51 protein-coding genes and 1 pseudogene are annotated in these 49,948 nt (G+C 66.8%); 22 read left to right on the forward strand and 30 right to left on the reverse strand.

Annotated features, from left to right (window positions below; translation table 11 throughout):
- The 13 genes from MK313_RS08960 to idi form a co-directional block, all read left to right on the forward strand.
- On the forward strand, positions 1-695 hold a 695-nt coding region (locus tag MK313_RS08960; protein WP_287780942.1), incomplete at its 5' end, for a nitrogenase component 1.
- Positions 667-4,452, forward strand: coding sequence for a magnesium chelatase subunit H (locus MK313_RS08965; protein ID WP_287780944.1), 3,786 nt, complete (start codon positions 667-669; stop codon positions 4,450-4,452). The genes MK313_RS08960 and MK313_RS08965, both read left to right, overlap by 29 nt.
- Positions 4,449-5,378 (forward strand): ferredoxin:protochlorophyllide reductase (ATP-dependent) iron-sulfur ATP-binding protein, encoded by a 930-nt coding sequence (bchL, locus tag MK313_RS08970; protein WP_008944415.1) that lies wholly within the window; start codon positions 4,449-4,451, stop codon positions 5,376-5,378. The genes MK313_RS08965 and bchL overlap by 4 nt, the downstream gene beginning before the upstream one ends.
- A 13-nt stretch (positions 5,379-5,391) precedes the next feature.
- Positions 5,392-6,114: a magnesium protoporphyrin IX methyltransferase gene (gene bchM, locus MK313_RS08975; RefSeq protein WP_287780947.1), complete on the forward strand. Its 723-nt coding sequence runs from the start codon at positions 5,392-5,394 to the stop codon at positions 6,112-6,114.
- Positions 6,114-7,553, forward strand: coding sequence for a BCD family MFS transporter (locus tag MK313_RS08980; RefSeq protein ID WP_287780949.1), 1,440 nt, complete (start codon positions 6,114-6,116; stop codon positions 7,551-7,553). Before bchM ends, MK313_RS08980 begins: the two co-directional genes overlap by 1 nt.
- 35 nt (positions 7,554-7,588) lie before the next feature.
- Complete coding sequence (puhA, locus tag MK313_RS08985; RefSeq protein WP_287780952.1) at positions 7,589-8,365, forward strand: photosynthetic reaction center subunit H; 777 nt, start codon at positions 7,589-7,591, stop codon at positions 8,363-8,365.
- On the forward strand, positions 8,362-9,036 hold the full coding sequence (puhB, locus tag MK313_RS08990; RefSeq protein WP_287780954.1) for a photosynthetic complex putative assembly protein PuhB: 675 nt from the start codon (positions 8,362-8,364) through the stop codon (positions 9,034-9,036). The genes puhA and puhB overlap by 4 nt, the downstream gene beginning before the upstream one ends.
- Before the next feature lie 9 nt (positions 9,037-9,045).
- On the forward strand, positions 9,046-9,540 hold the full coding sequence (gene puhC / locus MK313_RS08995; protein ID WP_287780956.1) for a photosynthetic complex assembly protein PuhC: 495 nt from the start codon (positions 9,046-9,048) through the stop codon (positions 9,538-9,540).
- Positions 9,537-9,833, forward strand: a complete 297-nt coding sequence (locus tag MK313_RS09000) for a hypothetical protein (RefSeq protein ID WP_008944421.1) — start codon at positions 9,537-9,539, stop codon at positions 9,831-9,833. Before puhC ends, MK313_RS09000 begins: the two co-directional genes overlap by 4 nt.
- Positions 9,830-10,939: a magnesium-protoporphyrin IX monomethyl ester (oxidative) cyclase gene (acsF, locus tag MK313_RS09005; RefSeq protein ID WP_287780958.1), complete on the forward strand. Its 1,110-nt coding sequence runs from the start codon at positions 9,830-9,832 to the stop codon at positions 10,937-10,939. The genes MK313_RS09000 and acsF overlap by 4 nt, the downstream gene beginning before the upstream one ends.
- A gap of 9 nt (positions 10,940-10,948) precedes the next feature.
- Entirely contained in the window at positions 10,949-11,833 is an 885-nt protein-coding gene (gene puhE / locus MK313_RS09010; protein WP_287780960.1) for a putative photosynthetic complex assembly protein PuhE, read from the forward strand.
- 13 nt (positions 11,834-11,846) lie between these two features.
- Complete coding sequence (gene hemA / locus MK313_RS09015; RefSeq protein WP_008944424.1) at positions 11,847-13,064, forward strand: 5-aminolevulinate synthase; 1,218 nt, start codon at positions 11,847-11,849, stop codon at positions 13,062-13,064.
- A gap of 16 nt (positions 13,065-13,080) precedes the next feature.
- On the forward strand, positions 13,081-13,629 hold the full coding sequence (gene idi / locus MK313_RS09020) for an isopentenyl-diphosphate delta-isomerase (RefSeq protein WP_287780965.1): 549 nt from the start codon (positions 13,081-13,083) through the stop codon (positions 13,627-13,629).
- Between the two features lie 94 nt (positions 13,630-13,723).
- On the opposite strand, the gene pufC is transcribed toward idi, so the two are convergent.
- From pufC to MK313_RS09080, 12 genes are all read right to left on the reverse strand, one after another.
- Complete coding sequence (pufC, locus tag MK313_RS09025) at positions 13,724-14,884, reverse strand: photosynthetic reaction center cytochrome PufC (RefSeq protein WP_008944426.1); 1,161 nt, start codon at positions 14,882-14,884, stop codon at positions 13,724-13,726.
- A gap of 11 nt (positions 14,885-14,895) precedes the next feature.
- Positions 14,896-15,858: a photosynthetic reaction center subunit M gene (pufM, locus tag MK313_RS09030; protein WP_040707193.1), complete on the reverse strand. Its 963-nt coding sequence runs from the start codon at positions 15,856-15,858 to the stop codon at positions 14,896-14,898.
- A gap of 19 nt (positions 15,859-15,877) precedes the next feature.
- Complete coding sequence (gene pufL, locus MK313_RS09035) at positions 15,878-16,723, reverse strand: photosynthetic reaction center subunit L (protein WP_008944428.1); 846 nt, start codon at positions 16,721-16,723, stop codon at positions 15,878-15,880.
- Between the two features lie 111 nt (positions 16,724-16,834).
- Complete coding sequence (pufA, locus tag MK313_RS09040; protein WP_040707164.1) at positions 16,835-17,032, reverse strand: light-harvesting antenna LH1, alpha subunit; 198 nt, start codon at positions 17,030-17,032, stop codon at positions 16,835-16,837.
- An 11-nt stretch (positions 17,033-17,043) separates the two neighbouring features.
- A complete protein-coding gene (gene pufB / locus MK313_RS09045) occupies positions 17,044-17,265 on the reverse strand; it encodes a light-harvesting antenna LH1, beta subunit (protein ID WP_008944430.1) in 222 nt (73 codons plus the stop codon).
- 118 nt (positions 17,266-17,383) lie between these two features.
- Positions 17,384-17,590, reverse strand: coding sequence for a hypothetical protein (locus MK313_RS09050; RefSeq protein WP_156816239.1), 207 nt, complete (start codon positions 17,588-17,590; stop codon positions 17,384-17,386).
- Between the two features lie 76 nt (positions 17,591-17,666).
- Positions 17,667-19,118, reverse strand: coding sequence for a chlorophyllide a reductase subunit Z (bchZ, locus tag MK313_RS09055; protein WP_287780971.1), 1,452 nt, complete (start codon positions 19,116-19,118; stop codon positions 17,667-17,669).
- Positions 19,112-20,662 carry a chlorophyllide a reductase subunit Y gene (bchY, locus tag MK313_RS09060; RefSeq protein WP_287780973.1) on the reverse strand — a complete coding sequence of 517 codons (1,551 nt, stop codon included), beginning with the start codon at positions 20,660-20,662 and terminating at the stop codon, positions 19,112-19,114. Before bchY ends, bchZ begins: the two co-directional genes overlap by 7 nt.
- A gap of 15 nt (positions 20,663-20,677) precedes the next feature.
- On the reverse strand, positions 20,678-21,685 hold the full coding sequence (locus tag MK313_RS09065) for a chlorophyllide a reductase iron protein subunit X (RefSeq protein WP_008944433.1): 1,008 nt from the start codon (positions 21,683-21,685) through the stop codon (positions 20,678-20,680).
- The gene (gene bchC, locus MK313_RS09070; protein WP_287780975.1) at positions 21,682-22,620 is read right to left on the reverse strand and encodes a chlorophyll synthesis pathway protein BchC; all 939 of its coding nucleotides are present in this window, start codon (positions 22,618-22,620) and stop codon (positions 21,682-21,684) included. Before bchC ends, MK313_RS09065 begins: the two co-directional genes overlap by 4 nt.
- Before the next feature lie 105 nt (positions 22,621-22,725).
- Positions 22,726-23,892, reverse strand: coding sequence for a methyltransferase (locus MK313_RS09075; RefSeq protein ID WP_287780976.1), 1,167 nt, complete (start codon positions 23,890-23,892; stop codon positions 22,726-22,728).
- Positions 23,893-23,900: 8 nt separating this feature from the next.
- Positions 23,901-24,770 carry a polyprenyl synthetase family protein gene (locus MK313_RS09080; protein ID WP_287780979.1) on the reverse strand — a complete coding sequence of 290 codons (870 nt, stop codon included), beginning with the start codon at positions 24,768-24,770 and terminating at the stop codon, positions 23,901-23,903.
- 99 nt (positions 24,771-24,869) lie between these two features.
- Between MK313_RS09080 and crtD the strand changes: the two genes are divergently transcribed.
- Complete coding sequence (gene crtD, locus MK313_RS09085) at positions 24,870-26,420, forward strand: 1-hydroxycarotenoid 3,4-desaturase CrtD (protein ID WP_287780982.1); 1,551 nt, start codon at positions 24,870-24,872, stop codon at positions 26,418-26,420.
- A 23-nt stretch (positions 26,421-26,443) separates the two neighbouring features.
- On the forward strand, positions 26,444-27,301 hold the full coding sequence (locus MK313_RS09090) for a carotenoid 1,2-hydratase (protein WP_287780984.1): 858 nt from the start codon (positions 26,444-26,446) through the stop codon (positions 27,299-27,301).
- Here the strand turns inward: MK313_RS09090 and MK313_RS09095 are convergent.
- The 8 genes from MK313_RS09095 to MK313_RS09130 form a co-directional block, all read right to left on the reverse strand.
- Positions 27,298-27,447 carry a hypothetical protein gene (locus MK313_RS09095; RefSeq protein WP_287780986.1) on the reverse strand — a complete coding sequence of 50 codons (150 nt, stop codon included), beginning with the start codon at positions 27,445-27,447 and terminating at the stop codon, positions 27,298-27,300. The two genes, MK313_RS09090 and MK313_RS09095, sit on opposite strands and share 4 nt — an antisense overlap.
- Positions 27,440-28,597: a phytoene/squalene synthase family protein gene (locus MK313_RS09100; RefSeq protein WP_287780988.1), complete on the reverse strand. Its 1,158-nt coding sequence runs from the start codon at positions 28,595-28,597 to the stop codon at positions 27,440-27,442. The genes MK313_RS09095 and MK313_RS09100 overlap by 8 nt, the downstream gene beginning before the upstream one ends.
- On the reverse strand, positions 28,594-30,129 hold the full coding sequence (locus MK313_RS09105) for a phytoene desaturase (protein ID WP_287780990.1): 1,536 nt from the start codon (positions 30,127-30,129) through the stop codon (positions 28,594-28,596). Before MK313_RS09105 ends, MK313_RS09100 begins: the two co-directional genes overlap by 4 nt.
- Positions 30,126-31,031 carry an alpha/beta fold hydrolase BchO gene (gene bchO / locus MK313_RS09110; RefSeq protein ID WP_287780992.1) on the reverse strand — a complete coding sequence of 302 codons (906 nt, stop codon included), beginning with the start codon at positions 31,029-31,031 and terminating at the stop codon, positions 30,126-30,128. The genes MK313_RS09105 and bchO overlap by 4 nt, the downstream gene beginning before the upstream one ends.
- Positions 31,028-32,821, reverse strand: coding sequence for a VWA domain-containing protein (locus MK313_RS09115; protein ID WP_287780994.1), 1,794 nt, complete (start codon positions 32,819-32,821; stop codon positions 31,028-31,030). The genes bchO and MK313_RS09115 overlap by 4 nt, the downstream gene beginning before the upstream one ends.
- Positions 32,814-33,851 carry a magnesium chelatase ATPase subunit I gene (gene bchI / locus MK313_RS09120; RefSeq protein ID WP_121220578.1) on the reverse strand — a complete coding sequence of 346 codons (1,038 nt, stop codon included), beginning with the start codon at positions 33,849-33,851 and terminating at the stop codon, positions 32,814-32,816. The genes MK313_RS09115 and bchI overlap by 8 nt, the downstream gene beginning before the upstream one ends.
- 146 nt (positions 33,852-33,997) lie before the next feature.
- The gene (locus MK313_RS09125) at positions 33,998-34,585 is read right to left on the reverse strand and encodes a nitroreductase family protein (RefSeq protein ID WP_287780996.1); all 588 of its coding nucleotides are present in this window, start codon (positions 34,583-34,585) and stop codon (positions 33,998-34,000) included.
- Positions 34,586-34,696: 111 nt separating this feature from the next.
- Positions 34,697-35,863, reverse strand: coding sequence for a pyridoxal phosphate-dependent aminotransferase (locus MK313_RS09130; RefSeq protein ID WP_121220582.1), 1,167 nt, complete (start codon positions 35,861-35,863; stop codon positions 34,697-34,699).
- 36 nt (positions 35,864-35,899) lie between these two features.
- On the opposite strand from MK313_RS09130, the gene MK313_RS09135 reads away from it, so the two are divergent.
- The gene (locus tag MK313_RS09135; RefSeq protein WP_121220584.1) at positions 35,900-36,571 is read left to right on the forward strand and encodes a GntR family transcriptional regulator; all 672 of its coding nucleotides are present in this window, start codon (positions 35,900-35,902) and stop codon (positions 36,569-36,571) included.
- Here the strand turns inward: MK313_RS09135 and MK313_RS09140 are convergent.
- Positions 36,568-36,954: a DUF488 domain-containing protein gene (locus MK313_RS09140; RefSeq protein ID WP_287781000.1), complete on the reverse strand. Its 387-nt coding sequence runs from the start codon at positions 36,952-36,954 to the stop codon at positions 36,568-36,570. The genes MK313_RS09135 and MK313_RS09140 overlap by 4 nt on opposite strands.
- The gene (locus MK313_RS09145) at positions 36,951-37,436 is read right to left on the reverse strand and encodes a MarR family winged helix-turn-helix transcriptional regulator (protein WP_287781002.1); all 486 of its coding nucleotides are present in this window, start codon (positions 37,434-37,436) and stop codon (positions 36,951-36,953) included. Before MK313_RS09145 ends, MK313_RS09140 begins: the two co-directional genes overlap by 4 nt.
- Positions 37,437-37,609: 173 nt before the next feature.
- On the opposite strand from MK313_RS09145, the gene MK313_RS09150 reads away from it, so the two are divergent.
- Complete coding sequence (locus MK313_RS09150) at positions 37,610-38,032, forward strand: organic hydroperoxide resistance protein (RefSeq protein ID WP_287781004.1); 423 nt, start codon at positions 37,610-37,612, stop codon at positions 38,030-38,032.
- Between the two features lie 72 nt (positions 38,033-38,104).
- Here the strand turns inward: MK313_RS09150 and MK313_RS18205 are convergent.
- The 3 genes and pseudogenes from MK313_RS18205 to MK313_RS09165 form a co-directional block, all read right to left on the reverse strand.
- Positions 38,105-38,325: pseudogene (locus MK313_RS18205) on the reverse strand (universal stress protein).
- Complete coding sequence (locus MK313_RS09160; protein ID WP_287781008.1) at positions 38,231-38,515, reverse strand: hypothetical protein; 285 nt, start codon at positions 38,513-38,515, stop codon at positions 38,231-38,233. Before MK313_RS09160 ends, MK313_RS18205 begins: the two are co-directional and overlap by 95 nt.
- 71 nt (positions 38,516-38,586) lie before the next feature.
- Positions 38,587-39,483: a LysR family transcriptional regulator gene (locus MK313_RS09165; RefSeq protein ID WP_287781011.1), complete on the reverse strand. Its 897-nt coding sequence runs from the start codon at positions 39,481-39,483 to the stop codon at positions 38,587-38,589.
- Between the two features lie 122 nt (positions 39,484-39,605).
- Here MK313_RS09165 and MK313_RS09170 point away from each other — a divergent pair, with 122 nt between their 5' ends.
- On the forward strand, positions 39,606-40,688 hold the full coding sequence (locus MK313_RS09170) for a TauD/TfdA family dioxygenase (protein ID WP_287781013.1): 1,083 nt from the start codon (positions 39,606-39,608) through the stop codon (positions 40,686-40,688).
- Between the two features lie 9 nt (positions 40,689-40,697).
- On the opposite strand, the gene MK313_RS09175 is transcribed toward MK313_RS09170, so the two are convergent.
- The 5 genes from MK313_RS09175 to queE all read right to left on the reverse strand — a co-directional run bounded on the left by MK313_RS09175 (position 40,698) and on the right by queE (position 43,800).
- Entirely contained in the window at positions 40,698-41,339 is a 642-nt protein-coding gene (locus MK313_RS09175) for a LysE family translocator (RefSeq protein WP_287781015.1), read from the reverse strand.
- Positions 41,340-41,405: 66 nt separating this feature from the next.
- Positions 41,406-42,032: a TetR/AcrR family transcriptional regulator gene (locus tag MK313_RS09180; protein WP_008944453.1), complete on the reverse strand. Its 627-nt coding sequence runs from the start codon at positions 42,030-42,032 to the stop codon at positions 41,406-41,408.
- Between the two features lie 72 nt (positions 42,033-42,104).
- Positions 42,105-42,803, reverse strand: a complete 699-nt coding sequence (gene queC / locus MK313_RS09185; protein WP_287781017.1) for a 7-cyano-7-deazaguanine synthase QueC — start codon at positions 42,801-42,803, stop codon at positions 42,105-42,107.
- Complete coding sequence (locus tag MK313_RS09190) at positions 42,800-43,168, reverse strand: 6-pyruvoyl trahydropterin synthase family protein (RefSeq protein ID WP_121220599.1); 369 nt, start codon at positions 43,166-43,168, stop codon at positions 42,800-42,802. The genes queC and MK313_RS09190 overlap by 4 nt, the downstream gene beginning before the upstream one ends.
- The gene (gene queE, locus MK313_RS09195) at positions 43,168-43,800 is read right to left on the reverse strand and encodes a 7-carboxy-7-deazaguanine synthase (protein WP_287781019.1); all 633 of its coding nucleotides are present in this window, start codon (positions 43,798-43,800) and stop codon (positions 43,168-43,170) included. Before queE ends, MK313_RS09190 begins: the two co-directional genes overlap by 1 nt.
- 238 nt (positions 43,801-44,038) lie before the next feature.
- On the opposite strand from queE, the gene MK313_RS09200 reads away from it, so the two are divergent.
- The 4 genes from MK313_RS09200 to MK313_RS09215 all read left to right on the forward strand — a co-directional run.
- Complete coding sequence (locus MK313_RS09200; protein WP_008944457.1) at positions 44,039-45,007, forward strand: PstS family phosphate ABC transporter substrate-binding protein; 969 nt, start codon at positions 44,039-44,041, stop codon at positions 45,005-45,007.
- Positions 45,008-45,145: 138 nt separating this feature from the next.
- Positions 45,146-47,779 (forward strand): ABC transporter permease subunit, encoded by a 2,634-nt coding sequence (locus MK313_RS09205; protein WP_287781022.1) that lies wholly within the window; start codon positions 45,146-45,148, stop codon positions 47,777-47,779.
- 25 nt (positions 47,780-47,804) lie between these two features.
- The gene (pstA, locus tag MK313_RS09210; protein WP_287781024.1) at positions 47,805-49,541 is read left to right on the forward strand and encodes a phosphate ABC transporter permease PstA; all 1,737 of its coding nucleotides are present in this window, start codon (positions 47,805-47,807) and stop codon (positions 49,539-49,541) included.
- 31 nt (positions 49,542-49,572) lie between these two features.
- Positions 49,573-49,948: ATP-binding cassette domain-containing protein (locus tag MK313_RS09215; protein ID WP_287781026.1), on the forward strand; the 376-nt coding region annotated here is incomplete at its 3' end.

Genomic DNA, 49,948 nt, shown 5'->3' on the forward strand with positions numbered 1-49,948 from the left:
ACAAGCGGGTCTTCGTCTTCGGCGATGCCAGCCACGCCATCGCTGCCGCGCGGATCGCCGCGGAGGAGATGGGCTTCAAGGTCTGCGGCCTTGGCACCTACATGCGGGAATTCGCCCGCGAGGTACGCGCCGCCGCCGCCGATCTCGGCGTCGAGGCGCTGATCAGCGACGATCATCTGGAGGTCGAGCGCGCGATCATCGAGGCGCGGCCGGAGCTGGTGCTGGGCACGCAGATGGAGCGGCACATCGCCAAGCGGCTGCGGGTGCCGTGTGCCGTCATCTCCTCGCCCGTCCATGTGCAGGATTTCCCGGCGCGCTATTCCCCGCAGATGGGCTACGAGGGCGCGAACGTGATCTTCGACAGCTGGGTCCATCCGCTGATGATGGGGCTGGAGGAGCATCTGCTGCAGATGTTCCGTGACGATTTCGAGTTCAACGACGACGCCCAGGCCTCGCATCTGCATGCGGTGGCCCCGTCCGCACCTGCCGCCGTTAAGGAGGAAGAGGCCGCGCCGGCTTCGGTCGGGCAGGTCGCCGCACTTTGGACCAACGAGGCGGAGACGGAACTGCGGAAGGTGCCGTTCTTCGTGCGCGGCAAGGCGCGGCGCAATACCGAGCTGTTTGCCGAGAGCAAAGGCATTCACCCCATCACCGTGGAGACGCTGTATGACGCGAAAGCCCATTTCGCCCGCTGACAGCACCCCGGTCCGGGTGGTGCTGGTCACGCTGGACAATCACATGACCGCCGCCGTCGATGGCGCGCGTCACATGCTGGCGGCTGACCTGCCGGGCCTGCGGCTCAGCGTCCATGCCGCGACCGACTGGGCCGAGAATCCGGCCAGCCTGGAGCGTTGCCGCGCGGCGATCCTGGAAGGCGACATCGTCATCGTCTCGATGATCTTCGTGGAAGAGCATGTCCGCGCCATCGCCGATGTGCTGGAGGCACGGCATCGCGATTGCGACGCCATGGTGTGCTGCATGTCGGCCGGCACGATCATGAAATACACCGCCATGGGCCGGTTCCGCATGGGCGAGCCGCAGAAGGGCCCGCTGGCGCTGCTGAAGAAGCTGCGCGGCGGCAGTTCGCGCGGCGGGCGTGACAGCGGCAAGACGGCCGGCGAACGCCAGCTTGCCATGCTGCGCCGCCTGCCGAAGCTGCTGCGCTGCATCCCCGGCACGGCGCAGGATGTGCGCAATTACTTCCTGACCCTGCAGTACCGCATTGCCGCCTCGGACGAGAACATCGCCAACATGGTGCGTCTGCTGGTCGGCAAATATGCCAAGGATGCGCGCGCCGGGATGCGCGGCAACGTTACCGCCGCCGACCCGGTGGAATATCCGGAGCAGGGGCTCTACCACCCTGATATCGAGCCGCGCGTGACCACCCGGCTCGCCAACCTGCCAATACCGGAAGGGGCCGGGGGCACCATCGGCCTGCTTCTGATGCGCACCTATATCCTGTCCGGCGATACCGGCCATTACGACGCGGTCATCCGGGCGCTGCAGGCACGCGGCTTCCGCGTCGTGCCGATCTTCGCCAGCGGCCTCGACATGCGCGGCGCCATCGACCGCTTCTTCCTGGACGCCAGGACCGGCACGCGGATCGACGCGCTGTGTTCGCTGACCGGCTTCTCGCTGGTCGGCGGGCCGGCCTACAGCGATGCGGCGGCGGCAGCCGGGACGCTGGCGCGGCTGGACGTTCCCTATCTCTCCGCCTTCGTGACCGAATTCCAGTCACGTGAGGGCTGGCAGGCCTCCTCGCAGGGGCTGACGCCCATCGAGACGACGCTGATGGTGGCGATCCCGGAGCTGGACGGCGCCACCGCCTCCATGGTCATCGGCGGCCGCTCGGACGGTGCCGGTACAGCTTCCGCCTGCATCTGTTCGCGCAAGATGGGCACTTGCCCCTCGGGCCGGGCCTGCATGCGGCCGGACGAGGAGCGCGTGGCGCTGCTGGCCGACCGCCTCGCCGCTCTGGCCGGGCTGCGCCGCAAGGAGCGGGCCCAACGCCGCATCGCCGTCACCCTGTTCAATTATCCGCCCAATGGCGGCAATGGCGGCACCGCGGCCTTCCTGTCGGTGTTCGAGAGCCTGCTGGAAACCATGCGGCGGCTGCACGCGGAAGGGTATGACGTCGAGGTGCCGGACAGCGCCGAGACGCTGCAGCGCATGATCCTGGAAGGCAATGCCGCCACCCATGGCACCGAGGTCAATGTCCATGCGGTGATCCCGGCGGACGATCATGTGCGACAGGAACGGCATCTGGCGGAGATCGAGGCGCATTGGGGCCCGGCGCCGGGCCGGGTGCTCAGCAACGGGCGCGGCAGCTTCGTGCTGGGCCGCCAGTTCGGCAAGCTGCTGGTCGGCATCCAGCCCTCCTTCGGCTATGAGGGCGACCCGATGCGTCTGCTGTTCGAGGGCGGCTTCGCCCCGAACCACGCCTTTGCCGCCTATTACACCTATCTGCGCGACGGGTTCGGCGCCGATGCGGTGCTGCATTTCGGCACCCATGGCGCGCTGGAATTCATGCCGGGCAAGCAGGTCGGCATGTCAGGGCGTTGCTGGCCGGACCGGTTGCTGGGCGCGTTGCCGAATTTCTACCTCTATGCCGCCAACAACCCATCCGAGGGCGCCATCGCCAAGCGCCGGTCGGCGGCCACGCTGATTTCCTACCTGACGCCGCCGGTCACCCAGTCCGGCCTCTACAAGGGGCTGAGCGAGCTGAAGGCGAGCCTCGACCAGTACCGTTCGCTGCAACCAGACGCGATGGCGGAACGCACGCGGCTGTTTGCATTGCTGGAGACGCAGGCGGCAGCACTCGATCTGGGCGGGCGGGAGCCGGGGCTGGCCGCGGAACTCTATGTGCAGCGGCTGGTCGCCGAAATCACCGAGCTGGAATACACGCTGATCCCGCACGGGCTGCATGTCGCCGGGCGTGGCCTCGGCCCGGCGGAGCGGGCGGAGATGCTGACCCACGCCGCCGGCACGATGCCGGAACTGGCGGACAACCCCGCCCTGTCCGATCTGGTGCAGGTCATTGTCGCCGATGATGAGGCGCGGCTCGCGCGCTTCATGGCGGGCGTGAAGGTGAAGGCGGAGACACCGCTGGCCGAGGCCATCGGCCGGCTGGTGGCGTTGAATGCCGGCCTGGCCACGAATGAGGAGCTGGACGGAATCGTCCGGGCGCTGGATGCGCGCTTTGTGCCGCCCTCGCCGTCGGGTGACGTGCTGCGCACGCCGGACCTGCTGCCGACCGGGCGCAACCTGCATGGCTTCGACCCCTTCGGCATTCCCAGCGCCTTCGCGTTGCAGGATGGCGCGCGGCAGGCAGCACTTGTGCTGGAGCATTACATGAAGGGCAGCGCCCGGCTGCCGGAGACGGTCGCCATCGTGCTGTGGGGGACCGACAATCTGAAGACCGGCGGCGCCGCCCTGGCGCAGGCGCTGGCGCTGATGGGCGCGCGGCCCCGCCACGACGCCTATAACCGGGTCTGCGGCGCCGAGCTGATCCCGCTGGAAGAGCTGAAGCGTCCGCGCATCGACACGGTCATCACCCTGTCGGGCATCTTCCGTGACCTGCTGCCGATCCAGGCCAGCATGCTGGCCGAGGCCAGCTATCTGGCGGCGATGGCGGATGAACCGGCGGAATGGAACTTCATCCGCAAGCATGCGCAGGCCTATTGCGCGGCGCATGGCTGCGAGACCGAGGCGGCGGCCTACCGCGTCTTCACCAATGCTGACGGTGCCTATGGCGCCAATGTGAACATGCTGATCGCCTCCTCCGCCTGGTCGGACGATGAGGAGATCGCCAGGACCTATACCGCGCGCAAGAGCTTCGCCATCGACCGGAAGGGCAAGACCAGCCATCAGGCCGAGGCGCTGGACGCGATCCTGGGCGAGGTGGACATGGCCTATCAGAACCTCGATTCGGTCGAAGTCGGCGTGACCACCATCGAGCATTATTTCGACACGCTGGGCGGCCTCAGCAAGGCGGTCTCGGCGGCCCGTGGCGGGATCGACCTGCCGGTGCTGATCTCCGACCAGACCCAGGGCGAGGGGAAGGTCCGCTCGCTGGGCGAGCAGGTGGCGCTGGAAACCCGCACCCGCACGCTGAACCCGAAATGGTTCGAGGGCATGCTGCGGCACGGCTATGAGGGCGTGCAGCATATCGAGGCGCAGCTGACCAACACCATGGGCTGGTCGGCGACGACCGGCGGCGTCGATCCCTGGGTCTATCAGCAGATCGGCGAGACTTTCATCCTCGATGCGGCGATGCGCCGTCGCCTGTCCGACCTCAACCCGGCTGCCGCCGCACGCGTCGTCAGACGCCTGATGGAAGCGCATGAGCGCAACTACTGGCAGCCGGACCCCGAAACGCTGGAAGCCCTGCGGCAGGCCGGCGAGGAAATGGAAGACCGCCTGGAAGGGCTGGTCATGGAGGCAGCCGAATGAATTCCCACTCTCCCGTCATCACGCCCGGCCGGGCCGAGCAGATCGTCCGCAAGCTACAGGAGCGCGCCGATGGCGATGGCAGCGTGCAGGTGCATCTCGACCCCACCCAGGAGATCGACGGCGCCAAGGTCTTCGCCGTCTATGGCAAGGGCGGCATCGGCAAATCGACCACCTCGTCGAACCTGTCGGTCGCCTTCTCCAAGCTGGGGCTGCGGGTGCTGCAGATCGGCTGCGACCCGAAGCACGATTCCACCTTCACCCTGACCAAGAGCCTGATCCCCACCGTCATCGACGTGCTGGAGACGGTGGATTTCCATACCGAGGAGTTGCGCCCGGAAGATTACATGGTCGAGGGCTATAACGGCGTGCAGTGCATCGAGGCGGGCGGCCCGCCGGCGGGCACCGGCTGCGGCGGCTATGTCGTCGGCCAGACGGTGAAGCTGCTGAAGGAACATCACCTGCTGGACGATACCGACGTCGTCGTCTTCGACGTGCTGGGTGATGTGGTGTGCGGCGGCTTTGCGTCGCCGCTGCAGCATGCCGAGCGCGCGGTGATCGTGGCGGCCAACGATTTCGACTCGATCTTCGCGATGAACCGGATCGTGGCGGCAATCAAGGCGAAGGCGAAGAATTACGAGGTGCGGCTGGGCGGCGTGATCGCCAACCGCTCACGCGAGACCGACCAGATCGACCGCTACAACGAGGCCATCGGGCTGAAGCGGCTGGCACATATCCCCGATTCCGACCTGCTGCGGCTCAGCCGGCTGAAGAAGAGCACACTGTTCGAGATGGGCGATGCCGACGAGGTCGTGGGCATCCAGCGCGAATATATCCAGCTCGCCGAACGTCTGTGGGCCGGCACCCCGGCGCTGGAGGCAGAGCCGATGAAGGATCGCGACATCTTCAATTTCCTCGGCTTCGAGTAAGGAGGGCCGCACGGTGAGCCAGACCGACTACATCCGCAGGACCGGCGAGATCGAACATTATTTCGACCGCACCGCGCTGGAGGCCTGGAAGCGCCTGACCGGCGACCAGCCGGTCAGCGGCATCCGCGCGACCGTGCGCAAGGGCCGGGAGGAGATGCGCAATACCCTGGCCAGCTGGCTGCCGCAGGATCTGACCGGCTGGCGTATCCTCGATGCCGGTTGTGGGGCGGGCATCCTGTCGCTGGAGCTGATGGAGCGCGGCGCCGATGTGGTCGGCATCGACCTGTCGGCGCAGATGATCAGCTTTGCCCGCAAGCGCGCCTTCGAGCGGCAGGCGGCATCTCCCGAGCTTTCGGCGCGGCGCGGATCGGTGCGGTTCGAGAGCGGCGATCTGCTGGACCCGCGCTTCGGTGAATTCGACGCCGTCGTCTCCATGGATGTGCTGATCCACTACGCCGCCGCCGATGCGTCGGAAGTGCTGGAACGGCTGGCGGAGCGCACCAGCCGCAGCCTGATCTTCACGCTGGCGCCCGGCTCCTTCCTGCTGCGCGCGATGCTCGCGACCGGCACCCTGTTTCCGCGCCGCGACCGCTCGCCGGCCATCCATCCGGTCAATCCGGGGCGGGTGGTCGAACGGCTGACTTCCCGGCCCGCCATGCAAGGCTGGTCCGCCGGGCGCACGCACCGCGTCGCGGTCGGGTTCTACATCTCCCAGGCGATGGAGGTGACCCGATAATGAGCGTGGACATCGTCAATCGCAGGATGATTGCATTCTGGCAGCGGCTGGGGACGCGCTTCATGCCGTTCGCCGATGCCGCGACGGTTGACGTGCCGCTCTCCAAACTGCTGCGGCTGGCGCTGTTCCAGGTCTCGGCGGGTTGTGTCCTTGTGTTGCTGACCGGCACGCTGAACCGGGTGCTGATCGTCGAACTGGGCGTCTCCGTGGCGTTGGTCTCTGCAGCGGTTGCCATCCCCGTTCTGGTGGCGCCGATGCGGCTGTTCTTCGGCCACCGGTCGGATACCTACCGCTCCGTGCTGGGCTGGCGGCGCGTGCCCTATGTGTGGCTGGGCAGCCTGTTGCAGTTCGGCGGGCTGGCGATCATGCCCTTCGCGCTGCTGCTGTTGCAGTCGCAGACGCTGGGGCCGAGCTGGGCCGGGCCGGTGGCGGTGGCACTGGCCTTCATCCTGACCGGCTTCGGCCTGCACATGGCGCAGACGGCGGGGCTGGCGCTGGCCAGCGATCTGGTGCCGGCGGAAAAGCGCCCGCGCGTGGTGGCGCTGCTCTATTTCATGATGCTGGCCGGGATGATCGGCGCGTCGGGCGGCTACAGCCTGCTGCTGGCCGACTTCAACCCGATGCGGCTGATCCAGGTGATCCAGGGCACGGCGGTCTTCGTCATCGCGGTCAATGTGGTGGCGATCTGGAAGCAGGAAGCGCGCGATCCCCGGCGCACCGCGCTGGACCGCGTGACCCAGAGCTTTATGGAGGCGCTGCGGGAATATCGCAGCGATCCCGGCGTGATGCGGCTGCTACTGGCGGTCGCGGTAGGATCGGCGGCCTTCAGCATGCAGGACATCCTGCTGGAACCCTATGGCGGCGAGATACTGGGGCTCGGCGTCAGCCAGACCACGCTGCTGACCGGGCTGTGGGCGGCGGGCACCATGCTGGGCTTTGCCTGGGCCGGCCACTCGCTGCAACGGGGCGCGCAGATGCACCGCGTCGCGGCGCGCGGCCTGCTGATCGGCATTGCCGCCTTCTCGGCCGTTATTCTCGCCTCGCCCTTGCAGCTGACGGCTTTGTTCTATGCCGGCGCGGCGGCCATCGGGCTGGGTGGCGGGCTGTTCGCGGTCAGCACCATGCTGGCCGCCATGTCGGTCTCCGCCACGGCGCAGAACGGCATCGTGGTCGGTGCCTGGGGTGCCGTTCAGGCGACCGCCATCGGGTTGGGCCTGATGGTTGCCGGACTGCTGAAGAACGGCGTCAACAGCCTGGCGCTGAACGGCATGCTGGGCGAGGCGATGAACACCGGCGCGGCCGGATATCTGGTCGTCTATCAGGCGGAAATCATCCTGCTTTTCGTGTGCCTGGCGATCATCGGGCCGCTGTCCGGCCGGCGCTATGTGAAGGCGCAGCAGGGCGACATGCGTTTTGGACTGGCGGAGATGCCCGGCTGAGGCCGGGCAAGACCGCCTAACGGGAGGAGAGGATCATGACTGGATCACTCGTAGGCAGCATCGATGTCGCACAGATGGTGCTGTATGCGTTCTGGGTGTTTTTCGCCGGGCTGGTCTGGTACCTGCGCCAGGAGGACCGGCGCGAGGGCTATCCTCTGGAGGAGGATGTGACGGGCCGCTACAACAAGAACCCGTTCCTGTTCATCCCGCCCAAGAAAACCTTCGTGCTGCCGCACGGGCACGGCACCGTTGATGCCCCCAACTTCAAGCGCGACGAACGGCCCCTGTCGGCCAGGCGCATCGCGCCGGCGCCGGGCTATCCCATCGAGCCGGTCGGCAATCCCCTGCTGGCGGGTGTCGGTCCCGGCTCCTGGGCGGAGCGCGCCGAGCGGCCGGACATCACCTCGCATGGCGATGCGCGCATCGTACCGATGCGGCTGGCAGAAGGCTTTGCCATCGCCGAGGGCGAGGTCGAGCCGCGCGGGCTTCAGGTCGTCGGCTGCGACGGCAAGGTGGGCGGCACCGTCGCCGATGTCTGGGTGGACCGCGCCGAACATCTGATCCGCTATTACGAGGTGACGGTGGGCGAGGGCAGGACGGTCCTGCTGCCGAATAATTTCGTGGTGGTCCGCCGGGGTCGCGGCGGCGTGCGCCAGCTCTATGTGCATGCGATCACCGCCGAGCAGTTCGCCGATGTGCCGGCCACTGCGCAGCCCGAGACCGTGACCCTGCGCGAGGAGGACAAGATCGCCGCCTATTACGGCGCCGGCCTGCTCTACGCGCTGCGCAACCGGCAGGAGTCGGTGCTATGAGGCAGGAAGTCATCGCCCGCGAGCATGAGATCGAGCCGGTTCCGGGCCTGCCCGAGCGGCTGCCCGATGGCGAGGTGATGCTGTGGCAGGGCAAGCCCGACGCAAGGCTGGTCGCGCGCCGGGTCATGAAGAGCCGCTGGATCGGCGGCTATTTCCTGATCCTCGCGGCCTGGGCGGGCACGGCCGGCCTGTATGACGGCCAGCCGCTGGGCGGCATCCTGTTTTCCATCGCGGTGCTGATCGCGCTGGCGGCGGTGCTGCTGGGGCTGCTCGAGCTGTTCGCCTGGGCGGTTGAGCGCACGACGCTCTACACCATCACCAGCGAGCGGGTGGTGATGCGCTTCGGCGTAGCGCTGTCGATGACGCTGAACCTGCCCTTCAACCGGGTCAGTGCGGTCTCTATCCGCCACCTCGGCGGCAAGGCCGGAAACCTCGCCATCCAGCTGCCGCCGGGCCATCGCCTGTCCTGGCTGATCCAGTGGCCGCATGTGCGCGGCTGGCGCTTCGCCGAGCCGGAGCCGTCGCTGATCTGCCTGCCGGACGCGGAGAAGGTGGGCGACATCCTGGCGCTGGCGATTGCACAGTACCGCAGCCGACATTCCGAACATCCGCGGCTGGCCACAGCACGCCCAGCCTCTGGCATGGCGGGCATCGCGGTGGCGGCGGAGTAGGAGGGGCACATGGCGCGGGTATCGCATCTCGGCTATCTCGGCGACCGCACGGGGAAGAAGCCCAATATCTTCCCGGCGAAGATCCTGGTCGCGGCCATCGCCCTGCTGGTCTTCACCGCCGGGGCGGTGCTATTCGGCCAGCTGACCGGCATCGGCACCGTGCGGGTGGACTCAGGCTCGCCCGTGGCGGTGCGCGACATCGTTATCCTGCGCACGGCAGAGGACGAGGTGATCGTCCGCGATGCGGCGGCCGGCAGCGAGATTGCGCGCTACGAGGCGGAAAAGGGCGGCTTTGTGCGCGGCTCCCTGCGCGCCTTCGCGCGGATGCGCCAGGTGGCGAATGTGCCACTGGAGGCACCCTACCGCCTCATCCGGTGGGAAAGCGGGCAGGTCAGCCTGTCCGACACGGCAACCGGGGAGCGCATCTATCTGGAGGCGTTCGGCCGGGACAATGCCGCCGCCTTCGCCGTGCTGCTGGAGCGCCGGGAAGGAGGCAAGCGATGATCGAGCTGCTGCGCCGCACCGAGACGCATGACTGCACGGTGGAGATCAACAACACCTTCGATGCCTTCGGCGCGCATGTGCGCTTCGATGACGGCACCATCATCCATCCCGGCGACGAGGTTCTGGTCCACGGCGCCCCGATCTCCATCCCCTATGGCGAGAGTCGCAGCTTCCAGCGCCGTGCCACGATCACGCGGGCAGGCCTGCTGGAGCGCACCTGGGCGCGCCTGACCGGCGACCTGGAGATGCTGGAACTCTGTGAATTCAGTTTCACCGAAAGGACATTGTCATGAGCGATCAAGCCATGCTGGCCGATCCGTTCTCCTCTCCCTCCGGTGCAGGGGGACGAAAGGCAGTGGTCAATGATTCGACGCGCAGCGCGCTGGTCTCCACCATGCTGTCGCCGCGCTTCTACACCACCGATTTCGAGGAGATGGACCGGATCGACATTTCCTCGGTGCGCGAGGAGTGGGACGCGCTGATGGTCCGCTTCCGGGACGACCCCAATCGCGGGCATTTCAAGCGCAACGCCGACTGGGAAGATATCGATATCGATGAGCTGCCCGACGATCTGCGCGAGGAGTTCAAGGATTTCCTGATCTCCTCCCTGACCTCGGAATTTTCCGGCTGCGTGCTCTACAAGGAGATGAAGCGCCGGGGCACCAACAAGGAAATCTGCGACCTGTTCGGCTATATGAGCCGCGACGAATCCCGCCATGCCGGCTTCATCAACGATGTACTGAAGGATTTCGGCATCGGCGTGAATATGGGCTTTCTCGCCAAGGCGAAGAAGTACACCTTCTTCAAGCCGAAATTCATCTATTACGCGACCTACCTGTCCGAGAAGATCGGCTATGCCCGCTACATCACCATCTACCGGCATCTGGAGAAGCATCCGGAGCAGCGCTTCCACCCGATCTTCAAATGGTTCAAGGAGTGGTGCAATGACGAGTTCACCCATGGCGAGGCGTTCTCGCTGATCATCCGCTCCGACCCGAAGCTGACGCGCGGGCACAACAAGCTGTGGATCAAGTTCTTTCTGCTGGCCGTATTCGCCACCATGTATGTGCGCGACCATATGCGCCCGGCCTTCCACAAAGGCCTCGGCGTCAATATCGACGAGTACGATATGCGGGTGCTGCGGCTGACCAGCGAGATATCGAGGCAGTGCTTCCCGCTGGTGCTGGATTTCGACAATCCCGCACTGGTCGAAGGGCTGCGGCGGATGGAGCGCATCAACCAGCGGGCCCAGGCCGCTGCTGCCTCGGGCGGTATCGGCGGGCGCATCGGCAAGGCGTTCTGGGGGCTGGCTGCCGGGGTGAACTTCCTGCGCCTCTATATGATCCCCAGCGTGCCGAACACGCTGCCCGCGACCTCGCGCCTGCAGCCGATCTGGTAGGGACGCCCCATGGACCTCGCCCACCCGGTCACAATCATCCTGATCGCGATCGCCACGTGGTGGCTGTCGACCGGTCTGGTGCTGGCGATGGTCCACCGCGCCGAGCGGGGCGGCTGGCGGCCGGTGACGGTGCTGGGGCTGATGACGCTGGCCGGGGCTGCCGGCGTGGCGCTGATGCTGGAAGGCGGGGCGAATCCCACGCCGATGGGCTCCTACACCGGCTTCATGGGCGCGCTGCTGGTCTGGGCCTGGCATGAGGTTGCCTTCCTGACCGGCGTGCTGACCGGCCGGCGCGGCGATTGCCCGCCGGGGCTGACGGGCCTCGCCCGCTTCCAGGCGGCCTGGCGGGCGGTGCGCGACCATGAGCTGGCCATCCTGGCGACCGGCATTGGCCTGTGGCTGCTGCTGGCCGAGGCGCCGAACCGGTTCGGCCTCACCGCCTTCGGCCTGCTGTGGGGCATGCGGATTTCAGCCAAGCTGCTGATCTTCCTGGGCGCGCCGCACGCAGTCAGCGACCTTATGCCGCGCGGCATTTCGCATCTGAAGAGTTATTTCAATACCGGGCGGCTGACACCGGTATTTCCTGTGCTGCTGGCGATTGCCGGCGGGCTGTTCCTGGTGCTGGTACTGGGGGCGAGCCGGGCGGTGCAGGACTATTCCACTGTTGGCCATATTCTGCTGGCGACCTTCATGGCGCTGGCGATCATCGAGCATTTGATACTTGTCGTGCCGGTCTCTGATACAGCACTCTGGCGCTGGGCTCTGCCAAGAACACAAGAGGCAAAGCCCCGAAAGGAAGCCCCGCAAGGTTCCCCGCCGCTGGACGAGATGGCGCGTCTTGGCCTCCCCCGCAAGGAACGGGCGGATGGCCGGCTGGGCATGAGCGAAACCTAGGGAGGACGGAGCGATGGATATTCAGCGGCATATGGAGCAGGCGCTTGCCACCTTGCGGACAGACGGCAATTACCGTGTGTTCGCGGAGCTGGAACGCCAGTGCGATGCCTTCCCGCGCGCGACCGTCCATGAGGGCGAGGGCGGCACCCGGGAGGTGACCGTCTGGTGCTCCAACGATTATCTGGGCATGGGGCAGCATCCGGTGGTGACGGAGCGGATGACGGAGATCATCCGCAAGTGCGGCGCTGGCGCCGGCGGCACGCGCAACATCTCGGGCACCAACCACTATCATGTGATGCTGGAGCGCGAGCTGGCCGACCTGCACGGCAAGGAGGCGGCGCTGATCTTCACCTCCGGCTATGTCTCCAACTGGGCGTCGCTGGGCACGCTGCTGTCGAACATTCCCGGCATCATCGTCTATTCCGACGCGCTGAATCACGCCTCCATGATCGAGGGCATCCGGCATTCGCGCTGCACCAAGCGGGTCTTCCGGCACAATGACTACCGGCATCTTCGCGAGCTGATGGCCGCCGACGATCCGGCGGCGCCGAAGATGGTCGCGTTCGAGAGCGTCTATTCGATGGATGGCGATATCGCGCCGATCAAGGAGATCTGCGACGTTGCCGACGAGTTCGGCGCCATCACCTATCTGGACGAGGTGCATGCGGTCGGCATGTACGGCCCGCGCGGCGGCGGCGTTGCCGAGCGCGAGGGGCTGATGGACCGGCTGACCGTCATCGAGGGCACGCTGGGCAAGGCGTTCGGCGTGATGGGCGGCTACATCACCGGCTCCGCCACGCTGATCGATTTCGTGCGGTCCTTCTCCTCGGGCTTCATTTTCACGACCGCTCTGCCGCCGGCCCTGGCCGCCGGCGCGACCGCCGCGATCCGCCATCTGAAGACCAGCGGCCTGGAGCGCCGGAAGCACCAGGAGGCTGTCGCCAAAGTGCGCGCCGCGCTGGACCGCAAGGGCATCCCGCATATGCCCAACCCCAGCCATATCGTGCCGGTGATGGTCGGCAATGCGGCGAAGTGCAAATGGCTCTCCGATGTGCTGATGCGCGACTACGCCATCTATGTGCAGCCGATCAATTACCCGACTGTGCCGGTGGGGACGGAGCGGCTGCGCATCACGCCGACACCGCTGCACACGGATGCGGATATCCGCCATCTGGCCGAGGCGCTGAGCGCGCTGTGGTCGCAATGCGCGCTGTCGCGGGCCGTGGCCTGACCGCGGCGCTCCTTCCATGAACGGCGGAGACATCATCATTCCGGCTGTTGCCGGGGATGGGTCTCTCTATCCGGTGGAAAAGTTGCAGGCCCATATCGACGGGGTCCTGCATCTTGCCGTGTCTGTCTTTGTCTTCGACGGCGATCTGCTGCTGGTCCAGCGCCGTGCCGCCGGCAAGTATCACTGCCCCGGCCTGTGGGCCAACAGCTGCTGCACCCATCCCAACTGGAATGAATCGCTGGAGTTGTCCGCCGCGCGGCGCCTGCGGGAGGAGTTGGGCATCACCCTGCCACTCTCCCGCCATGCCACGGTCGAGTACAACGCGCCGGTCGGCCGGGGGCTGCGCGAGCATGAGCGGGTGACCTTCTTCAGCGGCCAGGCCGACCGCCGGCAGCTGGAGGTCGCGCCGGCGCCGGCCGAGGTCGAGGCGGTGGAGTGGGTCGACCGGTTCGAGCTCCGGCGTGCGGTGCTGAACCAGCCCGAGCGTTTCGCGCCCTGGCTGCGGATCTATCTGGAGCTGTTTCCGACCCTGGATCTCGGGCAGCCCCTGCCGGCCTCCTCCTGAGCGCCGGCTTTCTTTTCCCGATCACGACGAATCTGCATAAAAAAGGGGGGAGCCCGAAGGCTCCCCCAGAAGGCGACAAGAGGGAGGGAGTTCCTCAGTCGCTGGCTGATTTCTGTGCGCCCGGAATGGCGGCCAGGGCCGTGCCCGCAGGGGCGGGGATGGCACTCTGCCGGCCCGGTGCCAGGGTCTGGGTCGTGCCCGGCTGGTAGGTCGAGAAGTCCGGCACGTCGGTTGCCCCCTTCTTGCCCAGCGAGTCGCGGTAGGCATCCATCATCGAGGCGCCGTAGAGCGGCTTCTGCACGCCATTGTGGCAGGTGCCGCAGCCGACCTTGAAGACATCGCCCTCCGGCCCCTTGCGGGTATCCGGGAAGACCGGAGTCAGCCCTTCCATGTAAGTCAGGTTCAGGGCGCGGGTCATCTGGATGCCATGCCAGGCGGTCACGCGCTGCGGCGGGCTCTGGTCCCAGTCGTTGAAGGCGCGGGAATTGTGGCAGGTCATGCAGTTGGCGCCGAGCGATTCCGACATGTGCATCATCAGCGACCAGGTGCCCTCGGTCTCCTTGACCCCGGCCGGATTGGTGCCGGACGGCAGGGCGGTCAGCGTATGCACGCGGATCGGCTTGTCGTTCAGCAGGTAGTCCATCAGCGCGTTCTGCGGCAGCGAGCTGTTGCCGGCGAATTTCGCCACGACATTCTGGCCGGCCCGGTTCTGGGTCATGTTGCCCGCTGGCTTCGGCTCCATGTCCTTGTACCAGTAGGACACCGGCACCGCCTGCCCGCGATGGCAGGTGTAGCAGGTCGCCCCGGTGGCGCCGACATGGCTGTTCCAGTCGGTGTTGATGGTCTGCGTCATCTGGATCATGCGCCGGGCCACCACCTTGGTATAGACCTCGTCGGAGGCCAGGTTCTCCGGGTTGTGGCAGTAGTTGCAGCCGGCTTCCGGCGCCACCCATTCGGTGATCGAGGCCATGAACTGGTTGAACTGGTCGTCCGACAGGTCACCCAGCACCTGGACATTTTCATAGATGGTGCCGGCCTTGTCGCCGTCCGGGCTGGCTTCCCAGGGGGCGGGCGGGGCGACATTGGCCGCCTTCAGCGCCTCCTGCTTCTCGACATCGCGGTGGACGAACATGCCCGTGCCGCGATAGCCGACCTGCTCGGTCTGCACCGGCGGGGCGTCCCAGCCGGCGCCGACGAAGCTGGCAATGGCGAGGAGGGTTCCGGCGGAAGCCGCAAAGGGGATCCACAGATTCATCGCCTGTCTCCTTACCGGGCCGGATCGACGACGCCCGGATAGATATCCGGAAGCGGCGAGACGAGGCCGTGATTGATGCCCCACAGGTACCAGTTATCCACGACGGTACCGGTGAGCAGGATGCCGATGCCGCCGGTCAGCGGCGTCAGGATGGCGAACCACCAGGCCCAGCGATGGACCGATTCCATGGTGGCGTTGAAGCCCATCGTCCAGCGCCAGAACAGCGCCGCCCGCTCCGAGGCCGTGCCGCGGTCGGTGATCTGCTCCAGCTCGCGCTCGCCGCCATACTTGCCGACGGCCAGGATGGTGGCGCCATGCATGGCGAACAGCAGGACCGAGCCGTACAGGAACACGATCGACAGGCAATGGAACGGGTTGTAGTAGAGGTTGCCGTAGCGGATCGAGAAGGCCGCCGTCCAGTCGAGATGGGGGAAGATGCCGAACGGCACGGCTTCCGAGAAATTGCCCATCAGCAGCGGCCGGATGAAGCCCAGCACCAGGAACAGCCAGATGGCCGAGGCGAAGGCCCAGGCGATATGGGTGCCCATCTCCAGCTGGCGGGCGCGGCGATAGACCCTGACCCACCACAGGATGACCGACAGCGTCAGGAAGAAGCCGGCGATCAGCCACCAGCCGCCTTCCGCCAGCGGCGGCAGTACCTTCAGCCCGTATTCGGCTGCCGGTGGCTCAAGGCCCAGCCAGAACAGCTGGCGCACGAACTCGATCGGGTCCCAGCCGACCGAGGCCAGCATGTTGAGACCGATGATCTCGAAGCCGATCAGGCCGAACACCAGCGACAGGGTGCCGAGATAGCCCAGATAGATCGGGCCGATCTGGGCATTGCCGATCTTGCCGATCCAGCGCACGAAGAAGGGTTTGCCGGTGCGCGGGCTGTCGCCACGCGGCAGGGGCATGCCCTCCTCGGCGGGGCCGCTGACCTGCACGGCGGTGATGATATTCTGATATTGGCTCATGAACATCGTATGGCCCTCCTCAGAACCAGACCGGCAGGTTCAGCCACCAGTTCCACCATTGCGGCCAGCCCTGGTTCCAGAACGGCCCGCTGATGACGATGCAGACCGCGCTCCAGAAGCCGGCATTCAGGGCCAGGATCAGACCCAGCCGGTGAATGCCCAGCGTGCCGATCGAATAGCCAATGATGTCGCGGAAGAAGGTGTCCTCATGCTCCGGCGTCTTCACCTCGGCGCGGGTCCCCGGCTCGTCGCGCGACTCGCCCGGATTGGCGGCCGACAGGATCAGCCCGCCATGCAGCGCCAGCGCCAGCGTCGTGGTGAAGAAGAACGATACCGCGATCATGTGCGCCGGGTTGTAATGGAAGTGCAGATACTGGTAGCCGACGTTCGACACCCAATCGAGATGGCTGAAGATGCCGTAGGGGAAGCCGTGCCCCCAGGCGCCCAGCAGCAGCGGCCGGAAGACGACCAGGGTGGCATAGGCGAAGATCGCGAAGGAAAAGGCGAAGGGCACGTGATAGCCGATGCCCAGCTTCCGGCAGATCTCGACCTCGCGCAGCGCCCAGGAAATGAAGGCGCCGAGCGCGCAGATGGTGATGATCTGCCACAGCCCGCCTTCCTTCAGCGGGGCCAGTGCCAGGCCATAGGAAATGTCGGGCGGGGCGATGGAAATCTGCCAGATGTTCCAGGTCGGCCCCAGTGCCGCGCCATAGATGATGAGGGCGGTGCCCAGGGCCGCGAAGAAGGCCGTGGTCACGCCAAAGAAGCCGACGTAGAACGGGCCCACCCAGAAATCGAACAGATCTCCTCCGAGCAGCGTTCCGCCGCGCACGCGATATTTGCGTTCAAAACTCAGCAGCGCCATGGTGCGTCTCCTCCGGAGCTGTTCAGCCGGCTGGCGATACCAGTCGTTCTTATTGAGGGCTGATGGCGGGCGGGGCCGATTGCGCGACCGCGCCCGCCACCATCGCGGTTTTCAGCCGATGCGCCGCAAATCCACGTCCTGAGAGAGGGTCTGCTCCGACATGCTGGACTGAAGGGGCTTGCCTTCCAGCCAGTTGAAGCGGTCCGTGCTCAACAGGATGAAGTGGATCAGGATCGCGAGGGTGAAAAGAAATGCGGACAGTGCGACCAGCGCCTTGCGCGGATCGAACATGAGCCAGATTCTCCACATGTCCCGTCCTCCTATGCGATCATCGACAGCAGCGTCCGGGCCGTCTCGGTAGCGCCTTCGAGAGACGCGTAGCCGTTCGGCCCCGGGATCCAGGGGCGCCACATCCAGACCAGGATATGCGCGACGATCGCAATCGCCGTGAATATCATGAAGCCTTGGATGAAGAAGCCGTGGACCTCGCGTGCTTCACTTTCGGTCAGACCCGAAAGCGAAACGTTTGATGAGTCCGCCATCAAATTCACCTCCTTGCCTCGAATGCCGCGGCACCCCCGCGGCCGGGTTCGGGATGGTCCTCCAGGGAGGGCCGCCCCGAGGCTTCACCGGCGTCGAGGACACCGGCGAATGTGCGGGCTATGCGTGGAACGCGTAGCCGACAACGGCGTGGGCCGAGGCGCGGGCCTCGGCGAAAACGGATTGGCCGGGGGCATCGTCCCCGTGCCGGAACACGCGGCCGATCCGGGCCGCCATGGCGACCAGGAGGCACAGCGGATAGACCAGCAGCAGCAGCCTGCCCATCGTGACGCGATCCGATTCGCGGTCACGGTGGTAACTCCGCACGGATTGTCCGTTTTCTGTCGCAGAGATCATGATGTTGCCTCCCTTCGGATCAGGCCTTCTGTCATCGGGGCGTTGCTCATGCGTAGGCTCCGATGGATTGCGCGGCATGAACGACATGCCGCTTGGCGACTTCCGCCGCATCGAGGCGACGTGCCTCGCGCTCGGCGGCGTCGCGCAGACGTTTGGCGGCGGAAATCCGCGCCAGAACCGGTTCCCTGTTGATGCGGTCGGCCAGTGCCGCATGGGCCTCGTCGGTCCAGGGCAGCTCGCCCTGCGGACGGGCGGCGGTCGCCTCGATGGCGTCTAGCTCATTGGCGTGCGGCAGGATGTCGAACAGCACGTCGAACAGGGAATTGCAGACTTCCTGGATCATCCAGGACGCCCCGGAATAGCCCATGACCGGCGTGCCGGTGTGGCGCCGCACGATGGCACCGGGGTAGGACAACTGGATGAACCGCCCGCGCCCCCTGGTCTCGGCCAGGTACATGCGCTCGTTGAAGGAGCCGAACAGGATCATCGGCGTCTTCGACAGGGTGAGGTCGCGGACCGACACATTGTCGGTCTTCGCACCCGGCTTGCGCGGCACCGCGAAGCTGCAGGGCAGGCCCATTTCCTCTTCCAGGAAGAACCGCACGCCGCGCGTATAGGTCTCGTTGGCGACGATGGCGAAGCTGGCGGTGGCGAAGAAATCCTGGGTGACGGAGCGCCACAAATCCCACAGCGGCTTCAGCGTGGTGTGCTTCTCGCGCGTGATGAAGGGCTCCGGGTCGAGGCCCAGCAGCTCGCCCAGCTGGCGCAGGAAGGATGTGGTGGACTGGATGCCGATGGGCGCCTGCAGATAGGGCCGGTCCAGCGTCTCGCACAGCAGCCGGCCGAATTCGCGGTAGAGGCAGATATTCACCTCGGCGTCGGCCAGCCGGCGCACATCGTCCACATGGCTGCCGAGCGGGAAGATCATGTTGATCTCCGCGCCGATGCCTTCCACCAGCCGGCGGATTTCCGCCAGGTCGGAGGGCATGTTGTAGGTGCCGTAGATCGGCCCGATGATATTGACCCTGGGCTTTGCCCCTTCCGCGCGCTTGCGCGCCGCCGGCACCTTGCCGCCCTTGGGGCCGAACTCGGTCCACAGCCATTTCATCGCGCGGTCGGCGCTCTGCCACTGGTCCTCGTCGATGGTGCGCGGCAGGAAGCGCACGATGTTGGAGCCTTCGGGCGTCACGCCGCCGCCGATCATCTCGGCGATGGAGCCGGTGACGACCACCGCCGGCAGGTCGGGGTCCAGCGCCTGGCGGGCGCGTTTCATGGCACCCTCGGTGCCGTGCTGGCCCAGCTCGTCCTCGGACAGGCCGCTGACCACGATGGGCAGCTCATGCGGCGGCAGCGCGTCGGTATAGTGCAGCACCGAGGTGACCGGCAGGTTCTCGCAGCCGACCGGCCCGTCGATGATGACCTGCAGCCCCTTGATCGCGGTGAAGGCATAGACGCTGCCCCAGTAGCCGCCGGCCCTGTCATGGTCGAGGATCAGCATCCGACGCTCTCCCCACTGTCCACGGCGTTGCGCGACTGCTTGGTGCGCGCGGCGTATTTCTTGCGGTAGGCACTGCGGTCTTCCGGCACGTTCTGCCAGATGCCCGCCGTGTCGCCGCTCCCCACGCCCTCGAAGAAGGCGTTCATGGCGTCGAACCGGGCCTTGTTGGCGATGGCGGCGTTGATGACCGCCGGCAGGGAGGCGACGCCCGCCGGGCCCATCAGTGGCCGGGCCGAGATCAGGTTGGTGAAGTACAGCGCCGGGATCGCCGCTTCCTTCGCCTTCTGAACCACCGGGGTGGTACCGATGGCGAGGTCGGGGCGGAATTCCTCGAAGGCGGCGATGTCCTGCTCCAGCGAGGCGCGGAACCGCAGCTCCACACCCTTTGCCGCCAGCCACTCGGCGTCGGCGGCGTTATATTTCGTCTTCGGGCAGGCGGTGCCGACATAGCGCAGATCGGCGCCCAGCTCGACCAGTAGCCGGCCGACCAGCAGCTCGGAACCTTCATAGCCCGACAGGGTGATCCGGCCCTTGATGCGGTTGCCGGGCAATGCGGCCCCGATGGCGCCGCGCATAGCGTTGCGGCTGGCATCGATCTTCGCTTGGGCAACGCCGCAGGCAGCGCCGATGGCCGACAGCCAGGCATCCGTCCCCTCCAGCCCGACCGGGGCGGAGCCAACGATGTCGCGGCCCGCCGCTGTGAATTCGCGGAAGCTGGCGGTGTAGAAAGGATGGATGCCGGCCACCACCGCGCAGTCCAGCGCGCCATACAGGTCGCGCCATTCCCGCACTGGCACAGTCGGCCCGGCGGCCAGCCCCATCGGGTCCAGCATCGCGCCGATGACGACCGGGTCGGCGGGGAACATCTCGCCCACCAGCGTCACGGTCGGCTTGTCCTGCCGGTTGCCGCGCGGGCGCTGCACCGGCCCGGAGGCTGCTTCCTGCCTTGCATAGGCCAGCATGGCGCCGGACAGCACATCCTTCGCCTCGGCATGGGTCGGCACGCCGAAGCCCGGCACGTCGATGCCGACGATGCGCACACCGTTGATGTCCTTCGGCAGCATCTGCAGCGGCACGCCCGAGGCGGTGGGTACGCACAGATTGGTGATGATGATGGCGTCGTATTTCGCCGGATCGGCCATCAGGTGGACGGCATCGACGATGTCCTCGTACAGCTTGCCGGTGACCAGCGTCTCCGAGCTGAAGGGCACATAGCCGACCGACCGCTTCGCACCATAGAAGTGCGAGGTGAAGGTCAGGCCATACACGCAGCAGGCCGATCCCGACAGGATGGTGCCGACGCGGCGCATGCGCAGGCCGACGCGCAGTGAGCCGAAGGCCGGGCACATGGATTGCGGCTGGTCGTGCGGGCCTTTCGGATAGTCGGTCTCGAACCGGTCCATCAGCGCGTCATTGCCGGCGGCGCGGGCCGCCGCCCTGGACAGTTCCGCCCCGCCATGACAGCCGGCGGCGCTACTGTCCGCGACCGGTGAATCGGTCTCGCGGTGCGTGTCGCGGTCAAGCTGGAGGGTGAGGTCGTCCATAAGATGTGCCTCGGCTCAGACGGTGTCGTAGATGACTTCGAGGGACGGCTTGTTCAGCGCGCCGGCCGGGCACATGTCTTCCGCCGTGGCCGGAATGAGCCTGTAATCGGCACCGGTCTGGCTGGAGTCGAACAGCCCCAGCAGCCCGTCCTGGTCGAGTGGCGTCGGCAGAACCGGCGGGGCTTCCGCGAGGTTGATCGACAGCGCCTCGAACAGCGGCCCCCATTGCGAGTCGGGCGAGCCGATGATCTGGTAATTCGCACTCTTGCGGCGGATATCCTCGTCCTGCGGAATCGCCGCCAGGACCGGGATGCCGACCGCCTCTGCGAAGGCCTGCGCCTCGCCGGTGCCGTCATCCTTGTTGATGACCAGCCCGGCGACGCCGACATTGCCGCCCAGATTGCGGAAATACTTCACCGCCGAGCAGACATTGTTGGCGACATAGAGTGATTGCAGGTCGTTCGAGCCGACGACGACGACCTTCTGGCACATGTCGCGGGCGATCGGCAGGCCGAAGCCGCCGCACACCACGTCGCCCAGGAAGTCGAGCAGGACATAGTCGAAGTCCCAGTCGTGGAAGCCCAGCTTCTCCAGCGTCTCGAAGCCGTGGATGATGCCGCGCCCGCCGCAGCCGCGCCCGACTTCCGGGCCGCCCAGCTCCATGGCGAACACGCCGTCGCGCTTGAAGCAGACATCGGAGATGCTGACCTCCAGCCCGGCTTCCTTGCGCTGCGAGGCGGTCTGGATGATGGTCGGGCAGGCGCGCCCGCCGAACAGCAGCGAGGTGGTGTCGCTCTTCGGGTCGCAGCCGATCAACAGCACTTTCTTGCCCAGCCGCGCCAGCATGTAGGACAGGTTGGCCAGCGTGAAGCTCTTGCCGATGCCGCCCTTGCCATAGATCGCAATGATCTGGGTTTCCTTGGTCACCGGGCCGGTTGCCGGGGCGTCGGGCTCGATGGCGGCTTCCGCGCGCAGATCCTGGTGCATGTCACGGCGGGCAGCGGCGCCTGTGTCGAGTTTCATGCGGCATTCCTCCAGTCGATCACCATTTTCAGGCAGCTTCGGTCGGTGAAGGCTGTCCGATAGGCGGTCTGCGCCTGTTGTGGCGCTGCGTGATGGGTGATGAGGCCGGCCAGCGACAGGCGCTGCGCCTCGATGAGGCTCAGGACGGCCTGAATGTCGGCGGGCCGGAACTCGGCGGCGATGGAAACGGAAATCTCGCGCATGAAAGCCGGCACGAAGCCAAAGGACACGCGCTCGCCATAGAAGCCGGCCAGCACCACCTCGCCACCCTTGCTGAGGCGGGCGATGGCGGCATCGAGGGCGGCCATATTGCCGCTGGCCTCGATGGCGGCGGCATAGCGGCCAGACACATCTTCCGACGGATCGATGACCGGGTAGAGCCCGCCGCTGTCGCGGCGCTCGGAGGCGGTCTCCCAGACGGTCGGCGGCTCGTGGCCCTGCGCGGTGATGATGCGTGCTGCCAGCCGCCCGACGACGCCATGGCCGATCACCAGCCCCGGTGCCTGCCGGGCCCGGCTGACGGCATTATGCGCCGTAGCGGCCAGGGCCAGCAGGGTGGCCTCCTCGGCGATCTGCGGATCGACCGGCACGGTGCGCACGCCGGCAACGACCAGCCGGGCGGCATTGGCGCCGAACAGGCCGGCCGCGTCGGTATAGCAGCTGGCGCCGGGCACGAAGATCGTCTCGCCGACGCGCCGCCCGGAAGCGGGGCCGGCCTCGACCACCCGTGCCACCGACTCATAGCCGGGAACCAGTGGGTAGCCCATGCCGGGGAAGCTGGGCATGGCGCCTTCATAGAGGAGTTTTTCGGTGCCGGTGGAAATGCCGCTGAACAGGGTTTCAGCAACGACATCGCCTTCACCGGGCCGGCTGAGCGACACGCGCCGGACGTCGAGCGTCCCAGGCCTCTCGAAAATGATAGCGTCGGTTTGCATGACTTGTGTCCTTTCGGACAGCAGAAACCCAAATGCGTACTGTCATAGTAAATTTACATTTAAGAGTGTCAATTAATATTTACACATTAAGGATGGAATCTGCCGTCAACGGCGCGCAACAATCAGCGTTGCGAGTAGCGGATTGGCGGTCTGTACGATGCGGGGCGCCTGGAATCCGGCCTCTGTCAGCAGGGCCATGATGTCGCCCGTGCCGCGGCAGCGACCGGACCCCATGGCGAGGAAGTAGAGCGAGAAATAGCTGGCCGCGAGGCGTGCGCCCTCTGACGGGCCGGCCATCGCTTCCGCCACCACCAGATGCGTGCCGGGCTTCAGGGAGCGGTGCAGGTTACCGAGGATGCGGCGGGTCCGGTCATCATCATGGTCGCACAGGATGCGGATCAGGGTGACGCAGTCGGCCTCGTCGGGAAGGCGGTCCTGGACGAAGTCGCCGCCCTGCACGCGGCTGCGGCCCGCCAAGCCCAGGTCGGCCAGATGCTGTTGCGCCCGTTCCGCGACGGCGGGCAGGTCGAACAGCCGCAATTCGAGTGCGGGATGCGCCCTGCCGGCCTCGGCCAGGAAGGCGCCATCGCCGCCGCCGACATCCAGCAGGCAGCGGTACCGGCTGAAATCATGCGCGCCCAGCACGCAATCGGCAATCATCGCCTGGCTGAGCCGCATCAGGGATGAGTAGGGGGCCACCGCTGCCGCATCCAGCCCGGCGGCACCCTCGCCGCGCGCATAGGCCCAGAAGCGGGCCAGCTCGGTGTCGCCGGCCACGCCGCGCAGCAGCCCGTCGAGATCGCCGATGTCACGGTAGAAAATGTCATGGTGGCGGATCATCGCGGCCAGCCCGGCATCGCCCGCGATCACCGCGCCGGCATCGTCCAGCATCCAGAAATCCGGCGCCATCTCGCGGACCAGCGCCAGCCGCTCGGCCTGCTCCAGCAGCAGCCGCAGCCGCGCGGGGGCGAGGCCACAGGCCTGTACCAGCGCGCCGGTCGTCTGGCCGCCGCCCTCCAGCAGGCCGAACAGGCCCAGCCGCACGCAGCTGCCGAGGATCTGGCTGTGCACGAAGCCGGCGGTCAGCCGGAACAGATGGTTGGCCTTGCGGCTGGCGATCCAGCGGGTAACCGGCAGGCGGGCCATCAGTCGCCGGAAGCCGGGCGAGCCGATCTGGCGATTGCGCCAGTGCCGCAGGCGGATCGCCAGGGATGGCGGCGGGGCCGGTTGCGTCTCCCGCGCGGGTTCCGCTATGCCGGCGCCGCCTGCCACGGCGGGCCTTATGCCGCGCTGGCGGGCAGCTTGGCCGGCATCAGACGCGTCGCCTCCTTGCGGATCATTGCCTTCATGCTCTCCGCGCCGGGGCAGTCCGGCACATTGTCCGCTGCCGTCTCGACCAGCTTGCGCAGATGCCGCAGCGTATCCTCCACGCCCAGTTCGGCGACGATGTTCGGCTTGCCGTTGCGCAGGTCCTGGCCGGCCGGCTTGCCCATGCTGCCGGTTTCGCCAACCGCGTCGTAGAGATCGTCGGCCACCTGATAGGCCGCGCCCAGCGCCTTGGCGAGGGCGATCCAGTCGCGCGGATTGCCGGAGGCGGCGATGGCACCGGCGGAAACCGCGCCGATGAACAGCGAGGCTGTCTTGGCCTGGTGATAGCTGCCGAGATGCATGTCCGGCTCGCTCTCCCACGCCTGACCGGCGACCAGACCGTGCGGCGATCCGACCGCCGTGGCGATGGTGGCGACCAGCGGCGCGGTCAGCGCGGGTGTCAGCATGGTCTCCCGCGCCAGCGTCTCGAAGGCGGCCACGATCAGCCCGTCACCGGTCAGCAGCGCGATCTCCTCGCCGAAGGCGACATGGACGGTCGGCTTGTCACGGCGCACCGCCGCATCGTCGAAGCAGGGCATGTCGTCATGCACCAGCGAGGCGCAGTGCAGCAGCTCGATAGCCACCGCCGCCGCCGTTGCCGCGCGGGCGTGCCGGTCGCCGCAGGCCAGCGCCACGGCGAGGCAGAGCCGGGGCCGGATGCGCGCCCCGCCGGGGAAGACCGCATGACGCAGGGCGCCGGCCAGCTTGGCCGGGCAACTGCCGGATGTGGCATGATGCAAGGCCATGTGAAGGCCGGTTTCGATGCGCTCAGCGATATCCATGGGCGGTCTCCCTGCGCACGTTTGTAAATTTACTTATACATAGTATACTGTAAAAAATAATTGACACCTAGACTCAAAATGCCTCGTCCGGAACGGCCCATGGTCAAGGCGGATACACCGAAGATCGTCATTATCGGCGCCGGGGCCGGTGGGCTGGCCGCTGCCATCGCGCTGGGGGCTGCCGGCTATCGGGTGCTGGTGCTGGAGGCGGCGGCGGGGCCAGGCGGCAAGCTCAGGCAGGTCATCACGGCCGGGCAGGCCTATGATGCCGGGCCGACAGTACTGACCATGAAATGGGTGTTCGACGCGCTGCTCGCGCGTTGCGGGCTGCGCCTGGAAGACGGGCTAGGTCTCACCCGCGCAGATATGATCGCCCGGCATTACTGGAAGGGCGGGGCCTGCCTCGACCTGTTCGCCGATCCCGAAGAGAGCCGCCGCGCCATCGGTGATTTCGCCGGCGCGCGCAATGCGGAGGGCTTCCGGCGCTTCACCGAGGACAGCGCGCGCGTATTCGCGCTGCTGCGCGACAGCTTCATCGATGCGGCGCGGCCCAACCCGGTGTCGCTGTCGAACCGCATCGGCCTGCACCGGCCGGGCGCGCTGTTCGCCCTGCAACCCTTCACCACCCTGTGGTCGGCGCTGGGCCGCTATTTCCCCGATCCCCGGCTGCGCCAGCTGTTCGGGCGCTATGCCACCTATTGCGGTTCCTCGCCTTTCCTGTCGCCGGCGACGCTGATGCTGGTCGCCCATGTCGAGCAGGACGGGTTATGGCTGGTGGAGGGCGGCATGCATGCGCTGGCGCGCCGGCTTGCCGCCATTGCCGAGGGGCTGGGTGTTACCTTCCGCTATGGCGCGTCGGTGCGGACGATCCGTGGCGATAGTGCCGGGCGGGCCGTGACGGGCGTCGAGCTGGAAAGCGGGCAATTCATCCCGGCCAGCCAGGTCATCTATAATGGCGATGCCGCCGCGCTGGGAGCTCTGCTCGGCCAGCCGGCGCAGCCGCAGCCAGCCGGGCGGTCCCTGTCGGCGCTGGTGGTGTGCGGGCCGGCCAGGCCGCGCGGCGTGCCTCTGGCGCACCATACGGTGTTCTTCTCGGACAATTACCGCGACGAGTTCGAGGCCATCTTCCGCCATGGGCGCCCGCCCGAGGACCCCACGATCTATCTCTGCGCCCAGGACCGCGACGCCTGCGGCCGGCTGACAACAGGCCAGGCGGCGGGGGAGGCCGAGCGGCTCTATGCCCTCATGAACATGCCGGCGGATGGCGATCGGCGCCTCTATCAGGAAAGCGATATCGAACGATGCCTTACCGCAATGGACCGCCGGCTGGCGGCGAACGGCCTGACGGCCGGGCGCCTCCGCAGCGCACAGATCGTCACCACGCCGGATCGGTTCGCGGCCCTCTATCCGGGCAGCGGCGGGGCGCTGTACGGCGGGGCTTCACACGGCTGGATGGCCTCGTTCAGCCGGCCGGGATCGCGCGGGCCGCTGCAGGGTCTCTATCTGGCCGGGGGCAGCGTGCATCCGGGGCCGGGCGTGCCGATGGCGGCGCTGTCGGGCAAGCTGGCGGCGGACCGGCTGATGGCGGATATGGGTTCGACCGGCCGGTCCCGGCTGGCGGCTACCGCTGGTGGTATGTCGATGCGGTAAGCGATTGCGGCCAGTACGCGCTGGTGGTCATCGCCTTTATCGGCTCCGTCTTCTCGCCCTATTACCATTGGGCGGGCCGGCGCGAGCCGGAAAACCATGTCGCCTTCAACGTGGCCCTCTATGGGCCGGGCGGCGCCTGCTGGGCGATGACGGAGCGCGGACGCGGCAGCCTGTCGCGCGGTCCCGACGGAGTTCGGATCGGCGGCAGCCGTCTAGGCTTCGACAGTACCGCGCTGCATATCGATTTCGACGAAATGGCCCTGCCCTGGCCCGGCCAGCGCCTGCTGCCGAGCCGCATCGCCGGCAGCATCCGGCTGGTGCCGGATACGGTGACGAACGACAGTTTCGCGCTCGATCCTGCAGGCCATCACCATTGGGCGCCGCGCCTGCCCGCCGGTCGCGTGACTGTCGAGACCGATGCCATTCCCGGCGGCGGCTGGAACGGCCATGGCTATCACGATTCGAACTGGGGTGACCGGCCACTGGAAAGCGACTTCGCCGGCTGGGACTGGGCGCGCGGGCGGACGGCGGCAGGCGATACCCTCATCCTCTACGATGCTCGGCTGCGCGACGGTACCGAACGGCATCTGGCGCTGCGCCTGACCGATGGTGCGCTCACGCCTGTTCCGGCCATTCAGCGTCAGGAGATGTCACGTGGCTTCTGGGGTGTGCGGGCCGGAATATCCTGCGACAGCGATGCCACGCCAGAGATGGTGCGCGCGCTGGAGGACAGCCCCTTCTACCGGCGCAGCCTCGTGCAAACCGTTCTGGCCGGGGAGAAGGTCGCGATGATGCAGGAAAGCCTGGATTGCCGACGTCTCGCCAGCCCGCTGGTGCGGCTGATGCTGCCCTTCCGCATGCCGCGCCGGGTCAGCTCCTAGCCTTGCTCCTCGGGCGGGGGACGGGCCTCACGCTCGCGTGCCTCTCGCTCCGCCTTCTTCAGGTCATGGCGTTGCCAGACATAGAAGGCAATCGCCAGCCCGAAGACGAGGCCGGCCTCGATCAGCCCGAAATAATTCTCAGGCAAGTGCTGCTGCCTTGCGCCGGGAAGCGACGCGCCGGGCGCGGTTTTCCTCCCGTGCGCTCAGCTCCAGCCGCATCATGATCAGCGTCACGCGCTCGATGGAAGAGGCGCCGGGCAGGGATGATGGCTCCGGGCCGGCGGTGCGGAGGAGGGCAAAGGAACCAGTGGCCTCCGCCACCAGCGGTGCGGCGGCGGGGTCAGGCGGGAGATCGGCATCGATCCTGCCGGAAAGGGGTGTATCGGCACGACGGGCGCTCAGCACCAGCGCCAGCTTGCGGGACAGCGGCGTGTGGGCGCGGTGGCCCACACTGTCATAGCCCTGGGCCGCAAGGCGCAGGCCGATCTCGCGATAGACCAAGGCGGCGGTGCGGATCGCCAGCCGGCAGTCGGGCGGCAGCCTCTCAATGCCGGCATGGCCCAGCCGGTAGTGATGGTCCGCCTCCTCCAGCAGCCGCCGGATCACGCCGGCCAGTGCCGGGGAGAAGCGGGGTCGGCGCAGGAAAGCATCGGCGTCGATGCCGCCCTCGGCGAGCCAGTCGCGCGGCAGGTAGAGCCGCCCGTTGCGGGCATCCTCTCCCACATCGCGGGCGATGTTGGTCAGCTGCATGGCAATGCCGAGGTCGGCGGCGCGGGCCAGCGACGATGCGTCGCCCACCCCCATGACCATCGCCATCATGATGCCGACGCTGGCCGCCACGCCGGTCGCATAGCTTTTCACCTCGCCGATTCTGTCATAGCGGCGCCCCTCCATATCCATCGCGAAGCCGCTGAGCAGGGCGAGCGGCGCACTCTTCGGGATGGCATGGTCGCGCACCACGCGGGCGAAGGCGCGGTCGATCGGGTTGGCGGCGGGCGATCCGGCATAGATTGCCTCCAGCCGGTCGTGCAGCCGGGCCAGCGCCTCCGGGCCGGCGCGCGTATCGTCCACCAGATCGTCGGAATGACGGCAGAAGCCATAGAGCGCATGGGTCGCCTCGCGCACCCGCACCGGCAGCAGCAGCGAGGCCAGGTGAAAGGATTTCGAGCCGCGCCGGATCGCGGCGCTACAGGCGCGCAGATCGGCGAGATCGCCAGTGAAGCCGTAATTCACCGAGGCCGGGCGCGGCTGCGGTGCCAGCGCCAGCAGGGGAAGTGTGCTGCCATGGTCGGTCATCGCGTCGGGCCTCCCGCTGCTGCCCGGAGTCGCATCGGATCGGGCACCAGGTCGGCGACGATCCGCGCCGAGCAGAGCACGCCGGGCAGGCCGGCGCCGGGGTGGGTACCGGCGCCGCAGAGATAGAGATTGTCCAGCTCCTCGCTGCGGTTGTGCGGCCGGAACCAGGCGCTTTGCAGCAGCCGCGGCTCCAGCGCGAAGGCCGCCCCCTGCCAGGACAGCAGCCGGTCGCGGAAATCCAGCGGCGTAGCGATGCGCTGACTGACGATGTGCCGGCCGAGGCCGGGCAGTACCGTCTCCTCCAGCCGCTGCTGGATGCGGGCGCGGTAGGTCTCGGCCATCGTCTCCCAATCCGTGTCGCCGGCCAGGTTGGGCACCGGGCTCAGCACATAGAAGCTGTCGCAGCCCTCGGGCGCGAGCGACGGGTCGCTGGCCGTGGGCCGGTGCAGGTAGAGGCTGAAATCCTCCGCCAGCCGCTTGCGGCGGAAGATGTCGTCCAGCAGCCCCCGGTAGCGCGGGCCGAACAGCATCAGATGGTGCGGGACGTCTTCATAGCGCCGGTCGGTGCCGAAATACCAGACGAACAGGCTCATCGAATGATGCGCCCGGGCCAGCTTGCGGTCAGTCCAGCGCCGTCGCGGATGGTGCTTCAGCAGCCTGCCATAGGTGCTGGCGGGGTCGGCGTTGGAGACCACGATATCGGCCTTTACCTCCTCGCCCGACGACAGGCGCAGGCCGGTGGCCCGGCTTCCTTCGGTCAGGATGGCATCGACCGTCTCGCCCAGCCGGATCGTGCCGCCCTGCCGCTCGACGAGGCTGGCGATGCCGCGCACCAGCGCGTTGGTGCCGCCCATCGCGTAATGCACGCCGTATCTGGATTCCAGATGCGCGATCAGGCAGTAGAAGGATGTGGCGGTGAAGGGGTTGCCGCCGATCAGTAGCGGATGGAAGGAGAACAGGGTGCGCAGCTTTTCGTTGCGGAAATGCCGGGCGACCACGTCATAAACGGAGCGGTAGCCGCCCAGCCGCACCATCCGCGCCAGCACCCCCAGCGTGAAGGCGAAGCTGTGGAACGGCTTGTCGGCCAGCTGCGCGAAGGCGACATCGTAGATCGCCCGGCTTTCCTCCATGAAGCCGCGATAACCGGCGACATCGGCGGGTTCGATGCGGGCGACTTCCGCCTCCATCCGCGCCGCATCGCCGGAATAGTTGAAGACCGTGCCGTCATCGAAGCGGATCGTATAGAACGGATCGCAGGCGCGGAGGTCCAGATCGTCCTGCATCCGCCCGCCGCAATCCTCCCACAGCTTCTCGAACAGCCAGGGGGCCGTGATGATGGTCGGGCCGGCATCGAACACGAAGTCGTCCTGCCTGTGGGCGTAGGCGCGGCCGCCCGGCGCGTCCAGCGGATCGAAGATGCTGACCCGGTAACCGCGCGCCGCCAGCAAGGCGCCGGTCGCCAGCCCGCCCACACCGGCACCGATGATCGCCGCGTGCGGGCGGCTGTCACGCTCGGGCGGGGCGAGGTTCATGGTCTGGCCTCCGCCTTGGTGTCGGGCCCGGCCATTGTCTGCTCGATCCAGCCGCAGACCTGCGCCGGCTCGCTCTCATGCAGCAGATGCCCGCCATGTTCGGTCAGGATCAGCTGTGCGCGCGGCGCGAGCGTGGCGGCGTGGCGGGAATTGCTGTCCGGCACCATCGGGTCGTCGCGCGCCGCGATCAGGATCAGCGGCATGTCGAGTTTTCGCATCCGGTCGTCCAGCGCGCCCAGATCCCAGGCGGCCATCATGCCCAGCGCGCCCTGGACATGGCCCGGCATCCGCATCAGCCGGCGGTAGATATCCGCACTCTCGCGGTCGATGCGCGATCCGGTGGAGGCCAGCAGATTGCCGGCCAGCGGCGTCGCCCGTGTCAGCAGGGCGAAGGCCGCCGCCGACAGCGGGTTGGCGAACAGCGCCTTGGCCAGCGGCGAGAAGATGCGGTTGCCGCGAATCGGCAGATAGGCGCCATTGATGCCGACCACCCGGCGCGGCGGTGGGTCGAGCATGCCGGACAGCACGATGGCGATGGGACCGCCCGCCGAATGGCCGATCACCGTGTCAGGCACAAGGCCCAGCTGGTCCAGCAGCGCGCGTAGCGTCATGGCCATGCCGTCCAGCGACAGGTCGGTCCGCCCGCGCGCCGTGGTGAAACCGTGGCCTGGAAGATCGGGGATCATCAGCCGGTAACGCTCTGCCAGCAGCGGCACCAGACGCTGCCAGGAATGGCCGCTCGCCCCGGTGCCGTGCAGCAGCAGGATCAGCGGCGCATCTGCGGGTCCATGGAACTGAAGGTGCCAGGTCAGCCTGCCCGACGTGACAAACTGGCTGTGCTGCCGGTAGGGCCAGCTGTGGCCCTCCGTTTCCCAGTCGAGCCGGCAGCTGGCGGCGCTCATGGCTGGCTCTCGCTCATTGAGGCATAGACCACGTCGGACAGGGCCGCAGCACTGGCATGGCGCAGCACATGATGGTCGGCGCCGAGATCGGCGGCCAGTGCGGCCACCTGCTCGCGCGGGCGGCGGGCAATGTCGATGCAGATTGTCTTCAGCCGGTGCCCGCGATACAGCGCTGCCGCCTGTCCCAGCTGCTCGCGGGCCAGGGCGCGGTTGGGGCTGCCGTCACGCGCGATGTTGCCGCTGCCATCGGTCAGCAGGACGAGGATCGGCGTGCCGCCCTGCCGCCGCACCGACTGGGCGAGGCCGAAGCCTGTATCGAGGCCGGAGACCAGCGGCGTCGGGCCGCCGCCGGGCAGGCCCGACAGGGTGCGCTTGGCCAGTGTGAGCGAGCGCGTCGGCGGCAGGATGATGCTGGCCCCGGTGCCGCGAAAGGCGACCAGCGCCACCTCGTCGCGGCGCACATAGCAGCGCGCCAGCAGCTGCTCGATGGCGCCCTTGGTCTCGCCCAGCCGTTCCAGCGCCGTCGATCCCGAGGCATCCACCAGGAAAATCGCTGTCGAGGGCGCGGCATGGCGCAGCCGGCGGTAACGGAAATCCTCGGGCCGGATCAGCAGGCGCGGGGCGGCAAGGGTGGCGTCCCGGTGCAGCCGCCGCAACCGCTGCCAGGGCGCGGCAGTGCGCAGCGTGGCCATCAGGTCCGGCCTGGCGTCGGGATAGGGCGGGGAGGCGGTCGTGCCGAAGGGCCGGCCGCGCCGCGCGTTCTTCTGCAGCGCCCCGGCCTTGCCGACACGGGACCGGGGCGCTGCGGATCGCTCCGCGACGCCGAAGGCCGGCAGCCCGTCGATGGAACCGGCTTCGGCCTCGCTCAGCCATTCGCTGGCCGGGTCGATATCGGACGGGCCGGTGGGCTCGGTTTCGGTCCCATCTTCCGTCGGGGGCGGCCTGTCGGGGGATGGCTGCGCCTGCTGTGTCTGCTCCGGCGGAGGCGCCTGCTGGGATTGCTCCTGCTGCGGCTGTTCCTGCTGCGGGTCGGGCCGTAGCCCCAGACACAGGCGCAGCGCCGCCAGCACGTCCTCTGTCGTGGCGCGCTCCCGCCGCATTAGCGCGGCATGCACGCGTGCTACAAGGGCCAGGTGCCGCAGGACGGGCAGGGAGCGGTGCCCGGCGGAGTCGGCGGTTTTGGCGAGCAGCCGCAGCAGCGAATCTTCAAGGACACAGCGCCGCCAGTCGGGCATGCCTGCAGCCTCCGGCACATCGTCAGCCGCTTCGGTGTCGCGCCAGCTGACCGGGCCGAGATCGACATGCAGGCCCAGCCGGTTGGCCAGCGCAGGCGGCAGGCTCTCCTCCGGTTCCGCCGATTCGTCGAGGGCGATGACCGTGAAACGATCCTGCGCCCGGTCCATGCACCCGGCGATGATTGCCCCCGCCGCCGGCTCCAGCCGTTCCGACATGGGGATCAGCAGCACGCCGCCCTGTGCCTTGGCCAGCAGGCCGCGTTGTGCGACCAGCCTGCCGGCGGCTGCCGAGGCGGACAGATCGATGCCGCCGCGCAGCGTGTCCGGCGTCGCGGTGGCAGGCAGCCGGACCCACGGGCAGGTGGCCGGGTATGCCGCGCGCAGCCGTTCCAGAAAGGCCTCGCGCGTGCCGCCGGCCCGGGCTTTCACCCAGATGCCGCCGATGGCATTCCCGCCCAGCGCCGCGATCCGGATGGCCAGCAGCGCGTCGCGCCAGTAGGTCACACCCGGATGTGTTGAAATCGCAGCGGTCAGGGCGGCGGCGCCGTTAGGCATGGCCGTTTCCACTGTGGAAGCTGGCGAGCGCGCGTTCGATGCGCGGCGCGCTGCCGGCATCGTCCAGCGGGTCGCGGCGCAGCCGGTGGCACAGCACCATCGGCGCGATCTCGGCGGCGTCGTCCCAGCTGACCTCGGTCCGGCCATCCAGCGCCGCCGCCGCGCGGCAGGCCCGCATCAGGGTCAGCTCGCCGCGCATGCCATCGATGCCAAGCCTGAGGCAGAGCTGCGACATGCGGATCATCACACTGTCGGGGATCTGCACCTGGCGCAGGATCTTCCGGGCCTTCACGACCTTCGTGCCGATAGCGGCGTCGCGCTTCTCCCAGCTGGCGCGGAAGGCGTCCGGGTCGGTCTCGTAGGCGTCGCGCCGGCGGATCACCTCGATGCGGGCATCGAGGTCGTCGATGCTCTTCACATCGACGGCGAGGCCGAACCGGTCGAGCAGCTGCGGCCGGAGATCGCCTTCCTCCGGATTGCCGCTGCCGACCAGGATGAAGCGCGCGGCGTGGCGGATGCTCAGCCCCTCGCGCTCGACCATGTTTACGCCCGACGCGGCGGCATCGAGCAGCAGATCGACCAGATGATCCTCCAGCAGGTTCACCTCGTCGATATAGAGGAAGCCGCGATTGGCGGCGGCCAGCAGGCCAGGCTCGAAATGCTTCTCGCCGGCGACCAGCGCGCGTTCCAGGTCGAGCGCGCCGCACACCCGGTCCTCCGTGGCGCCCAGCGGCAGATCGACCATCGGCGCACGAAGTTTCACCACCGGCGGCGGTTTGGCCCCCTTGGACGGGGTGCAGACCGGGCAGGCCTCCTGTGGCTCGTTCGGCAGGCAGTTATAGCGGCAGCCCTGGCGGGTCTCGATCTTCGGCAGCAATTCGGCAAGGGCGCGCACCGCCGTCGATTTGCCGGTGCCGCGGTCGCCGAAAATCAGCACACCGCCCAGCAGAGGCTCTACGGCGGCCATCAGCAATGCCTGCTTCATCGCCTGCTGGGCGACGATGGCCGAGAAAGGGAAGGGCTTCGACATGACAACCGCCAGACCAGTGAGTGTCAATTAATATTGACATCTTTCTGGGGCGGTTTGAAGGGTTAGTTGACAGTCCTGGGTTGAGGCTGGTTTTCCCTCCCGCGCGGAAGCCCGTCACGGGAGGGATAAACCGGCCGGGCGTCAGCTCAGAGCGCCTTGCCCCAGGTCCCGCGGAAGCAGAACTCGGCCAGCGGCTTGCGTACGCGCGGGGCGGTCTCGCGCTGGGCCATGTCCTCCGGCAGGCTCGCAGCATCGCCCAGCCCGCCGATGGCGAACATGGTCAGCGCGCGCCAGCCCTCTGGCAGGCCGGCATGCTCATGCACCTTCTCCGGCAGGAAGCCGGCCATCTGATGCACATAGAGGCCTTCCTGCTGCGCCTGCAGGGTCAGGAAGGCGACCGCCTGGCCGACATCATATTCGGCATGCGGGTTGCGGGTGCCGTCCGGGCGGTTCTCGTTCACCAGCGCGATGCCCAGCAGGGCGGCGTTGCGCGCCCAGGGCAGGTTGCCCGGCTTCAGGTAGGTCAGCGTCTGCTCGAAGCTGGCGCTGCCGGCCTCGTCAATGATGAAGCCCCAGGGCTGGATGTTGCTGGCCGACGGGGTCCAGCGCGCGGCTTCCAGCAGGGTCAGCACCTTGTTTGCCGGAATGGCGGTGTTGGTCAGGGCACGCGGGCTCCAGCGCTCCTGCATCAGGGGCAGGATCGGATGGTCGACGGGCGCTTTGCGGTTCGACATGTTGGCTCCTATGGCTTTTGGAAAGCGGCTCCAGAGGGTGTCTGGAAGCCGCCGATGCATGGGTAGCCAAATACGATATTGGGCGCGCCGAGGGAATAGCGATTCGGGTGATTACAGCCGCAGTGCGCGACGAACCCTTTGGCCGAGCGTTTTCAGCCGAGGCACTGGTTCGTTGGCATAGACGAAGCGGATATATTGCGGACCGTGATGTTCTCCCCAGCCGGCCATAGTGGTGGCGCAGACGCCTTCCTCCAGCAGCCGCTGCGACATGGTCTCGCCGTCGATGTCGAAGTCGCTGACGCGCAGCAGCAGTGACCAGCCGCCGCCCGGCACGCCAACCGGCAAGTACTTCAGCTCCTCCAGCACTGTATCGCGCCGTGCCTGCAACTCCGCGACATAGGGGGTAAGGGTGGTGCGGGAACGCTCCAGCGCGATGGCGGCGGCATCCTGGGCGATACCGACCGGCACCACGACATTGGCCAGCGATACGGCTACAAGGTCGGGCAAGAACATCTCCGGCGCCACGGTCCAGCCCACACGCCAGCCGATCATGCGCAGTTCCTTCGCCGAGGAGCCGACGGTGATGGTGCGCTCTGCCATGCCGGGCAGGCCTGCAGGATGGATCACCGGGCGGTTGTCATAGACCAGCCGTTCCATCGCCGTATCGAGGATCAGCAACAGGTCGTTGACCACGCACAGCTCGGCGACGAGGTTCCAGTCGCCGGCATCCAGATAACCGCCGGATGGCATAGAAGGCGACATCAGCAGCATGGCCGTCACCTTTGGGCCGATGGCGGCTTGCAGCGCTGCCCGGTCCAGCTTCCATTCGGCGCCGGGGGTGAAGGTGAACGGCACGAATTTCGGTACGCCACCTGCAAGCCGCACACGGTTGATGAGGCCGGCATAGGTCGGGTCGGTAACGATCACTTCGTCGCCGACTTCGATGGTGGCCAGCAGGGCATTCAGAATGCCGGACAAGCCGCCGGCAGAAATCACGCAATTTCGCGCGCCGCTGTAGGGCACGCCCGACAGGTCGGAGACATGGCGCGCCGCAACGTCACGCAGATGGGTCTGACCGATGAAAGGCAGATAGGAGTTATCGTCGTCGTGCGATGCCGCTTTGCAGGTACGCTCAACCGCCTCCGGGTCTGGTGGAATATCGACATCCAGATTTTCCAGGCGCAGGAAATCCTTGCCCGACCTGTCGGCGATTGCTCCCATACGGTCCACGCCGATGCCGGCGATATGATGCAGACGGGACGGACGCTTGCGGGCCATGGCCTTAACTCCAAATTATAGATAATCTATGAAATCATGAATAAGGAATCACTTCAAACGGATATCGCGGACGGCAATTCCGTCGCCGGCCGGATTGCACAGGCGTTGGCGTCCCGAATCGTGTCTGGTGAACTGCCGCCGGGTGCGCCGGTCCGGCAGGACCATGTGGCGGTGGAGTTCGCCGCCAGTCATGTTCCGGTGCGCGAAGCCTTCCGCCGCCTGGAGGCGCAAGGGCTGCTGGTCAGCCAGCCGCGTCGCGGCGTACGGGTGGCGCCTCTGGACCCGGCCATGGTGCGGGAGGTGACGGAGATGCGCGCGGCACTGGAGGCGCTGGCGCTGCGCCATGCCGCGCCGAACCTGTCGGCACAGGATCTGGAACTGGCGGAACTTGCGCTGGCGGAAATCGAAAGCAGCGACCGGATCGAGCTGTGGGAGGAAGCCAACCGGCGTTTCCACCGGCTGCTGGCGGCACCGTGCGGCATGCCGCGCCTGCTGTCTGCTATTGACGATCTTCAGCGCACGGCGGCGCGGTTCCTGTTCGCCACCTGGCGCGACCTGAGCTGGCAGCCTCGCTCGGAAGCCGAGCATCATGCCATCCTGGAGGCGTTGCGCGTCGGCCGCCCGGAGGAAGCTGAGGAATTGATGCGCCGGCACATATTGGAGGCTGGGGCGGCGCTTCGCCGCCGGTTGGAAGCTAACGGTAGCTAGGTGACGTCCGCGCCGCGTTCGTTTAGCAGCGCGCGCAGGACGGAGCGGTGGCAGTGTGCCTCCGTCTCGCAATAGCAGCCCAGCGAAAAGTGGGCGCCCCTCGACAGGGCGGCCAGCAGGTCGAGCGTGCGGCGGGCGGCCGGTTCGTCCATCTCCTTGCGGAAGGCGCGCACGAAATCGGCCCATTCCCTGTCCGTCTCGGCGCCGCGCGCCTTGGTTACCAGATCGGCACTGGGCGAGAGTTCCGGATACCAGACATCGAACCAGTCATCGGCGGCATAGCGTTCCTTGCGGACGCCACGCGGCAGCCTTCGTACCGCGCCGATGCGGGTGCCTTCATCGGGCAGGCGGGGCGATCCCAGCCGAACGATGCGGATGGTCATAATGTACTTCCCTCGCCACTGTCGTTCAGCGCGGCGCGCAGCTTGTCGAGGCCGGTCTTCAGCGCCGCCAGTTCCGCCGCTGTCAGGCCGAGGGCCGCGCCGATTTGCGGCGGGATGCATTGCGCCTCGCTGCGCAGTGCCTTTCCGGCCTCGGTCAGGGTGATGAGCACGCGGCGCTCGTCTGCGGGGTCGCGGGTGCGGGCGATGCGACCGGCGCTCTCGAGCCGCTTCAGGAGCGGCGTCAGCGTGCCGGAATCGAGGAACAGCCGCTCGCCGAGCTGGGTGACGGTCAGCCCGTCACGCTCCCACAGCACCAGCATGACCAGATATTGCGGGTAGGTCAGGTCCAGCTTTTCCAGCAGCGGGCGGTACAGCCGGTTGAAGGCATGTGCCGTGGAATAGGCGGCAAAGCACAGCTGCGTGTCCAGCCGCAGCATATCCTGCTGTGGACCTGCCTCTTTTCCGTCCGGTTTCGCGCTCATGCTCTTTGCTCCTGTCGTCACTCCTCCTTCATTAGGGATGGCAGGCGGGAATGGCAAGGGTTGTTGACAAATAAATAGTGCAAAATTATATTTGACACAATATAAATTACTGCCTATCTTCCACTCATCGAACCGGCATACCCCTCACGCAGAAGCCTCAAAGGAGACAGATCATGAAAATCCTCTACACCACGGAAGCGACCTCCACCGGCGGCCGCGACGGCAAGTCGGCCACCAAGGATGGCGCGCTCTCGGTTACGCTCAACACTCCGAAGGAGCTGGGCGGCGCCGGTGGCGACGGCACCAATCCGGAGCAGCTGTTCGCCGCCGGCTATTCGGCCTGCTTCCTGGGCGCGCTGAAATTCGTCGCCGGCAAGGAGAAGGTGAAGGTGCCGGAAGACACCAGCGTCACCGCCTCGGTCGGCATCGGCCCGCGCGATGACGGGCAGGGCTTTGGCATCAAGGCCGACCTCACCATCGCCATTCCGGGCCTCGACCGGAAGACCGCCGAGGATCTGGTGCAGAAGGCGCATGTCGTGTGCCCGTACTCGCACGCTACCAAGGGCAATATCGAAGTGTCGCTGACGGTGGCGTAAACGTCTTCGGCTGCAATAACGACAGGCCCGCGTTCCATGGCGCGGGCCTTTTCCGTTGCGGTGAGCGGCGGATCAGCCCGGCAGGGGCGACGGCACGGCCAGCACATCGCGGTCGGCCTGGCGCAGTACCCCCTCCGCGACGCTGCCCAGCATCACACGGGACATGCCGGTTTTCCCTGCGTTCCGACGACGATCAGGTCAGCGTCCAATTCCCTGGCTGTCGTGCAGATCGATTCGGCAACTGGTCCGGCGGCCGGCGCGCAATGGATCGTTGCGACCATCCCGATGCACATCAAGGGCGTCAGCTACGAAGATACCCAGGCGACGTTGTTGCAGGTCTGCCGCTCGGCCGGTTTCACCGGCAAGATCGTGGTGACCTCGCACCATGGCGCCGATACGGAGGCGCTGTTGACCTCCGGCGCCGATATCGTGCTGGAGCCGTTTCAGGATGCTGCTGACCGGCAGCGAGCCCGAGGAACGCACGGAAATTCCCGAGATCGAGTCGGAGGAAAAGCAGGTTCCCTGAGGCGACCTCCTGCCCCCCGCCAGGGCAATCAGGGCGTGGCGTGGGCCAGGAAAAGCGCCAGCGCCGCCGCCACCACCGGCCGGCTGGCCCGGTCGGCGCGCCACACCAGCACCATCTCCCGCCATAGCGGCGGGTCGAGCGGCCGGATGGCGACATGGCCGGCCTCCGCATCGCCGCGCGCCACGATTTCTGAGATGATCGTCCAGCCATAACCGGCACGCACGAAACCGATGAGCGCGTCGGCGCTGCCGATATCGGTGATCCTGAGCCGCGCCGGATCGGCCTCCGTCAGCCAGCCATCGATTCCGCCGCGGATGGAGCCGGCGCGGTCGAACAGCACGAGCTGCCGGCCTTCGAGATCGCGGGGCGTGATGCTGGCCATGCCCGGCGCTTCCGATGCCGGGGTCACGCAGACCATCCGGTCGCGGTAGAACAGCCGGCTTTCCAGCGCGGGCTGGACGGGCGTGGCGGTCAGCAGGCCGATATCGACGCTGCCCTCCAGCAGGCCGGGCAGCAGATCGACCGTGTTGCCGGTCAGGATGCGCAGATCGATGCCGGGATGCCGGTCGCGCAGGCTGGCGACCACCGGGGGCAGCAGATGGCGGGTCGCCGTGGCGCCGGTGGCCAGCACCAGCTGGCCGACGAGTTCCGCCCGCTGCCGGGCGATGGCGTCGAGCGCGGCCTCGATCTCCCCGGCGGCACGGGCGGCGGCGGCGATCAGCATCTCCCCCTCCGGCGTGGGGCGGCTGGTCCTGCCGCTGCGGTCGAGCAGCGCCACGCCGACCTGCTGCTCCAGCAGGCGGATATGGTTGCTGACCGCCGGCTGGGTCAGGGCCAGCCGGTCGGCGGCCAGCGAGAAACTGCCGGTCCGCGCGACCTCGGCCAGGGTGCGCAGCCGTTCCAGCGTCGGCAGGTGCCGGGCCATGTTCTGCTCCAATGGATAAAAATAGTTGATCAGAAATATCAAAATTCAAAATTTTTAAAATACTGAACTCCATCGGGTCATGGGGCCCTCGATACCGCATCCGCGACGAAGGGGAGTGAGCGATGGAACAGCGCAGGGAGCCCACCATGCCGGCCGGGCCGGTTGGCGGCAGCGCCGCCTGGACAGTGCCGCAGGTGATGATGCGCGACGACTGGATTTGCCGGCTGAGCGACAGCGACGTGGCGGAGATCGATGCGGCGGTGGCCGATAGCCGCGCGCGCGGCCTCGCCATCACCGAGATCGAGCGCGACGATTTCCCGCTCGACCGGCTGACGGCGCGGCTGGGAGCCTTGCGCGCGCAGATCCGCTCCGGGCTCGGTTTCGGCTATATCAAGGGGCTGCCGGTCTGGCGCTATGACCGCGAGACGCTGCTGCGCATCTATTGGGGGCTGGGCCGGCATATCGGCGACCCGGTGACGCAGAACCGCAATGGCCATCTGATCGCCCATGTCATCGATGTCGGCGACCGGGCGGGCGACAATAAGCGGTTGACCCAGAGCAATGCCGAACTGTGCTTCCACGCCGATTCCTGCGATGTCGTGGCGCTGTTGTGCATCAACCGCGCGCGGGAAGGCGGCGAGAGCATGATCGTCAGCGCGGTGGCCGTGCATGACGAGATGATGCGCCGCCGCCCGGATTTGCTGCCGGAACTCTACAAGCCGGTCTATATGGACCGGCGCGGCGAGGTGCCGGACGGCAAGCTGCCCTGGTTCGGCATGCCGTTGTTCACCTGGCATCGCGGCCAGATCAACGGCTATGCCCCGATCCGGCAATATGTCGAATCGCTGGCGCGCTTCCCTGACGCGCCGCGCATCTCCAACGCGCAGATGGCCGCGCTCGACCTGTTCTACGAGATATGCGAGGAGGAGGAGTTCTGCCTGCGCCTGCAGTTCGAGCCGGGCGACATCCAGTTCCTGCAGAACCATGTCGTGTTCCATTCCCGCACCGGCTTCACCGACTGGGACGAGGCGGAGAAGAAGCGCCATCTGATGCGGCTGTGGCTGTCGCTGCCCGATGGCCGGCTGCTGCCGGATTCCTATGCCGAGAAATGGATCAATATCGAGCGCGGCACACGGCGCGGCGGCGTGCCGACGATGACGCCGCCGGTCATTCCGCTCGATCCGATGGCGCGTGCTTATGGATAAAGCGGGCGCTCAGCCCGCCTTGCGCCAGGCCACGGTCATGATGCCGGCGCCGATCAGCAGCGAGCCGCCGACCCGGTTCACGCCGCGCTGCACCGCCGGCTTGCGGATGGTGCGCCGGGCGGCCTGCGCCAGCAGCGCATAGGCCAGCGCGTTCAGCGTCGCCAGGGTCAGGAAGGTCACCCCGAACACCATCATCTGCGGCACCACCGGCAGGCTGGCGACCAGGAACTGCGGCAGGAAGGCGACAAAGAACACGATGCTCTTCGGGTTCAGCGCGGTTACCGCATAGGTGTGCGCGAAGATGCGCCAGGGCTTCACGCCGGCGCCGATCTCCACTGGCCCGCCGGCGGAGACGGGGGCGCGCCACAGCTTCACACCGAGATAGATCAGGTAGGCCGCGCCCACCCATTTCAGCACGGTGAACAGCGCCGCCGATGTCGCCAGCAGCACGCCCAGCCCCAGCATCGAGGCAGTCATCGCGGTGAAGTCGCCCAGCGCCACGCCGGCCACCGTCGCCCCGGTCGCCTGCCGTCCATGGCCCAGCGCATAGGAGATCACCAGCAGAATGGTCGGGCCGGGAATCGCCAGCAGCACGGCGGCGGCGGCAACGAAGGCCAGCCAGTGTTCGACGGAGAAGAGTGCGAGGTCCATGGAAAATCTCCTGCCTGTAAAGGGGAGACTAATCCATGGCCGGCGGGGCCGCGCAACCTCTATCCGCTACTCCGCGACGGCGGCCAGGCGCGGCGCTTTCTCCCCGCCATAGGCATGGGTCAGCACGCGCAGATAGGCGGTGTAGAGATGTTCCAGCCGGTCGAAGGAGCCGGCATCGGAGGTGATGGAGCCGGCGCTGTCGATGATGGCCACGATCTGCACCACGATGTCGCGGGCCGGTGCGTCGGCTGCGATCTCGCCCCTGGCGATGGCCTGGGCGAGGGCGTCGTTCACATAGGCCTCGGCGGTTTCCGAAAAGCCGCGCAGCGTGTCCTTGGATTTCCGGCTCAGTACGTCGGATTCGAGGCGCATGCGCGAGATGATGCTCCACGGCCGTCCGTCCTTGCCCGCCGGGTTGAAGCGGCGGTAACGCTGCCGGTTGAACTCCATCATCCGCCGCACGCGCTCGACATAGGCCAGGTTCTCGGCGGTCCAGATCGCCTTCAGCTCCACCGCCGTACCCTCGACATAGTCCTGGATCACTTCCTCGATCAGGTTCTTCTTGGTGCCGAAATGGTAGTGGATATTGGCGCGCGTCGTGCCCAGCCGGTCCGCGATATCCTTGAAGCGCAGGCCGCGGTAGCCATGGGTGATCAGCAGCTCCGTGGCGACTTCCTTGATGCGATCGCGCATGCGCGGTTCCGTTCCGTGCTGTTCAGGCAAATATCTCAGTGGCCGGCAGCCTAGCAGATTTTCATATCTGATTCAGCCGGCCCGGTAGCGCCGCCAGCCCTCGGCGCGCAACTCGCAGGCCGGGCAGCTGCCGCAGCCATGACCCCAGTCATGGACCTTTGTGCGGTCGCCCAGATAGCAGCTGTGGGTGAGGTCGCGCGTGATTTCCACCAGCGGCGCGCCGCCCAGCCGCTCGGTCAGCCGCCAGGTCTCTGCCTTGTCGATCCACATCAGCGGCGTATGGATGACCAGCCGCGTGTCCATGCCCAGCGTCAGCGCGACCTGCAGCGCCTTCAGCGTGTCGTCACGGCAGTCCGGATAGCCGGAATAGTCGGTCTCGCACATGCCGCCGACCAGATGCTTCATGCCGCGCCGGTAGGCGATGGCGGCGGCGAAGGTGAAGAACAGCAGGTTGCGGCCGGGCACGAAGGTATTGGGCAGGCCATTCTCCTGGAAGGCGATCTCTCCCTCGCCGGTCAGCGCGGTGTCGCTGATGCCCTTCAGCACGTCCAGCGGCAGCAGATGATCCTCGCCGAGCTTTGTGGCCCAGGTCGGGAAAGTGGCGGCGATGGCGTCGCGCACGGTCTGGCGGCACTCCAGCTCCACCCGGTGGCGCTGGCCGTAATCGAAGCCCACGGTCTCGACCCGCTCGAACCGGTCCAGCGCCCAGGCCAGGCAGGCGGTCGAATCCTGCCCGCCGGAGAACAGCACGAGGGCGGCGTTGTCCTTCATGCAGCAGGACCGAAATAGCGGCAGGTTTCGCCGCTGCTGTCGCGCAGCACGGTCACGCAGGCGAGGCCCGGTACCTGGCCGTCGAGCCGCCGCCAGATCCAGGCGCTGAGATTCTCCATCGTGGCCGGGCCCAGCCCCTCCACCTCGTCGAGGAAATGATGGTCGAGCGCCTGCCGTGCATCCTCCATCAGGCGCGACAGCATGCCCAGATCGACGATCATGCCGGTTTCCGGATCGGGCGTGCCGCGCACCGTCACCTGGGCGCGGTAGGAATGGCCGTGGATGCGCCGGCTGGACTCGGCCTCGATGGTGCGGTTCAGCGTGTGCGCCGCATCGAACCTGAATTCCTTGCTCAACTCGAACATCACGGGATACCGATCATCTTGTGGGTCTGCACGCTCAGCCGCCAGTCCGGGTGGTCGAGGCAATAGGCCACCGCCGCCGCCGTATTCTCCGCCCGCGCCGGCCCGTCCATCGGCTGCAGCCAGAAATGCCGAAAGGACAGGGTGGTCATGCCCTCCGGGCCAAGCCCAGGCTGCGGATAGACCAGCTTCAGCTCGTCGCCCTGACGCAGCACCCAGTCGGCGCCTTCCTTCGGGCTGACGCAGACCCAGTCGATGCCGGGCGGCGGTTCCAGCGTGCCGTTGGTCTCGATGGCGATCTCGAAACCGCGCGCATGAACCGCATCCACCAGCGCTTTGTCAAGCTGCAGCAGCGGCTCGCCGCCGGTGAACACGACATGGCGGCGCGCTGTCTCAGTGCCCCAGCAGGCGGCGATGGCATCGGCCAGGGCATCGGCATCGCGGAATTTGCCGCCGCCTTCGCCATCGGTGCCGACGAAATCGGTGTCGCAGAACCGGCACACCGCGCCGGCGCGGTCTTCCTCGCGCCCAGTCCACAGATTGCAGCCGGCAAAGCGGCAGAACACGGCGGCGCGGCCGGCCTGTGCGCCTTCGCCCTGGAGGGTCTTGAACAGCTCTTTCACCGAATAGGTCATGGGGCCACTTTCTGCCGTGTGGCGGCGTTTCCGGCAAGGATAGATGATTCTGCCAATTCGTCGGGAGAGAGTCCGCGCAATGTCATCGTCGTGTCACAAAACCGCAACGCAAATAGGCTAAGACACGGGGGCGACCAGAACGGTTTCGGGCTTGGGTTTTGGCGCGCAGGGGGTCAATGCGGCGCCCTACGTTTTTGCCCGAAGCCGCGATGCCACTCAGGAAGATGGAGCCTATAACATGAAGAAGTTTTCTGCCGCGCTGGCCGTTGCCGCCGGCCTGCTGGTTTCGACCAGCGCCATTGCGCAGGGGGTCGATCCGAACCTGCCGTCCTACAAGCCGACCAGCGGCGTTTCGGGCAGCCTGAAGTCGATCGGTTCCGACACGCTGAACAACCTGATGACGCTGTGGGCCGAAGGCTTCCTGGCGCAGTACCCGAACGTGAAGATCGAGATCGAGGGCAAGGGCTCCTCGACCGCGCCGCCCGCGCTGATCGCCGGCACCGCGCAGTTCGGCCCGATGTCGCGCCCGATGAAGTCGAAGGAAATCGACGACTTCGAGAAGAAGTACGGCTACAAGCCGACCCCGATCCGCTCGGCGGTCGATGCGCTGGCCGTCTATGCGCACAAGGACAATCCGGTCAACTGCCTGTCCATGCAGCAGATCGATGCGATCTTCTCCAAGACCCGCAAGGGCGGCGAGAGCGCCGACATCACCACCTGGGGCCAGGTTGGCGCCACCGGTGAGTGGGCCAGCATGCCGATCTCGCTCTATGGCCGTAACTCGGCTTCGGGCACCTATGGCTACTTCAAGGAAGTCGCGCTGTTCGACGGCGACTACAAGGACAGCGTGAAGGAGCAGCCGGGTTCCTCCACCGTGGTGCAGGGCGTTGCCTCCGACAAGGGCGGCATCGGCTACTCCGGCGTCGGCTACAAGACCGCAGACGTGAAGTTCATCGAGATCAAGGGTGCCGACGGCAAGTGCTACGGCCCGACCGCCGAGAACGCCTATTCGGGTAACTTCCCGATCGCGCGTTTCCTCTACATCTACGTGAACAAGAACCCGAACCAGGCGCTTGACCCGGTCCGTGGCGAGTTCATCCGCTACATCTACTCCAAGCAGGGTCAGGAAGCGGTCGTGAAGGACGGCTTCTTCCCGGTCAACCAGGGCCTCGCCGCCGAGGACCTGAAGAGCTTCGGCCTGATGTAATCGGCTGCGGTGCGGGCGGCGTTCGGCGCCGCCCGCATCTCTTTTGCTTGATCCTGTATTCTTTTATCCCTTTCTTCCTACGCTCCGGCGTCGCGCTGCTCTGGCGGGCGTCGTTCTGAAATCGGGCTGAGGGTTATCATGGCCAGCGACGCCAACGACGCTTCCACCGGAACCGGCAAGACTGCCATCGGCACGGTCCGGCGCCGCAAGGCGACCAGCGCTTCCGTCCTCATCACCGACAAGATCGCCGATTGGGGCATCACCATCGGCGGCCTGATGGTGATTGTTGCCGTGTTCGGCATCATGGTGTTCCTGGCCCAGGTGGTGGTGCCGCTGTTCCTTGGCGGCGATGTGCGCGACACGCGTACCTACCAGATTACGCCGGCAAAGCCTGTCGCCTGGATCAGCACCGACGAGTACCAGACCATCGGCATCCGGATCGCCGATGACGGGCGGATTTCCAGCTTTCATCTTGATACCGGCACGCCGCTGGACAGTGTCGATCTGGATTTCGGCGGTCGGCAGATCACCGCCATGGGCTCCACCTCCGACGGTTACAACCTGGCCTTCGGTTTCGAGGATGGCACGGTCCAGTTCGGTGTGATCCAGCCGAAGATCGAGATCCTTCCGGGCGATGCGCTGCCGACCGCGGCGAACAAGCTGAACGACCGCGACCTGACGGACGGCACTGCCGTCTATTCCCGCATTCCGGGCAACCAGCTCCGCCGCGTCTCGCTGCAAACGACGCTGGACGAACCGCAGGCGATTTCGGAGGCCGGGCGCCCGATCCGCGCCATCGATTATCGCATCGGCGGCACGGCGGAGCGCCCGACCCGGTCCTTCGTGACCGTGGATAGCGATGGCGTGGCGCGCGTCAGCCGCACGGAAACCACGGTGAACCTGCTCACCCGGCAGGCCAGGACGCGTGTCCTGACCTCTACCCTGCCGGACCTGCCGGGCGGCATCCGGGTGACCGAGCTGCTGATGACCAGCCGTGCCGACCAGGTTTATGTCGCCGATGAGAACGGCAATATCTACCGCTACGATACGCGCGATTTCGCCGCGCCGGTTCTGGCCGAAACGATGAAGGCGTTTCCGGGCGCCGAGCGCCTTACGGTGCTGGGCTTCCTGAATGGCGAGCAGGGGCTGGTCGCCGGCGGTTCGGAAGGTTCCGTGCGCATCTTCTACCGGCTGCAGCCGGACAATGCCGGCACCAAGGACGGCTACAGGCTGACCCTGATCCGCGAGCTGGAGCCGCATAGTGCCCCGGTGGTCAACTTCGCTGCCAGCCAGCGCAACAAGTCGCTGGTGACCATGGACCTCGACGGCAATGTATGGCTGCGCCACAACACCAGCGAGCAGACCCTGCTGAAGCTGGAGCGCGATGCGCTGACGGACGAAGGCACGCAGATGCTGCTGGCGCCGCGCAACGACGCCATCCTGATCGCCGACCGCACGGGGCAGGTGAATTACTGGACCTTCCAGGTGCCGCACCCGGAAGTGACCTCGCGCACCATCTTCGGTAAGGTCTGGTACGAGGGTTATGACGGGCCGAGCTACACCTGGCAGTCCTCGTCCGGCACCGATGTGTTCGAGCCGAAATTCTCGCTGACGCCGCTGATCTTCGGCACCATCAAGGCCACCGTCTATTCGCTGCTGTTCGCCATCCCGATCGCGCTGCTGGGCGCCATCTACACCTCGGAATTCGTGCACAGCCGCATCCGCGGAACCGTGAAGCCGGTGATGGAGATGATGGAATCGCTGCCGACCGTGGTGCTGGGCTTCATCGCCGCACTGCTGCTGGCGCCCATCGTCGAGACCTGGATCGCGGCGGTGCTGCTGGCCTTCGGCGCGCTGCCGCTGTCGCTGATGCTGGCGGCCTATCTGTGGCAGGCGCTGCCGTCGCAGATGAAGCTGCGGCTGGATGGTATTCCGAAGTTCGCGATGATGTTCGTGGTCATCGGCCTTGGCTGCTACATCGCCTATGCCGCCGGCCCGCTGTTCGAGAATGTGTTCTTCTACGGCGACCTGAAGGCCTGGACGAACGGGACCATCGGCACCGGCCTGCCCTTCCTGTTCCTGGTGCTGCTGCCGCTGTCCTTCCTGGGCGTCAGCTATGTCTTCGGCCGCACGGTGGGCACGACCTACCGGCTTGCGCTGCGCGACATGCCGCAGAACCGGGCCTCGCTGGTCGATCTCGGCCGCTGGCTCGCCATGCTGGTTGCCGCCGGCATCGTCAGCTACATCCTGGCGGCGTCGCTGACCGCCATCGGCTATGACCCGCGCGGCGGGGTGGTCGATACTTACGTGCAGCGCAATGCGCTGGTGGTCGGCTTCGTGATGGGCTTCGCGGTCATCCCGAACATCTACACCCTTGCGGAAGATGCGCTGAACGCGGTGCCGTCCTCGCTGCGCGCGGCCAGTCTGGCCGCCGGTGCCACGCCCTGGCAGACGGCGATGTGGGTGGTGCTGCCGACCGCCATGTCCGGCGTGTTCGCGGCGGTAATGATCGGCATGGGGCGCGCCGTCGGCGAGACCATGATCGTGGTCATGGCGGCGGGCAACACGCCGATCCTGGACTGGAACGTCTTCAACGGCCTGCGCACGCTGTCTGCCAACATCGCGGTGGAACTGCCGGAGGCGGTGCAGGGTAGCACGCTCTACCGCATGCTGTTCCTGGCGGCGCTGACGCTGTTCGCCATGACCTTCGTCATCAACACCGTGGCGGAAGTGATCCGCCAGCGCTTCCGCAAGCGCGCCTTCCAGCTTTGATCCGGATATATCAGGGGAACCGGGAATGACCGCGACCGCCGAAAAAGACATGAGCCGGACTGCCGCGAAGCCGCGTTCGGTGCGCAAATACTCGGCCGATATCTCGGCCGTCGGCGAGCCCTTCCTGTGGGGGCTTGGCGGCGCGCTGGCGCTGGGCATCATCCTGATCGCCGGCTTCCTGACGCTGATCTTCTGGAATGGTGTCACCACCTTCTGGCCGAAGCCGGTGGCCGTGGTTACGCTGAATGATGGCGCCAAGGTCGCGGGCGAACCGTTCCGCGCGGAGGTGTTCCGCCCCGATGCCGCCTTCCTGCAGGCGCTTACCCCCGCTCAGCGTGCCGAGGTGGCCGCCGATGACGGCTTCGTCAGCCGAACCATGTACCGGATCGGCAATTACGACCTGTTCGGCGAGGATTTCCGCTGGGTGCCGGAAACCCAGAAGGCCGATGTCTCCTATCCGGAGAATTTCTTCTTCTTCGAGCGCCAGGAATGGGGCGCTTTCGTCGGCACCATCGCGGCGGTCGATCTGGCCGGCCGCAAGCTGGAAGGGCCGGGGATCGATCTTTCGCTGCTGCATGACGAACAGGAGGCGGCGCGCGACCGCTTCGAACGTATCCGCGAGATCGAGCGCGACGAGATCGGCGCCATCAATCATTACCTGAACGAGCTTCGGCTCGATGTCCGCCGGGCGGAGCTGCGCTATGGCCCGGACAGCCCGGAAGTGCGCGAGGCGAAGGCGGAAGCCGAGGCACGCGCCGCCGAACTGCAGGTCGAATACCGGGCACTGGCCGAAACCGCTTCTGCCATCAAGGCGGAGGATGCGCAGTACCGCATCACCCTGGCCGCAGTCGATGGCCAGACCAAGGAGATGCAGCTGTCGCAGATCGTGCGCTTCTATGCTGCCAACGACCTGTCCTATTTTGAGAAGTGGGGCGTCTATCTGTCGCGCTGGGGCGAGTTCCTGAGCGAAGACCCGCGCGAGGCCAATACCGAGGGCGGCATCCTGCCGGCAATCTTCGGTACGGTCGTGATGACGCTGATGATGGTCATCGTGGTCGCGCCCTTTGGTGTCATCACCGCGCTCTACCTGCGCGAATACGCCAAGCAGGGCCGGTTGGTCGCTATCGTCCGCATCTCGGTGAACAATCTGGCCGGCGTGCCTTCCATCGTCTATGGCGTGTTTGGCGTCGGCTTCTTCGCCTACACGGTGGGTGGCGGCATCGACGCGCTGTTCTTCCCGGAGCGGCTGCCGAGCCCGACCTTCGGCACCGGCGGCATATTGTGGTCGGCGCTGACGCTGGCACTGCTGACCGTGCCGGTTGTCATCGTCGCCTCGGAGGAGGCGCTGGCCGCCGTGCCGCGTTCGATGCGCGAAGGCTCGCTGGCCTGCGGTGCCTCGAAGTGGCAGACCATCAAGTGGATCGTCCTGCCCCGTGCGATGCCGGGCGTCATGACCGGCCTGATCCTGGCCATGGCGCGTGGCGCCGGTGAGGTGGCGCCGCTGATGCTGGTGGGTGTGGTGAAGCTGGCGCCGGAATTGCCGGTTGACGGCTTCTTCCCCTATATCCATCTGGAACGCAGCTTCATGCATCTGGGCTTCCACATCTTCGACGTGGGTTTCCAGTCGCGCAATTCCGAAGCCGGCAAGCCGATGGTGTTCGTCACCACCCTGCTGCTGCTGGCCCTGATCGTCCTGATGAATTCCTCGGCGATCTATATCCGCAACCGGCTGAAGAAGAAGTTTGTCGGCAGCCAGTTCTGATCGCTAACCGCCGCCCCGGAGTCTAGATCCCATGACCGACAGCGCCACGCTCGAACCGTCCGCCCGCCCGGCCCCGCCGCAGGAGACGACCTATCACTTCGTCACCTCGCCGGAAGGCTCGGTGATCGACGTGAGTGATTTCAAACTGTGGTACGGCTCTTCGCAGGCCCTGCACGACATCAACCTGACCTTCCAGCGTGGGCTGGTGACGGCGCTGATCGGCCCGTCCGGCTGCGGTAAGTCCACCCTGCTGCGTTCGCTGAACCGGATGAACGACCTGATCGACGGCTTGTCGATCGACGGCCAGATCACCATCAACGGGCAGGATATCTACGGGCCGGGCGTGGACGTCATCGCGCTGCGCAAGCGCATGGGCATGGTGTCCCAGAAACCGAACCCCTTCGCCA

Source organism: Oceanibaculum sp. (genome assembly GCF_022449305.1).
Lineage (GTDB): Bacteria > Pseudomonadota > Alphaproteobacteria > Oceanibaculales > Oceanibaculaceae > Oceanibaculum > Oceanibaculum indicum.

What these genes read in the sequence shown, in the direction of transcription:
- MK313_RS09115 (WP_287780994.1), bottom strand. Translation starts at nt 32,821, where the DNA reads ATGCCTAACGGCGCCGCCGCCCTGACCGCTGCGATTTCAACACATCCG.
- MK313_RS09125 (WP_287780996.1), bottom strand. Translation starts at nt 34,585, where the DNA reads ATGTCGAACCGCAAAGCGCCCGTCGACCATCCGATCCTGCCCCTGATG.
- bchZ (WP_287780971.1), bottom strand. Translation starts at nt 19,118, where the DNA reads ATGCTGATCCTCGACCATGACAGGGCCGGCGGCTACTGGGGCAGCGTC.
- puhE (WP_287780960.1), top strand. Translation starts at nt 10,949, where the DNA reads ATGGACCTCGCCCACCCGGTCACAATCATCCTGATCGCGATCGCCACG.
- MK313_RS09135 (WP_121220584.1), top strand. Translation starts at nt 35,900, where the DNA reads ATGAATAAGGAATCACTTCAAACGGATATCGCGGACGGCAATTCCGTC.
- puhC (WP_287780956.1), top strand. Translation starts at nt 9,046, where the DNA reads ATGGCGCGGGTATCGCATCTCGGCTATCTCGGCGACCGCACGGGGAAG.
- pufL (WP_008944428.1), bottom strand. Translation starts at nt 16,723, where the DNA reads ATGGCGCTGCTGAGTTTTGAACGCAAATATCGCGTGCGCGGCGGAACG.
- MK313_RS09170 (WP_287781013.1), top strand. Translation starts at nt 39,606, where the DNA reads ATGGAACAGCGCAGGGAGCCCACCATGCCGGCCGGGCCGGTTGGCGGC.
- MK313_RS09130 (WP_121220582.1), bottom strand. Translation starts at nt 35,863, where the DNA reads ATGGCCCGCAAGCGTCCGTCCCGTCTGCATCATATCGCCGGCATCGGC.
- pufA (WP_040707164.1), bottom strand. Translation starts at nt 17,032, where the DNA reads ATGTGGAGAATCTGGCTCATGTTCGATCCGCGCAAGGCGCTGGTCGCA.
- puhA (WP_287780952.1), top strand. Translation starts at nt 7,589, where the DNA reads ATGACTGGATCACTCGTAGGCAGCATCGATGTCGCACAGATGGTGCTG.
- idi (WP_287780965.1), top strand. Translation starts at nt 13,081, where the DNA reads ATGAACGGCGGAGACATCATCATTCCGGCTGTTGCCGGGGATGGGTCT.
- bchI (WP_121220578.1), bottom strand. Translation starts at nt 33,851, where the DNA reads ATGTCGAAGCCCTTCCCTTTCTCGGCCATCGTCGCCCAGCAGGCGATG.
- bchY (WP_287780973.1), bottom strand. Translation starts at nt 20,662, where the DNA reads ATGGACGACCTCACCCTCCAGCTTGACCGCGACACGCACCGCGAGACC.
- queC (WP_287781017.1), bottom strand. Translation starts at nt 42,803, where the DNA reads ATGAAGGACAACGCCGCCCTCGTGCTGTTCTCCGGCGGGCAGGATTCG.
- MK313_RS09150 (WP_287781004.1), top strand. Translation starts at nt 37,610, where the DNA reads ATGAAAATCCTCTACACCACGGAAGCGACCTCCACCGGCGGCCGCGAC.
- pstA (WP_287781024.1), top strand. Translation starts at nt 47,805, where the DNA reads ATGACCGCGACCGCCGAAAAAGACATGAGCCGGACTGCCGCGAAGCCG.
- pufC (WP_008944426.1), bottom strand. Translation starts at nt 14,884, where the DNA reads ATGAATCTGTGGATCCCCTTTGCGGCTTCCGCCGGAACCCTCCTCGCC.
- bchO (WP_287780992.1), bottom strand. Translation starts at nt 31,031, where the DNA reads ATGAGCGCCGCCAGCTGCCGGCTCGACTGGGAAACGGAGGGCCACAGC.
- MK313_RS09200 (WP_008944457.1), top strand. Translation starts at nt 44,039, where the DNA reads ATGAAGAAGTTTTCTGCCGCGCTGGCCGTTGCCGCCGGCCTGCTGGTT.
- crtD (WP_287780982.1), top strand. Translation starts at nt 24,870, where the DNA reads ATGGTCAAGGCGGATACACCGAAGATCGTCATTATCGGCGCCGGGGCC.
- MK313_RS09145 (WP_287781002.1), bottom strand. Translation starts at nt 37,436, where the DNA reads ATGAGCGCGAAACCGGACGGAAAAGAGGCAGGTCCACAGCAGGATATG.
- MK313_RS09065 (WP_008944433.1), bottom strand. Translation starts at nt 21,685, where the DNA reads ATGAAACTCGACACAGGCGCCGCTGCCCGCCGTGACATGCACCAGGAT.
- pufM (WP_040707193.1), bottom strand. Translation starts at nt 15,858, where the DNA reads ATGAGCCAATATCAGAATATCATCACCGCCGTGCAGGTCAGCGGCCCC.
- MK313_RS09180 (WP_008944453.1), bottom strand. Translation starts at nt 42,032, where the DNA reads ATGCGCGATCGCATCAAGGAAGTCGCCACGGAGCTGCTGATCACCCAT.
- MK313_RS09000 (WP_008944421.1), top strand. Translation starts at nt 9,537, where the DNA reads ATGATCGAGCTGCTGCGCCGCACCGAGACGCATGACTGCACGGTGGAG.
- bchC (WP_287780975.1), bottom strand. Translation starts at nt 22,620, where the DNA reads ATGCAAACCGACGCTATCATTTTCGAGAGGCCTGGGACGCTCGACGTC.
- MK313_RS09100 (WP_287780988.1), bottom strand. Translation starts at nt 28,597, where the DNA reads ATGACCGACCATGGCAGCACACTTCCCCTGCTGGCGCTGGCACCGCAG.
- MK313_RS09105 (WP_287780990.1), bottom strand. Translation starts at nt 30,129, where the DNA reads ATGAACCTCGCCCCGCCCGAGCGTGACAGCCGCCCGCACGCGGCGATC.
- MK313_RS08965 (WP_287780944.1), top strand. Translation starts at nt 667, where the DNA reads ATGACGCGAAAGCCCATTTCGCCCGCTGACAGCACCCCGGTCCGGGTG.
- MK313_RS09190 (WP_121220599.1), bottom strand. Translation starts at nt 43,168, where the DNA reads ATGTTCGAGTTGAGCAAGGAATTCAGGTTCGATGCGGCGCACACGCTG.
- MK313_RS09175 (WP_287781015.1), bottom strand. Translation starts at nt 41,339, where the DNA reads ATGGACCTCGCACTCTTCTCCGTCGAACACTGGCTGGCCTTCGTTGCC.
- MK313_RS08980 (WP_287780949.1), top strand. Translation starts at nt 6,114, where the DNA reads ATGAGCGTGGACATCGTCAATCGCAGGATGATTGCATTCTGGCAGCGG.
- puhB (WP_287780954.1), top strand. Translation starts at nt 8,362, where the DNA reads ATGAGGCAGGAAGTCATCGCCCGCGAGCATGAGATCGAGCCGGTTCCG.
- MK313_RS09205 (WP_287781022.1), top strand. Translation starts at nt 45,146, where the DNA reads ATGGCCAGCGACGCCAACGACGCTTCCACCGGAACCGGCAAGACTGCC.
- bchL (WP_008944415.1), top strand. Translation starts at nt 4,449, where the DNA reads ATGAATTCCCACTCTCCCGTCATCACGCCCGGCCGGGCCGAGCAGATC.
- queE (WP_287781019.1), bottom strand. Translation starts at nt 43,800, where the DNA reads ATGACCTATTCGGTGAAAGAGCTGTTCAAGACCCTCCAGGGCGAAGGC.
- MK313_RS09165 (WP_287781011.1), bottom strand. Translation starts at nt 39,483, where the DNA reads ATGGCCCGGCACCTGCCGACGCTGGAACGGCTGCGCACCCTGGCCGAG.
- acsF (WP_287780958.1), top strand. Translation starts at nt 9,830, where the DNA reads ATGAGCGATCAAGCCATGCTGGCCGATCCGTTCTCCTCTCCCTCCGGT.
- MK313_RS09140 (WP_287781000.1), bottom strand. Translation starts at nt 36,954, where the DNA reads ATGACCATCCGCATCGTTCGGCTGGGATCGCCCCGCCTGCCCGATGAA.
- pufB (WP_008944430.1), bottom strand. Translation starts at nt 17,265, where the DNA reads ATGGCGGACTCATCAAACGTTTCGCTTTCGGGTCTGACCGAAAGTGAA.
- MK313_RS09080 (WP_287780979.1), bottom strand. Translation starts at nt 24,770, where the DNA reads ATGGATATCGCTGAGCGCATCGAAACCGGCCTTCACATGGCCTTGCAT.
- hemA (WP_008944424.1), top strand. Translation starts at nt 11,847, where the DNA reads ATGGATATTCAGCGGCATATGGAGCAGGCGCTTGCCACCTTGCGGACA.